Below are 57,671 nucleotides of genomic sequence, written 5' to 3' on the forward strand. Positions count from 1 at the left end.
ACCGGCCGGGAACAGCACCGAGTACTTGAAGTACATGGTGGATCCGGGATGAGTGTACGCCAGCGGATTGCCGGCCTGATCGGTCGCGTCGATGGTGATCGCATCCGCGGGGATGTTGCAGCCCTCGGCGTACCGCACCGCACCGAACCACTTCCAACCGGAAACGAAGTTCCATGCGGGTACGCCGCCGGCGGTGCTGCCGTAGACGCCGTAGCCCACGACGTTGATGCGAAGACGGGAATCCTGCCATGTGTTCGGCACTGCCGCACCGGGCTGGCCCCACACAACGCGGCCGTCGTTAAAAAGGACAAACGACGCTTTTTCTCCCGGTGCAAGCACGAGGTTGATGTCGACAGGAATTTCTTCGAGACCGACAAACACGGGACAGTTCGCGGCGAGGTTACCGACGCCGGCGTAGGTCCAACCGGTGTTCGAAGCAACCTGCGGACCACGACGGTACCACACTTCAACCGGACCTGCGCCGAGGTAACAAATCGACGGACTGATCCGACAGATCTTCACGTAATCGAGTGCTTCCACCTCGAACGAGATACCCTCATACCCTGACGCGCTGCCGGTGTACTGGTAGGCGGTCAAAAGGTAGGGACACGGCTGGGCAACCGCGGTCTGCGGTACGCTGGAGAAAGCAAACAGGGCGATCGCAAAAACGAGCGCCGGCAAAACGTATTGACGGGTCATACAAAACCTCCATGGGTATATAATAGGTCCGGGCTGGAACAAGGCAATTTCCAAACCGCATCTAAAAGCGAATACGTGGCACTTGGATAGCGGGATATTACGTATCCAACTTGAAAAAGTCAAGTGCCGCCATATGGAGGCGAAAAACGCTGTATGTACAAGCTACAAAACACACGCCTCGCCCGCATAGTCCCGCCCGCGGCGGGACTATGCGGACTCAGACGGCGTGAGAGGTTTACTTTGCGAGAGCCATCTTTATCGTCTTTGTGAAGGTCAGGCCGGACTCCACACCCGTCATCATGATCGTTGCGACATAGTTGCCGCTCGACAGATTCGAGGCATCGAAGTTTGCCGTGTGTACGCCCGCATCAACGCGGCCGTCAACCAGCGTCGCGATTGTGCGACCGTACATGTCATTCACTGTGAGTGTCACCAGCGAGGCCTCCGGTGCGGTGTACCGGATCGACGTCGAAGGATTAAACGGATTCGGATAGTTCTGATCCATGTCGAAGGTCTCGCGCGAGAACGTGCCGGACTTCGGTGTTCCGTGCATCTTCATCCAGTTCAACTTCATCGCGATGTAATCGAAGTTGTTCACCGTACCGTTGCCGTCGGTGTCCATGTAACATCCCATCGCGGTTTGCCAGGGCACGGACGGCTGGCCGACCCACGTGTAATACGTGAACGGATTGGTTGGCTGGTCGGCGCGGTAGCGGGCAGGACCAGTCAGCCAGGTCGGGGACAGGTTTGCATCGAAGATGTACTTGTTCAACGACTTGCGGTCGCCGAAGTTTGTGATGCCGTCATTGTTCGCGTCGCCCGGATACACAAGGCACGGCGTCTTGCCGGCCGCGATAAGCATCAGCGAATTCGACGGGAGCGGCTTCGTGAGCGGCGTATTGCATGTGCTCAGCGAGGTCACCTGATAGTCCACGCGGTAGTAGCCCTCGGGGAGTGTCGACGGCAGCGTGATCGGTTGGATGCCGTCGAGCGGCGATCCGGCGGGTTTGTTCACGTTGAACGAGGTCGTCCATTCAGGCACGCTGGTCGAGCCGCCGATGCGGAAGAATTTCAGATCGAACGTGGTGCTGGTGGCTCCTGCAGGGAACTGCACCGAGTACTTGAAGTACATCGTCGATCCGGGATTCGTGTACGCCAGTGGATTACCCGCCTGGTCGGTCGCATCGATGGTGATCGCGTTCGCCGGAATGTTGCAGCCCTCGGCGTACCGCACCGCGCCGAACCATTTCCAGTTGGCGACAAAATTCCACGCAGGGACACCGCCGGCGGTGCTGCCGTACACGCCGTAGCCCACAACGTTTATCCTCAGTCGCGAATCCTGCCAGGTGTTCGGAACGGCGGAGCTGCTGCCGTTGGTCCATATCACACGACCGTCGTTGAACAGCACAAACGTCGCCTTCTCTCCCGGCGCAAGCACGAGATTGATATCAACCGGGATTTCTTCCAAGGCAACAAACGTGGGGCAGTTGGCAGCGAGGAAACCCGTTCCTGCGTGCGTCCATCCTGTATTCACCGCCGTTTTCGGACCCAGTCGATACCACACCTCGACATTACCGGCACCGATGTAACATATCGATGGGCTGATCCTGCAGATTTTTACGTAATCGATGGCCTCCACCTCGAACATTGCGCCCTCGTACCCGGTGGCGCTGCCTGTGTACTGGTACGCGGTCAACCGGTATGGACACGGCTGTGCCACAGATTTCTGCGGCATAGCCGAAAAAACAGACACTGCCGCCGCTATTACGATTGTTTTGACAACGTAACGTCGGTTCATACGACACCTCCTGGGTATGTATATAGAAAAATGCGGCTTGGAATTAAGGCGCATTCCAAACCGCATTAAAAGCGAATACGTGGCACTTGGATTAATGTGATGATAATCATCCTGATTTAGAAAGTCAAGTGCCTCCAGGTGATGCCGGCAATTTTTTGTCGATATTTTTTTGTGTTGATGCCGCTGATCGCGACACGATGCGCGACACGAGTCGATGTCACGTAAAAATGATCTGTCCGCCCGCCGCTCGTTCGTAGAACTGGCCTACCGAGATGATGTCGTCGACCATGGGACAGAAGTCTTGCTTTGTGAGATGGAACATGTCGACCGAGGCCTTGCATGCGTAGATGCCCGCGCCCGCGTCATGAATCATCTCGAGGAATTCACGCACGGGTGGAATGTCGATTTTCTCCATTTCCTTTTTCATCATACCCGTGGCGAAGGCCGACATGCCCGGGAGCATGCCCAGCATCGTGGGCATATGCATGCCGGGATTTCCGACGGTCGCGACCTTGATCTTGTCCATCCTCTTGTCGATGATGGCGTCCATCCCGAAGAAGGTGAAAAAGAGGTCGGCCTCGATGCCTTCCATGCGCGCGCCGTTGGCCATGATGAGACCCGGATACACGCCGTCGAGCGAGCCGCGGGACACGATGATCGATACTTTTTCGAACGGTTCTGCCATGACGGATTCTCCTTCTCAGATGCAGCCCTTCGGTTTCGGAAGACCGGCGATTTTCGCGGCCTTTTTTGCGGGTCCCTTCGGAAACAGCGCGTACAGTTCCTTTGTGTCGACACCGCTCTCTTTGGTCAGTTTGCGGATCGACGGTGCATCACCATGCGCATCGAATTCCTTGCGCATGTAATTGGTCACGAGCCAGTGGCGCTCGTTCAAGGTCTCGATGCCCTCCTCGCGCGCGAGTTCGAGCGCCGTGGCTTCATTCCAGTCCGCGCGGTTGGCCAGATGACCGTCGGCGTCGCGCGTCAGATCCTGTGCAGACATGGGTACTCCTGTGATGGTGTGTGAGAAACGGTCAGTTTTTTTCCGCTATCTTTTTTGTGAACGCGAGCAGGAACGCGAGGCCGCGCCGCGCCTCCGGCGTGTTCAGGTCACGCAGAAGAGCGAAGAGCGACGGCTCGTCACGCACGTCGATGTCGAGCTTCTTGTACACGGCCACGGCGTTGTTGATCGCACCGAGCATGTCGGGCTGCGTGAGATTTTTGACGGTCCCGAGTATGCTTACCACGTTGTCGCCGAGTGCGCGGACGTCGTCGGGCGTGTAGCTTGTGACGACCGCGTCGGCTATGCGGCCGAATTCCCGCATAAACACGAAGTAGCCCTTGCGATCGAATTCGTCGAGTCGCGCCATGAGGCCGAGCACCGATTCACGCGCCAGCGGCGCGGCATCGACGAGGAAGTCCTTGAGACTCTCGAGCTGCTCGATCACCGACGTGATGGTGCCCACGTTGCGCAGCATCTTCTTCCCGAGATACAGCAATTCGGCGGTTGACAGGGAGTCGTGCATGCCGTCGAGTTCGACGACGGCGGTGCGATACACGTCCTTACCGACTCGCATAAGATCGTCCTTGAGGTCGTCCAGTTCCTGTCGATGCCGCCGCTGCGCCTCGACTTCCGAAAGAAGGAAGTCGAGCTTGCGGTTCATCTCCTCGAACTGCAGCCGCAAATCCTGGTCGTCCATGTTACCACCTCTTCCCTGCCATCGACATGTTCGCCTCGATGGGCAGCTCGACACCCTTCAGCAGGAAGTTCCAGTACATCCAGCGGAACATGATCTTGCCATAGTGATTCATCTGCGTCTCTTCGAGCAGCGAAAACGGGCCGATGCCCGGCAACGGAAATTTTCCCGGGAGCGGTTCGGTGTCGTAATTGAAGTCGATGAGGATGCCTTTGCCGAAACCCGACTCGATGAAGCAGTTCGCGTGTCCATCAAATGCGGCGGTGAGCGGGCGCCCCTCTATCGCCGCAAGGATGTTGTCCGTGAGAATGTCGGCCTGGAAATGTGCGACGGAACCCGCCTTCGAACTGGGCAGATTGGTTGCATCGCCAATCACAAACACGTCTTCGTGGGCAAGTGAGCGGAGCGTCTGTTTATCCGTCGGTATGAAATTCAGTTCATCACCCATGCCGCTGCGTTCGATAGCTTCGTCGCCCATGTTGGTGGGAATCGTGACGAGGCAGTCGAATTCGATTTCGGTTTCGTCCCAGGCCACGATCGCCGGACGCTCCTCGTCGACGCGTCCGATGGAGAACTCGGGCGTCAGGCGTATGTTTTTCTTGTCGAGTGTGTCGCCGAGTATCGACGAGGCCTTGGGCTTGGTGAATGCACCCGGGAGAGGGGTCACGTAATGGATGTCGACCTTGTCGCGTATGCCGCGTTCGGTGAAGTACCAGTCCGCGAGGAACGCAAATTCCAGTGGCGCGACAGGGCACTTGATGGGCATCTCCGCGACGTTGATTACCAGCCGGCCGCCTTCCCAACGCTTGAAAAAATCCGCCAAAGCGCAGGCGCCCTCGATGGTGTAGAAGTCGAAGATGCGCTTGTGCCACAAGACGCCGCGCAGACCTTCCGTCTGATCGGGACGGATCTTTGCGCCCGTGGCCACGATGAGTATGTCGTAACTGAGCACACGGCCGTCCGCGAGCAGCACACGGTGTGCTTCGGGTTCGATGCGGTCGATGGCGCCCATCACCACGTCGGTGCCCGGCGGGAAAAAGTCGCGCTTCGGTTTTACGACATCGCGGCGCGTGTACATGCCGAAGGGAATAAACAGAAATCCCGGCTGATAGTAGTGTGTCTCGTATTGGTCCACAATGGTCAGATGCCACTCCGCCGCATCGAGTTCGTGCGCGAGTTTGTTGAGCATCATCGTGCCTGCCGTTCCGGCGCCGAGAATGAGGAGTTTTTTCATGGAGGTGCGTGGGATGTAGGGGAGGTTGTCGTGTTGTAACTCGGAGTGGGGTTAGGAGTTGGGATCTAGGAGGTGGGAGTTACAAGCTGGGTCTGGAGAGAGCGACTCCTAGATCCTAACTCCTAGCTCCTATCTCCTCCGATATGCCGGTAGTGCCGTCCGGCAGACTGATGCTCTGAAGCAAGGTCTTGATGCCGCCTTTGATGCTGTTGCAATCGGTGTATTCGCGATAGACGATACACTCGCGACACTCCTTGCCCTGGCAGAATTCCGACTTGTGTGTCAGTTTCCAGCAGGGCGCGTTGTGCCCGATGTATGCAGCGCAGGTGTCGCGATCCTCGATGGGACATTGAATCACGGCCCAGCACGGAACCAGCGAGAGTATCCGCTTGATGCCCTCGATGCTCATCTTGTCTTCGCTGATCGCCGTGCGAATGCAGCGGATACGCTCGAGATCCGCGTCGGAATACAATCGATGATTGCTGTCCTTTTTGTATGGAATGATCAGCCCCTCGCGTTCGTACAGACGCAGCGTCGGTATGGAGATCCCTAAAAGACGCGCGGCGGTGCTGATCGTGTACTTCGGTTTGTCCATGGACGAGGTGCTGATGTGCAGGTGCTGATGTTGAGGTGCAAAATATCTACCAATTGTGGCTATCAACTTTCCTGCCACTCAGCATAGATACAAATTTTCGATTAAAAAGAGAAGTCTTTCGCGAATCTCGTCTCATTCGTGAGACGGATTCGTACGGAGTTTCCCAATTCCGCGAAAATCCCATTCATCCCCGTGCATGTTCCCCGGTCGAGTCGGGAAAGGGCCCTTACTCCTTCTCGCGCGCGACGGTGGGCTCGAATCGCAGATGTGCCGTGCGCGGGAGTTGCAGCACCTCGCGCGCATGGTCGAGCGCGTCGTCGAGGTTGCCGAAAAAGAGGTTCTCCCCGAGCACGTCGATAAATCCGGACTGGGTGGCGGCAAAAAGCGGCTGCGCGTGAATATCGGATATCAGGAGCTGAATACGGTTTTTTTTGCAACGGTCGTGGAGTTCCTCGAGCGCGTGCAGACCACCGGCGTCCATGTACGGCACATTGCGCATACGGATGATGAGCACCTTGGGCGGAGCCGAACCTATCGAGAGCGTGGAGTGGAATTTGTCGACAGAGCCGAAGAAGAACGGTCCGTTGATCTCGAACACCTGCACGCCGGCGGGGATGTCGCGGAAGGCGACGGCGTTCGGATCGTCGGTCTCCTCCGCATCCTTGATGTCGGCGTCGAAGAGCCGCACGTTCGATACGTCGGCCATCTGCTTCATGAAGATCAACGCCGCCATGATCATGCCTATCTCGATCGCCACGGTCAGGTCGAAAATCACCGTCAGGAGGAAGGTGACGACGAGCACCATGACATCGGCACGCGGACCTTTCAGTATCGCGATGAAGGCATCGTATTCACTCATCGCGATGGCGACCCGCACCAGCACCGCGGCCAGCGCGGCGAGAGGGATGAGTCCGGCCCAACGTCCGAAGAGAAGCATGATCAGCAGCAGCACCATGGCGTGCACGATGCCAGCGACGGGTGTGCGCGCGCCATTTTTCACGTTGGTCACGGTCCGCGCAATGGCGCCGGTGGCGGGGATGCCGCCGAAGATCGACGAGGCGATGTTGGCCGCTCCCTGCGCGACAAGTTCCATGTTGGACCGATGCCGTCCGCCCGCCATACCGTCGGCCACAACGGCGCTGAGCAGTGATTCAATGCCCGCGAGAAAGGCGATGGTGGTGGCGGGCAGCACCAGTTCGGTGATGCGCTCCCAGGTCACGACGGGCAGCGAAGGCGCGGGCAGGGACGAGGGAATCTCGCCGAAGCGGCTCGTGATAGTGTCGACCGGGAGCTGAAAGACCTGCACCACAACGGTCGCGAGCACGATAGCCACAAGCGATCCGGGGATACGCGAGCTGATGCGCGGCCACAGCAGAATCACGAGAAGCGAACCGGCTCCGACACCGAGCGCGTACAGGTTCACGGTGCTCCATGCCGCGCCGTACGCGAACCACTTCTCCACAAAATCGCTCGGCACGGCGCCCATGCGCAGTCCGAGGAAGTCCTTGACCTGGGAGGAAAAGATGATGACGGCTATGCCGGAGGTAAAACCCGTGACGATGGGATAGGGAATGAACTTGATGAGTCCACCGAACTTTGCGAGTCCCATCAGGATCAGGATGACACCAGCCATGGCCGTCGCAATGGTCAGGCCGTCGATGCCGTATTTTGCTACGATGGAATAGACGATCACCACGAAGGCGCCGGTGGGTCCGCCGATCTGCACGCGGCTCCCTCCCAGCGCGGAGATCAGGAAGCCCGCCACTATTGCCGTGTACAAACCCTTCTCGGGCGAAACACCCGAAGCGATGGCAAAGGCGATTGCCAGCGGCAGTGCAACTATGCCGACAATCGTGCCCGCGGTCAGATCGGCGAGGAAATTCCTGCGCGTGTATCCTTCTTTGAGCGTCGAAATGATTTTCGGGACAAACATTCCCGAAATTATTCAATTTTTGGATGTGATAAAAAGGCGCAAGGAAAAGGGGGAATGGAATCCGTGGAAACCACTCCCTCTCATTAGTCCGGAACGCTGTGTTTACGCGTTATACACGGCGGCAAAGATCTGCGAGAACTGTTCGATCGTGGTCGGCGTGGTGCTTCCGGGCGTGCGCGCGTCGAAGCCGAGAATGCCGTCGTTGATGGCCAGCATGAGTTCGATGTACAGCGTGGCGACACTCTCGGAGGTGCCCATCTGCATAAACCCCGCGATCGCGTCGGCGGCCGGGAAGGTGACGTAGGGCAGATCGGGCTTGCCGATTGCCGCACCGAGAATACGCGTGATCTCGTTCATGGTATAATCGCGCGCGCCGTGCAGCGGCTGCACCGCGTACCCCTTCGTCGTGAAGTTGGTGATCGCCGCATAGGCGACATCGGCGATATCCTGCGTTGCCACGATCGGCATGGGCACGTCGCCCCGTATGGCCGAGCCGTTGATACCCATGGCCTTGATCATGCCGATGGAGCCGAGGAGATTCTCCATGAAGTACGAGGGACGCAGAGTGAGCACGTCCACACCACGAAGCGCGGCGAGTCGTGTTTCCTGGCGCGCGAGTCCGGCAACGACACCCGTGCCCTTATCGGTATGGCCTCCGAGACTCGAGATGTTCAGAACCTTTTTCACGCCACTCGCGCGGATGGCGTCGATGATTGCGAAGCCGATTGTATCCTGCAGCGCTCCGAAGTCCTGCGACGACCAGTCGCCCGGGATGAGTGTGAACACAACATCCGCACCAGCAAAAGCCGCGGCCATCGAGGCGGAATCCTTAATGTCGCCTTCGACGATCTCCGCTCCTCGCGCCGCAAATGCCGCGGCCTTTTCCGCGTGGTGGACGTACAGCCGAACGGGCATCCCCGCGTCAAGCAGTTTTGTTGTGAGTTTGCTTCCGATGTTTCCTGTGGCGCCTGTGAGCACGATCATTGGATGTCCCTTGTGACGATTGGTGTGGGTGGATGGCAGATGAGTAGATGGTAGTTGGTAGATGGTAGATGGTAGCGAGGATACGGGCAATAGCATTCCCGCAGCATGAAACGGCGGGGCATGCCATAGCGCTGCGATGTGAATGAAACACGTACACAATTGTCGCTGCTCCACGTACAACCGAAAAAGCCCTTCGCGAGTTCCTCCGCTGCGACGGGACAGCGGGACAGCGGGAGCGGAACAACGAAATAGTGTCTCGCTGAGTCCCGCGAAGCGGGAAAGCGCGACGGGACAGCGGGAGTTTTCCTTTGATCCGTGAAGGAACTCCCCATGCGCACTCTTAAAAAGAGGGGGTTGTCTGATTATATTCAGATACCCGCGTCTCCTGTCTCCTCCCTCCTGTCTCCTGACACTCCCTGAGCAGATCCATCTACCAACTACCAACTACCAACTACCATCTACTCATCTACCATCTACCCATCTACCCATCTACCATCTACCCATCTCCACGTCCATGCTTCGCGGCATGCCCATCCGTAAACCACACCCACAATCCGTACAACATCACCACCAACAATGCGAGCTGCGCAAGTACAAGAGTCAATGTCGGCGCGGACCACGGAAACATCGCCGCATACATTCCCAGCAGTGCGCCGAAACCGAACTTGAGCGCGGGACTGATCACCGGATGTGTGGGTTCGTCGTCGGCCGGTTCGAGCACCGTCTCGAGCAGACCCATAACAATCAGCGTGACCGCGACGGATCCGGCCAGAAGGACGCTCACCGGACCCTGCAACAACCCCTGCGCCTTGGCGATCGCGTTGCTGGTTGTGGCGCCGACCGCCGCAATGCCCATAGCAAGCGGTAGATGAAGAAACGACCAACTGATCGACGACAGCATGCGGGGACGCGAGGCGCGACGGCCGATAAAATCGAAATACACCCACCATAACGAAAATCCGAGTCCGATGCCGAGCACGGCGTTGATTCCCGACTCGAGTGTGATCTGGCGGCTTGCCGCGAGTCCGCTCACAACACCCACGGCCGACTCTCCGAGCACAATGATGATGAACAGGCCGAATCGCTCCGGCAGCTTATGCCGGTTGAAACGCGGAAGCTTCGATTGATGTGTGAGTGTAAACCAGGGAGTGACCAGATCGATGAACAGCGCAATCGCAAACAGCACCAGTCGTGTTTCCTGCGTCATAAACAGCGACACACAGAGCAGCACCAGCGACGTGGAGAATCCGATGAGATACCGGATGCCCGTGGGGCGGAACACTGGCTCGTGAATACTTGCGCGCAGCCAGAGCAGCGACAGGACAAATCGCCCGAACGTATACGACGCGACAAAACCGAAACTGGTTGTGGCTAGTCCGTCGTAGGCGAATACCGCAAGTCCCGAGATCGGAAACAGCAGCAGGAAAAAGATGATGCGTGTTTCCAGCCCCTCTGTCTCAAAACGCTCCATGTAAAAGGTCGATCCGATCCACAACCACCACACGGGCACAAAGAGGAACAGGTACTTCAAGAGTTCGAGCCAGACAAGCTCGCCATGAAGTTTGTGCGCAAGCTGCGAGATCGTCACCACAAAAAATAGATCGTAAAACAGCTCGAGCCACGACACTTTGCGATGGCCTTCGGTTCGTACGAGGGACGGAACGTACCAGAGTTGGCGGCGGAGTTTCATTCGTTTACGAGTGAGGTGGTAGCGAGGAACTAGGAACTAGGAGCTAGGAACTAGGAGCTAGGAGCTAGGAGCTAGGAACTGGGAACTAGGAGCTAGGAACTGGGAACTAGGAGCTAGGAACTAGGAACTTGGAGCTAGGAGCTATCGACTGAGTAATGGCGTTTCGATTCGGCCAGAGGCGCTTCCAGAGACAGGACGCATGCAACTTTGTTGAAGCCTTCCGCATTCTGGATTCTGAATTCTGAATTCTGTCATGCACTTCCTTAACAGCAGAAGGGCATGTTTTGTCCCCATCGAGGATGAGTTTTCTCCAAATACGACGCCCTCCCCTTCGGAACCGCTTCCCTGCGCACGCTCCGTCACCCCTCGTCCGCCAGAGACGCATCGGCGTGACCCAATCTGTGCATTTCCCCATCCACCTTTCACGGTTCAACCGCCCCCCCTTTCCCCGTTCACAGTTCCCAGTTCCTAGCTCCTAGTTCCTAGTTCCCCGTTTACCGTTCCCCGTTCACCGTTGAACACGCATCTCCCCCGACACCACAGGAGCAACAAAATCAGGGACCGCGGCTATCGCGCGTACGCTGCTGCCGTCGCGTTTGACGGCAATGATACGATTGCGCGTCGAGGCATCGGGCCAGGAGGAAGCGAGCTGCAGGACACAGACGATCCACTCCCCGTCCGCTGATACTGTCGCGGCGCACGGAATCGCGTCCTGAGGCAGATACTGTTCGAGGGCGCTTCCGACGAGGGCCGTGAAACTGCCCACCGTCGCAATGAGGGAGCCGTCGATTGCGGAACGCAGTTCCACGGCGCTCTCGGTGCGAGTTACAAAAATGGAACCCGTGGCCTGCATTACCGGCTGCCGTGCGGGCATGTAGTAGGCCTTGCCGCGCGGCGGGAGATAGCGCCGTGCAGGTGCATCGACGGGCAGCGCGTATAGTTCATACACGCGGCCGCCAGCCGGACCGATGTACAGCGACACGAGCAGTTCGCGGCGCGCCGCGTCGATGTCGTGAATGATTGCGCCAAGTGATCCTTCCGCGCTGTCGAGCGTGCTGATCTGCCCCGATTTCCATTGCACGATATAATTGCCCCAGGCGTGAAAGGCGCCGGCACCGTCGAGGGGACCGCCGCGCATGTTCAGCCAGAATGTCCCGCCACCGCGGTCGAGGACTATGGGATGGACGGCGTATCCGATGTGATCATCACGTCCTGCAAAATGTGAGACGTCCACCAGCCGCATCGTGCCGCTGGAACAGTCCACGAGTACTATCACCGAACGATACGCGCTGTCGGGGCCCGTGCCGCCCGTGCGTCGATCGATCACGCCGTACGCGGCATGATGTCCGTCGGGAGCCAGCGCGAAGGGCGCGGCCCACGACACACCCGGCGCCTGTATTGCGCTATACTCCCTTCGGGGATCGGGGTGTACGGGAAACGGCACGGGGATCACCGTCCCGTTCTCACAACGTCCGAACAGCGCGCCGTCGGAACGCCGCTGCAGCACCACGATGCCATTGTCGGCCACGCGCGAGAAGGACGACGCGGCAAAATCCGTGACACGCTCCACCCGCGACGACACAAGCTCGTGACGGTACACCCCCGAGTCTGTGGAATAATACACCCAGCGCTCCGTCCCCGCGGGCTGTGTGGTGTCGCTGCAGCCCGCGGCGAGCAGCAGGCCCGCGGCGAGCAGGAAAAACAGGGTCGGACGTTTCATGACATTCCGGAATAATGTGTCTGAAAAATAGATGATGTGGGACATGAATTCAAGGAGATTCACCGGCGCGTTGCACCACTCGCGCGCATTGACGAATTTGACCGGAGTCACATCCGCACCTTCACCATTTGAAAGGGTCCCCTCGTGGACGTCCTCTTTCTCTCCCGCCTGCAGTTCGCCTTCACGATCATGTTCCATTACCTGTTCCCGCCGCTGAGCATCGGCCTCGGGACGCTCATGGTCTTCATGGAGGGCATGTATCTGCGCACGCGGCACAGCCACTACGAACAGCTCGCGCGTTTCTGGACCAAAATCTTCGCCGTCGTTTTCGCCATGGGCGTGGCGACGGGCATCGTTATGGAGTTCGAATTCGGCACCAACTGGGCCACCTACTCGCGCTATGTCGGCGACGTGTTCGGCTCCGCTCTCGCGGCGGAGGGCATCTTCGCCTTTTTCCTCGAATCGGGTTTCCTGGCCGTAGTGGTTTTCGGTTGGGACCGCGTCTCGAAACGTATGCACTTTTTCGCGACCCTGATGGTTGCCCTCGGTTCCATCTTCTCGGCGATATGGATCGTTGTCGCCAATTCCTGGCAGCAGACGCCGGCCGGTTTTCACATAGTGGTGCGCGACGGATTTGCGCGCGCCGAAATCATCGACTTCTGGGCCATGGTCTTTAATCCGTCGAGTATGCACCGGCTCGGACACACCATCATCGGCGCATGGATACTCGGGGCCTTCTTTGTGATGAGCATCATGGCCTGGTACATCCTCAAGGGCCGCCATGTGGACATGGCGAAAAAGGCCTTTACGATCGCGCTCGTGTGGGGCAGCATCGTGTCGCTCGCCGCGCTCGTCTCGGGGCACGCGCAGGCCGACAAAGTGGCGGAAACGCAGCCCGCAAAACTCGCCGCCTTCGAAGGACACTTCAAGAAAGGCACCGGCGGGGCGCCGCTGTACCTCTTTGGTATCCCTGACGAGGACGCGGAGGTCGTGCGCTATGGCATTGCGATTCCGGGCGGACTCAGCTTTCTCCTGCATTGGCGCACGGATGTGCCCGTGCCCGGACTCGACCAGTTCCCGCGCGACGAGCGTCCGCCCGTGCTCATTCCGTTTGTGTCGTACCACATCATGGTCGGCCTCGGAATGTTCTTTATCGCCATCACCCTTTTCGCCTCCTTCCTGCGCTGGCGCGGGACGCTGTTCGAGAAACGGTGGCTGCTGTGGATCTTTGTCTTCGCCGTGCTCGGCCCCTACGCGGCCAATCAACTCGGATGGATCGCGGCCGAGGTGGGCCGGCAGCCATGGGTCGTGTACGGCCTCCTGAAAACGAGCGACGCGCTGTCGAAGTCCGTGAAGGCAGAGGCCGTCCTCACCTCGATCATTCTTTTCGGAGTGATCTATCTTTTATTGTTCGCCGTATGGATCTATATCATGCACGACAAAATCTCGCACGGGCCCGACGACCTTCCCGTGACACCTCTCGCGCCGGGACGCCTCGGCGACGCCGCGGGTGCCCTGGCCGATCCGTCCGGACCATCCATGACCGGCGCGCGCGACGACGCGGCCGCACAGAAATAGGAGCCGGCCATGGATGTGAACCTCTTCTGGTTTCTGACACTGGGCGTGCTGCTCACCGGCTACGCGATTCTCGATGGCTTCGATCTCGGCGTCGGCATCCTGCATCTCTTTGTGAAGGACGACACCGAGCGCCGCATCCTGATGAACTCGATCGGTCCGCTGTGGGACGGCAATGAAGTGTGGCTTGTCACTTTCGGCGGCGCCCTGTTCGCGGCCTTTCCCCACGCCTACGCCACGGCGTTCTCGGGATTTTACCTGCCCTTCATGGTGCTGCTCTTTGCACTCATCTTCCGCGCCGTGTCGATGGAGTTCCGCAGCAAGCAGGAGATGCCCTGGTGGCGCGCGATGTGGGACGGCTCCTTCTTTGCCGCGAGCACACTCGCGACCCTGCTCTTCGGAGTTGCCGTCGGCAACATGATGATAGGCCTGCCCGTCGGATCCGACAAGGAATTCGCCGGCACACTATTCGGACTGCTCGGTCCTTTTCCCCTCCTCACCGGACTGTTTGCAGTGTCCACCTTCGCCATGCACGGTTCGATCTACCTCTACCTAAAAACGGAGGGCGACCTGCAGCGGCGCATTCACGGATGGATGTGGCGGACGTTTTTTGTCTTTCTCGTGATGTACATCACGACGTCGGCCGTCGCGGTGACCAGCATGCCCAGTGCGCTCCGCAATTTCCGCGACATCCCCTGGGCCTGGGTGGTGGTGCTGTTGAACGTGCTCGCGATAGCCAACATCCCGCGCGCGATTCACCTCGGCAAACCCTTTTACGCCTTTATCTCATCGGCCTGCACCATCGCCGCCCTCACCTTCCTTTTCGGCTTTGCACTGTATCCCAATCTCATTGTCTCGAGCATCGATCCCGCCTACAGTCTCACCATCTACAACGCCGCATCGAGCGAGCAGACACTTTCGACCATGCGCTGGATCGCCTTTATCGGCATGCCCTTCGTGCTTACCTATACCGCCGTCATCTACTGGATTTTCAGAGGAAAGACGAAGCTCGGAAAAATGAGTTATTGAGATTGGAGTTGTCGGTTCTCTGTATTGTGACGCCGGCATCCGGGTGGGTATGTACATCGCTACCTTGCCACCTTTCCACCTGGCTGCGAATGAACGTGTAACGTGGATACGTGAAACGTGTAACGTATTCAGGCCAGGTCCTTCCGCAGGGTTGTATCAATACGGCGTATGGTTGAGGACGGCACGTCCGCGTCGCGGGCATAGGCGGGCCATTGCGCAACGGCGGCGAGCGCGGCATCGAGGAGCGAGTCGACGCGGCCGCGGGCGAGGTGTGCAACCTCGGCCGCCTTGCGGATATCTTCGCGGGTGAAATCGTCGCGCTTCCCGTGTACGGTCATCTGATGTGCGGAGGTCCATGCCCCTTTGGGATTGTACGCGTAGGTCACGTCGAAGGCGGGTGCGAGGGACCATCGCCCCGCGCGGTCCATCAGGAAGGCGATGTTTTTCGTATGGTCGTCCTGATTGCGCGCGGCGATGTTGAAACACATGCGCAGGACAAGTTGTTCGAGGTCCTTGATCGGCAGCCGCAGACGGCGCGCTGCAAGCAGTGCCTGTTCGTACCCGTGCGCGCCGGCGGCGTTGTAGTCGAGGTGCGCGAGTCCGCAGAGCGAGTGCATGTGTATTTTCTCGCCTGCGGAGGTGCGATCGAAACGGCGTGTCATGAAGTGACGTCGTCCTCCTTCCTCGAGGAGGCGGCAGTCGCACATCTCGATTCCCGCCGCGCGGGCCATGAGGTGGTACGCGTATTCGATGGCGCCATACCCGCGCGGATCGGCAAGCTCCCTGTCGCGATTGCCCGACACACCATCAAATTTGATCAGCCAATATTCGAATCCCGCATCCGCTGGCACCTGCCCCGAGCGCACTTCATCGGTCGCAGGATTCCACGCCACCACCGCCTTCGCCCGCGCGCCGCCCGCCGACGTTCCGACACGCAGTATATCACGCATCGCATGTTCGCGCGCCGAGGGCGAAAGATTGCCCCGCATGCCGCGTCTCTGCGCCAGCACCTCCGACGCAACGGCAACAAGCGCCGCAACGTCCAGACGCGCGGACGCGGTGGGGCGGGGCCCGATGGCGGGAGCAAACTCGAGCGCGCCCATGCCGCGCGCACCCGTGTAACACAACCGCTGCAGCGGATCAAACTCGACCGCCGACCGGCCCTGCGCCGCAAGCCAGGAATCGATGAGCGCATTGCCGAAGCGGTCAGGCAACGAATCGGCGAGCAGACCGGGCAGACCGTGGAAGGTAACACGAGGCAGCGTGGCAAAACTGTACACACGCCGTGACAGAGGCATGACGAGCGGCGAGACCTCGAAGCCGCTCTGCGCGAAATCCGGCGTGTATTGAAAATTCGCGCGCCCATTCCGCGCATCCCAAGACGCCGCGCCGATCTGGCTTCCCCAGAGCGAGACGCGGGCGATCATGATTTCGAGTCACCCCAGCGCCAGGGTTCGGCCACCACACCTGTGCGCGCGCGGCTTCCTGTCGCCCTCTTCCGCGGTGCGCCACGATGGTGCAGGAGTTCGAGCGGACCCGGCTCCGCATCGGGAAGCAGGACTTCAAGACCTTCCAGTATCCCCAGCACGCGGCAGACACGCAGAAAAATCGAAAGCTGCGACGCGCTCGCACCGGACTCCAGCCGTTGCACAGTCCGCACACCAACACCCGCCTCCCGCGCAAGTTCGGCCTGCGTCATGTTTCGTTCGAGGCGCACACGCATCAGCCGGCGGCCCACTTCGGCCAAAAGAGCAGTGTCAGTATAATATTCCATGATTGTCATAACACGCTTAATATGGTATTTTATACTGTAAAAGTCAAGTATAAACGTCATTAATGGCATTTTATTATTAAACCATTATCACGCCATTTTATGCGTATTATCTCAAATATTCCCATTTATACGTCGTTTTTGGCGTATTATTGACATACCGGTAGAATAGATAGATCTACTCCCTACCCATCTACCATCTACCACCGCCCCCTCCTGTCTCCTGTATCCTGTCTCCTCACCCACCCAGCACAGCTCAATCTACTCCCTACCCATCTACCATCTACCAACTACCCATCTACCATCTACCAACTACCATCTACCAACTACCTACCTACTCCCCCCGATACCGGCAACACTTCGGCAACCCCAGATACACCTCATCCTCCGCCCGGTAATGCTCCGTATCATGCCCCACCGCCGCGAGAGCCCGCTCAAGACCATCAAGATCGGGAGCGCTGTTTTTGTAGAATACCGTGAGAACACGTGTCTCCTCATTCCACTGCGCGGTCATGACACGCGGGAATCGTGCGGCGGTTTCCTCGATACGCTCCTTGCACATGTCGCAGGCGCCGGCAACGGACAGTGTGGCGCGCGGAAGCATGGGATCGGAAATATCCGCCTCCTCGTCGACGTCCGGCCCGAGATCGAGGCTGTGCGAGAGAGAGAAAACGAGGGAGTGCTTCGTCGTGAGCTGTTCCTCGCCGTACACGTTCTTGTAGAACGGATAATTGAATTGCAACGAGGCGGTCCATGCATCGAGAAAACTCACCACTATCTGCGGGGACACGTACCCGAGCACACCGCCGGACGAGGATATGTACGAGTACTGGTTGTTTTTCGAGAGCGGGGCGGGAAGATTGTCGATCACGCCGTTGAGCGCGCGGTCGCGGGCCTCGAGCCGCAGTTGCAGCAGCCCCTGCACGCCCGTGGTGATGCGTGCGATGCCGAGCAACGAGGCGTTGTAGAGATTGCCGTATTTGTGATAGGTGTTTTTTGTTTCGATCGCCTGCGACAGTTCGATGCTGCACAACGAAATGAGGGCGATGCCGCTGCCGGGGAATTGCTTCGTGAGCATGAGGCCGAGATTGTACCGATAATTCCCGGAGGATGGCTGGAAATCGATGGGCAGGACCACGCCGTCGTATTCCTGGTCGAAGGTGCCCACAGGCACGGTGATCCTTGCAGTCTGCGCGAGCGACAGGCCCGCCTCTTCATCCGACCACGAGTCGATCATCACACCGAGCGTTGCGTCCGACAGACCGTGTGTATACCGCGTGTAATCGCTCGCGACAAAACGCTGGGATTTGTCGAAGTAGTAGCCGAGATCGGCCGTGAGGCGCAACGCGGAGGAGAGCCCGTACGTCAATCCCAGCGAACTGTAATTGTAGCCGCTCTCGGTGTAGGTTTTGTCGAGCCGCGTTGTGCCGCGATAGTAGGTGTCGGACGAGGACAGCATGTACGAAGCCGTGATGCCCAACCGTCCCCTGCCGCCCTGCGGCAGCGCGCTGTTCGTGTTCACAGGATTGCCCGCGGTGCAGCACTGCGCCGCGCTCCGCTGCGCGGAAAGGGCGCAGAGCATCACGAGGCACAGCGCGGCGGCCTGCAGCCGCGGCGCCGCAGCGGCCGCGCTCATTTGCCTATCGTAAGCTGCAGGGTCTTTGTATCGCTCCCCATCCCGTTGCTCACGCGGCAGGTCAGGGTGCGTGTGCCGGCACAGGCGGGTGTGGCGGTGTAGGTGGCCCGGCTGCTGTCGGCGGGATTGATGGATACCACGCCGCAGTCGGCTTCCCAGGCGTATTTCAACTGTCCGCCTATCGCGTAACACACCAGCGAAGCGGTCTCGCCGGTCGAGGAGTTGAGCGCGGTTTTATCGGTCTGCAGCGCGATGATCTCGGGCACGTTCACCGCTTCGAGAATGGTGATGATGATGGTTTTCGACACGCTGCCCTGAGAATTCGATACCGTGCAGGTGATCGTCTTCTCGCCAACACAGCAGGCGGATCCGTTAAAACTCACTTTCGAGCGCGACGGGTTTAATGGAATGATGTCGCCCAGATCCACCGCCCACTTATATGTCAGATTCCCGCCCCGCGCCTCGCAGGTGATGATCGCCGGATCCTGTCCGCCATAGAGTATCTGCAGCTTTTCGGCCGTGAGACTCAGGATTTCGGGGGGGCCCGTCTCGGCGTTGGGATCGGTGGGTGCTGCGTCCTTGGAACATCCGAGAACGAGGGTGCAGAGTGCGGCGGCGAGAAGGACTTTCATGTTCATGGCGGGGGTCGGAAAATTCTGGTTCACGGAATCGGGATCAGTAGAGGAGGAAGCCGCGCGTCTCGAGCGAAACACCCTGGCGGACAACTAGCAGATACGCCCCGGCTGCAAGACGCGACACATCGAACGACACCGAGCGGGAGGCCTGCTCCGCATTCATCAGCACGCGGCCGTTCATCGACACGATCTGGAAGCCGCGCGGCGCGTCGTCGGGCAGCGTCACCGACAGCGTGCGCCGATCGCGCACGGCTACATCGAAGCCGCGTGACACGGGCGGCGTGTCCACACCGGTCACACTTTCGATCGGGAAGTAATAGAGTCCGGTGAGCAGATCCGCGACGGTGATCACCACCTGATCGCCCTGCAGCGAGTGTGGCAGGTAGCCCGGATTGCATGTTCCCGCCGTGCCCGGGTTCCCGAGACCGTCGATCGGGAAACGGTTGCCGCAGTTGTTGCAGCGCAACATGGTGCCGTTCTGCGAGTAACCTTTGTCCGCCGAGTAACAGACGTCACAGGCGTTGAACACGGTCTTGATTTCCCCGTTGGAGGCACGCACGAGGATGTATTCAAGCTCCTTCTTCTGCGTGGGCGACAACATGTGCCGGTACGAGTAATACTTTGCCGTTGCGGTCACATCGGCCGCGGGATGCGACACTTGCTGCGACAGGAGGGACGGCACACAACAGGCCGCGCCGATGAACAGGACCAATACGGCGCGCAACATGCGAGGAAACAGAAAGGACATGGGGGACTCCGCGTAGAGTATGGGAGTGAAGGAAATACACAGATGTATCGCGGCGGGACTGCGGAACACGGCAAGGAGCGGAAAAAGTCTCCTTACTGTGTCCTAAATCTAAAATGATCGCTGCTGATAATCAAGTACTCGGATCAACTATTGCTAGGACCTACTCCTTCACCGCCCCTCCCCCGCACACACCGCCGGCCGGTCCATCGCAGCGTGATCTTCATCGGAGGCGGCGAGGGGAGTTCCGCGTGAGATCCCTCCACGCCCCCCTATGCGTTATCCGGAGGCGGCTCGTTGATGAGAGCCCAGAACACACCCAGATCCTGCACGGCGTCCATAAAGGACTGGAAGCCCACCGGCTTGACCACAAAGGCGTTGACACCGGCCGCATAACATTGCCGTAGATCCGGATCCTCTCGCGAGGATGTCAGCATGACAATCGGGATCATGCTCAATGTGGCATCGGCACGGATCGTACGCAGCGCGGTTATTCCGTCCATGCGCGGCATCTTGATATCCAGCAGAATCACCGCGGGATTTCCCGTGATTCGGTTGGCATACCGGCCCGTGCAACGCAGGTACTCGAGCGCTTCAATCCCGTCGCGGGCAGTGACAACCCTGTTCAACAAACCCCTGTTCTTCAGAGCGGCGAGTGTCAATTCGATATCTTTTGTGTTGTCTTCCACTAACAGAATGTTTTTTAGGAGCGTCATGATGCCCGATCCTCTTGCTTAGGAATCGTGAAATAAAACCGCGCTCCTGCGTCGGGCTCCGCGTATGCCCAGGTGCGTCCGCCATGTTTGAAGACGATGCGTCGGACGTTCGCGAGACCGATCCCTGTCCCTTCGAATTCCTCGAGTGTGTGAAGCCGTTGAAACACGCCAAACAGCTTGTCTGCGTACTGCATGTCGAAGCCGACGCCATTGTCCGCAACCACAAATTCATACTCGTGCTCACTCTCACGCACACGTATGTCAATTGTCGCCACTTCGCGGGTCCCTGTAAACTTGATCGCGTTACCCAACAGATTCAGCCAGACAAGCTGCAGGAGCGACCGGTCTCCTCGTACAGTGGGCAGATGGGCAATGTTCCAGTCGATACGCCGTTCCGTATCGGTGGGACGTATAAAATCCAACGCTTGGCTCAACACCTCGTTCATGTCGACATCCGACTCGTGCATCTCCTGCCTGCCGGTCCGGGAGAATTGCAGAAGATCATCGATCAAGGTCCCCATGCGGCTTGCCGAATCCGAGACCGTGTCGAGGTAGTGCATCCCGGTCTCCGACAGCGCGGACGTTTCGCTCTCGAGCAGCAGATTGACAAAACCGCTGATGTGCCGCAACGGCGCCCGCAGATCATGCGAGACGGAATACGAAAACGATTCGAGTTCACGATTCGCCTCCTCCAACTGCGCCGTGCGGTGGCGCACACGAAGTTCCAGTTCGGCGGCGTACCGCGATCGTTCCTCGAGCATGCGTGATTGTTCGATCGCGATGGTAATCTGATCGGCGACTTCCTCGGCCACAGCCACTTCTTCCGTTGTGGCGTGGGATCCCTCAGTCCACCGTAATACCAGGACACCTCTGAGGCCCTGCGCTGAGCGTAATGGGACCAGAATCTTCGACGCCTGTTCCTCCTCTGCCGGCAACTCGCTACGATCCGGCTTGGGCCAAGCTCGTACGTCGCCGCGTGCCTCCGCATCCATCTCAAGTGTGGTGAGAATGTCGTGAAGTTCCTGCAGTCGCTCCGGCGCGGGTGGCCCAATCTCTCCAGCTTCACAATCAACCGAAAATACCTGTAACTCGGCGGTGTCCTGTGAGTACACTCCCGCGTCGATGGAATGGCAGAAAAGCAGATCCTTCAACTGGCGTAACGCCACCTTGATGAGTGCATTGGGAGAATCGAGCGCCTGGAGAATCCTCTGATCGAGCGTGTGCAGATTCCGTAGCCGCTCCGTGTGCCGACGCAACGAATCCACACTCCTGCGCCTGTCGATCTCTTTCCAGACCGAATCCATAAGAATGGTAAGCTGCAGGATGTCCGAATGATCGTAGTCCGACGTTTTATTCCCCATGCCCACGACGGCAACTATTTTCCCCTCAAAAAAAACAGGAATAGTGAGAAATCGCCGCAGAGGCAGGTGCCCTTCGGGATAGCCCTTCTTGTGTGGATTGGGCGCCTCATACTCGTTGACAAGTATCGGTTTCCTCTGCCGGACCGCCTCCCCCCACAGACCGGTGTTCTCGAGTGAATACACCGTCTGGGGATTGGCTACGGAACAATTCGGCATAACGGATCCGGACCAGGAATTCAGCGTGAGTTCCCTTCTGGTTTCATCGTAGTAGTAGATGTACCCGATCTCGCTCTCGAGCATGTCCAGGGCCGCCTCGAGCGTGATATCCAAGAGTTCCTTCGTATCCGCGGCATCGGATTGTAGTATCGCGAGAAGGGTCTCGAGGCGCCGTTGATGCAGGCGTGCCCGCGATTCCGCGCGCTTGCGTTCACTGATATCGCGGACGATGGCCCACATGCCGACGGGTTCGCCCGCATCGTCCCTCATGAGGACGGTGTGTAACTCCACCGGGATCACCGTGCCGTCGGCGCGTATGTACTCCTTTTCATAGACGTCGGAGAATCCGCGAACAAGTATCTGATTCTCCACAAGATTTTTCTCGAACACATGCCAGGTTTCGGGCGTGATTTCGGGATACGATTTCCCGAGCACCTCGTCCATCGAATATCCGAGGATGTTGGCATAGCTCTCATTACACTCGACGATTTTGCCGTCCATGGTCACGTACACAAAACCGTCGATCATACTCTCGTGCAGCTTGCGGTATTTCCCTTCCACACGCGACAGTGCGTCCCGTGCGTGCACCTGTGCCGTAAGGTCAAGCCCGAACTTGTAATGCCTCTCTCCGTAATCGACGAACCACCATGAGATGATCTTTTCGGTTCCATCCCTGCATGTGACCGTCGTCTCGAAGGGTTCACCTGGAATGTGTGCCGCCTGTGTTACCTGCATGCGTCTTCCCCATTCCGTCGCGACGAGGGTACGGTAGGTCGAGTCGGGATACGCGTGCTGCCACCATTCTTCGAGCGTGGGGATCTCTTCCATCGAGTACCCGAACATCCGCGAAAATGCGGGATTGATATAGATCGTTCGTTGTTCCTCTTCCGCCTGACGCGAGATATATAACGCAACGGGAGTGGTTTCCTCAACGGCACGAAATTGCAATTCACTAGCAACGAGCGCTTGAAGTGCGCGGTTCTGTTCTGTGATGTCCGCGATCGCGGTGAGAAAAAACGGCATGCCGGATCTCTGAATAATACAGGATGAAACCAATGCATGCATCGTGCTCCCGTGCTTGCGCCGGAACTCGAGTTCCATCCCGTGAACGGAGCCCTGATTCAATATCGACGCGGTCAGATGATCTCGATCCTGACTGCGCGGATACACGCCAAGGTCCAGCGCAGTTCGGTCTATGATTTCGTCGTGCTCATATTCACTGTCGTGCAGAAAGGCCGTGTTGACCTCCACAAAGCGACCGGTCTTAATGTCTGTAATGGCCATTGCCACCGGGCTGTTCTGGAACAATGCGGCAAAATTGTGTTCGGATTCTCGCAGTGCTGCCTCGGCGGTTTTCCTCGCGCTGATGTCGACGATGGTCGTTATAAAGTGCAACGGGGTGCCGTGGATATCGTACCGCAATGTCGTACTCAGATCGACCCACACGACGTGTCCGTCTTTGTGGATGTAGCGCTTTTCCCACCGTAGCGTTGTCTGCTTCCCTGCGAGAAGGATATCGATGTTGAGTCTGTCGGCGGCGTGATCGTCGGGGTGTGTGATATCGATCCACTTCTTGCCGGAAAGTTCCTGGCGAGAGTAGCCCATCATTGTGCAGAATGTGTCGTTCACATGCAGCCCGCCCTGCATGTCGGTGAGTGAGACACCAACGGGCATGTGGTTGTACACGTCGAGCCAGACGTCGGCGCTGCGATCGGTTCCCGGATCAAATCCGAAGGCACCTCCCGATCCGTTCTGTGGAAGACCGTCCCGCACAGTCTCCCCGGCGACACTCGACCGGGTGTTACAAATTTTCTCTGCGTTGGCGCTGCGCAGCTCTTCCCCTGTTGCACTCATGAAACCTCCGAACACAAAGGTCGCGAGTGGGTTCACACTCTATGTGCAGCATCCGCAATGGATGGATGGTTGCTGCCGTCTGCAGAAGCCGACAATTGCGCAAGGTGCTCCGGGTCGGTCAGGATCGGGCGAGTGAATCCGGTACGTACGTCAGCCCCATTTGCCGATATGTAACCTAGTGATCGTCACTGCCAAACGCAACATGTTTTTGGATACATAGGCGACACTGTTCGTCGGCTCCCGAACCGCCCCGGGTAGTGTTGTACATAGTGCCCGTCCGTCAACGATAATAAGTATCACCCTCTGATACCGGATCTTGGGCCCGTACCCTCGATCTTGTGTCTACACATACGTGGAGGAATCGTGATCGGCATTATTCCGCTGTCGTGGACAGCACCACCCTCGCGCCTGCTGCAGGACCCGCGTTCGGCTGAATCACGGTCCGGCGCTTTGGGACTGCTGCTGCTCGAGGAAGCGGCCTTTGTTGCTCGCACCCTGGCTCACCGCTTCCCCGGCCTGGAGCTGATCGACATCACCGAGGTGTTTCACGACGCGCAGCCGGCGGAGTTTCTCGAGGATGTGTGTTCGATACAAAATATAATGTTCGATAACAACGGGATCCCGGTCTTCACCGCGGTCCTGCGATCGACCGCGGAGTACGCGCTTGTCGCCGATGCGGCGGTGTGTGTCTGGGAAGTGCAGCGCCTCGCCGAAACTGTGCGCTGGCAGGATGTGTACAGCCGTTTTCTTGATGAATGTATGCGCACCGGCGTCGTGTCCTCGTTTACCGCCGGCAGGGGCGCCTCCTTGGCGGCCGACAGTGAGGATATGTGGAAACGGGTGCTGGCGCATCTGCGCTCGGGCGTGTTCCACCTCGTGCTGCTGGTGCTGGAATTGCCCGACGGTTTCGCCCAGCGGCTGACGAGTGTGCTGACGTGCTGCGGACTTCGGCTGGCGGACGTGCTTCTGACGGATATTGATCCGTCGGCGTATTCATCCGCTCCACGATCCACGGCCGTGCTCTCACTGCTGGAGGTGGATCCGGTGAATATCCACGATGGCCGCGTGCCTGTGCGTATCGAAGGGGATACCGTGGAATCACGCGCGGAGAAATTACGACTGCAGCTCCATGAAGGTTTTTGGGACGAGGAGAGTCTGCTTCGCGAGGCGGCGGATTCGATCCGTGGCGGGGTGTCGGGCGAGGTGGATGAGGACACGGCGCGCAGGCATGCCTGCGTTGTGTACCCGCGGATGATACTCGATATTATTCGTGAGGAAGGATTCACGTGTATCTGGGGAAGGCGCGGGAGGCCGGCGAGTTTCAGCGTGCGTCGTGTGAGTCCCGTTGGTGAAAACGCGAGTCTGCTCTTCGTCAGTGACAACCTGGTGCTGCGTCCACGCTGCGGCGAGGACGGGCGGATACTTCCCTCCCTGCGCGCGGAGGCCAGGCCCTTGCTGGATCGACTCAAGATACGTCAGGAGAATAGACCCGGGTGGGTGTCCTGGACGTTGGTCGGCTGGCCGCATCCCGATACGGAAGCCGCTCGCGCGGACCTCAGGGAGCTGCTGCGGCTCATTCTGCGGCATGCGCGGGAATAAGGTATGTTTGTGATGCTTCGTGTATGTATGGATTCGATTCGCTCCAGATATTCAAGCCCACATATCGTTTGATGAGCTCGGACACATAGACACTGTGCAGTGTTATCTCCTGGATGTCTCCTCCTTTCTTTTGTCTTGAAACAAAAGAAAGGAGCAAAGAAAAATTCAAGACTGTAGAAAAATTCCGGCCAAAATCTCGCGCCGTCTCGCGGCGGATGCAAACTCGCCCCGCGACCGCAAGCGGCCGCGGGTCTCAAACAAGCATCCGCCCTTGCTCGCCGGCCACGGATTTTGGCTCGTAATTTTTCTCAGGTCGGGGTGGGGTCTGCTGAGGGCGGTGGTGTTGGTGTGAGGCGGTGGGGTCTGCTGCGTGTGTGTTTCGTAGCCACGTGACACGTTGCCACGTTTCACGTGGCCAAGTAGCAAAGTAGCGAAGTAGTCTCCTGCCTCCTTCCTCCTGCCTCCTCACACACATCCAGCAGATCCATCTACCATCTACCCAGCTACCCAGCTACCCAGCTACCCAGCTACCACACGGGTAATTGTATGTACGTGGTGACACGTATTGCGGAGACGTGAAGGTCCACCCATATTCGTACATCACAAGCCCATTATGGCTATGGTCGCACCTTCACAGTTCCAAAAAGGGAGAGGAACTGTTCACATTATTCGCGATATCACAACCGGAGGGTCAGATGTATTCTGTTGTTGTGTATTGGATTTCGCTCCTGCTTCTTCTCGCTGTAGTGATAGTGCTGGATCTTCGGTATAATCTTCTTCGGGATACGAGCACTGCGGTGAAACGGCCGCACAGCTATTCCCGCGTGCAGCTGGCCTGGTGGTCGAGTATCGTCCTGGCTGGTTTTATTGGCGCACTCGTGGATTTTTTTAGTGGCAGCGACGTGGGCATCCCCACACTTCACTCGTCCACCCTCATTCTGCTAGGAATCAGCTCGGCAACAACTGTCACCGCACGTGTCATCGATATCTCTGACATTACGAAGGAGACGAGGAATCGCAGTCAGGATTGTGAACGGGATTCGTTTCTGCTCGATATTCTATCCGATGGTGACGGGGTAAGTATACACCGCTTCCAGTCTCTTGTTTTTAATGTTGCGATCGGGATCTGGTTCCTACTGAAAGTGCATTATCACCTCGCTGGGAACGCCGACCCCACAGCGGTATTCCCCGTCCTCGACGACAATGTGCTTATCCTGCTCGGATTGAGTTCAGGCACCTATGCCGCGTTGAAATTGGGTGAGAATAAAACTCTGAATCGAACCGCCGGCAGCTGCGATACCCCTCCAGTTGTGCACGACGAGGCACTCGACGATTCGATAGCAGCACGGGGGTAGCCATGTCCATTATCGACATTCCCAGCCCGCATTACACTCGCGCCCGCAGCGGCTACAGGCCGGAAGCCGTTGTTATACACATTATGGCCGGTACGCTCCCTGGAACCGATGCCTGGTTCCGAAATCCTCAGTCGAAAGTTTCGGCACACTATGGCATCGGACGCACTGGCACAGTGCACCGCTATGTCCAGGAAGCCGACACGGCGTGGCATGCGGGGCGTGTTCACGGACCAACATGGGGCGGACTGCACCCGGCACCCGGTGGCGGCTATGTCAATCCCAATTTCTACACCATCGGCATAGAGCACGAGGGGTCTGCAGACTCGGAGTGGACCGATGCAATGTACGAGGCCAGCGCTGCGCTTGTCGCCGATATCTGTACGCGATGGAACATCCCTGTCGACCGGGCGCATATCATCGGGCACAGGGAAATCTATTCGGTCAAAAGTTGTCCAGGGACCAAGGTGGATCTGGAGCGATTGATTCTTATCGCCGGTGCACGCCTCGGTGCCGTGCCTGCGGCCTCTGTCGAGCACGCGCAGGGCACGCTTCGCACAACGACAACCATGCGGCTACGACGCGGTGCGCCGAATCTGCGCGCCCCTGTTGTCCGTGTTGTGCCGAAAGGGGAAACTCTCGCGTTCGCGGGCATGACCGACCACGGCGAATTGGTGCAGGGCGTCAGTCGTTGGTATCAACTAGCCGAATCAGATCTCTGGATCTGGGGCGGAGGTGTGGATACGCAGGTTCCTCCGGGTAGCCCGGCGTTGCCTTGGTGGTTGCGGGATTTTGGCATCAGTTCCATCTGGGAGAGAGGCGTCCGTGGTGCGGGTATTCGCGTTGCAATACTCGATAGCGGAATCAACCGCGCGCACCCGGATCTGCAAGACGCACTGCCTGCAACTGCAGTGCGCGATTTCATCGACACATCCGGCGATGGCGCGGACGAGGATGGGCATGGAACCCATTGCGCCGGTATCATCGCTGGGCGAGGTGTACAAAGTGTGCTCGGTGTGGCGCCTGGATGTGAGTTACTCATTGGGAAAATCATGAGGAGAAAGGGCGGAACAGGCAGCAACTTTCAGATACTCGCGGATGCATTATACTGGGTAGTGGACTCGGGCGCAGACCTCATCTCGCTCAGTTTGTCGACTCCCAGTGATAACGCACTCGTCCGCCAGGCCTGCACAGATGTGATAGCCGCGGGCGTGCCCATACTCACCGCAATAGGCAACAGCGGCGCTTTTATCAACGCGGTATATCCGGCCTCGTATCCAGGGTGCCTCGGAGTCGGATCGGTGGATCGGCACCTACTGAAGGATACCATGTCCGCTGAAAGTCCAGCAGTGCAGTTGCTCGCGCCTGGCTCGGAGATCATCTCCACCGCCTTGGGTCAAGGCACTACCACGATGAGTGGCACGAGCATGGCTACTGCGTATGCCGCCGGTGTGCTCGCCCTTCTTTTGTCCGCTGTGTCCTCCGCAACGGGACGGGTCGATCGTGCCGCTCGCTGCCAACAAGCCCTGCTATCCAGTTGCCTTGACCTTGCAACACCCGGCACCGATACATCCACAGGCCACGGGCTCATACAGCCGACGGCCGCGCTCTCACGGCTCATTTAAAATCGAGAAGGTACATTGATGATACAACGACTGTCGATCACGCTTGGCTTTGTTCTCTTGCTCCCATTATGCATCCGCGCGCAACACGCCGCACAGGATGCGCTATTTCTCTCTGCGCACCTTGTGGGGAGTGATGGGAAATTTATCGTCAACGATCCGGGTGGTGAGAAAAGCGATGACTGGAAGGAGTGCTGGGACAAACTGAACCGCTATCTCCCTGATCCGAAGTCGCAAAAGTCGGTCGAAAGTGTTGTTCGGCAATACATGAAATACGACACGAACCAGCCAATTCGGTCGTTCTTCCCGGACTTTGTCGGCGAATCGGATTCACAAACCTCCTTCGCCTCCGGCGGCAGGTCGCTTGCGTCCGGTCTCGGTTCTGTCGACGTCACGCAATTTGCCGACGGCTTCGCGAAGTTTCTTGTGGAGCGAACCAGGCAGGAATTAAGCACCGCATTCTTTGAACGTTTTGTAGATCTGCTCGAAGATCCCGCGTACAAGGATGCACGCACATTGTTTCCGCGCACGCACGAGGCGCTGAGAAGTATCGGACAGAACGTGTATCTCTTTAGTGCGTACCTGAACGTCCTGCGCGAATCTTTTGTATCGGATCTCTCCACACTGATCGATCGACTTCCTCTTGTTGTTCGTGATCCACGCTACGATGAATTCTTCCAGCAGCACCGGGGCTTGCGCGCAGTTCTCCTCACGGCGCTTGAACTCGGGGCTGGATTTCATTCAAAAACGCATCCAGCCATCATTCTGGAAAAGTTCGATGTTTCGAATTTGTCCGATGTCGAGAATCAGGACATTGCTGCCGGTGTCCGAACAATGCAGGTCCTGTCGGAATCCATGCGCGGCAGCGGCGGCACGGAGTATTGGATCGAGCGGAGTGAATTGAATCGACTACTGAAGGACCGCACTGCGTTCAAAATATACCTCGGACTTGTCTGGCAAAGGTCGGACGGGATACGGTTTGCACAGGGCGAAACAATGCAGCGTCTTTTGGAAGACGCGGCACGAACAAGCACCGCCGCGGAAACATGGATCGAGTATCTACGGGGAATGGGAGAAATTGTCCGCGCAGTCGAGAATAATGTGGAGAGGAGCTCGGATACGGATTCGCGCACGGTGAAGTTGAACGCATACCTCGCTCTCTCCGGTTCCGTGGTCAACCTCCTTGAATACTCCGAGAAAATGTTCTCACTCCCCATCCTGAAGCAACGCACGGGCGGGATCATTCCTAAAGAATACGCCGCCTTCATTACGTATCTCCGGGATGCAGTACAGCTCGCCCAAGCGATTGACCGGGGCAGCTACGGTGCGGCCATACTCCACCTCCATTCGCTGTATACTACCGCCTTCACCCTCGATCCGACGGATCCAGAGCAGGTACAGGACACCTTGAAAAAATCGCGGTGCATTCAGTCCTTTCTGATGCAGTACGGTACATTCATGGCTGCGGTCGCCGAGGCGAAAAACTCCGACGATGTACAACGCGCCATTGAAGCGGCAGCGTTGCCGCCCGGCAGCGCTTCGATGAAGCGACATGCGCTCTTCGATGTATCGTTGAATGCGTATCTCGGTCCTTTCACCGGCATGGAATGGCGCCCGAAAACAGAAACAGCCGGGAAATTCAACACCTGGGGCATCACAGCTCCCGCCGGTCTTTCTTTCAGCACAAGCTGCAGGGCCGGATCTTTCAGCCTGTTTGTCTCGCTAATCGATCTCGGCGCCGTGACGGCATACCGCTTCGGCGACGACACCACACAATCCATCCCCACCGTGCAACTGAGGGATATCGTGTCGCCCGGACTCTTCCTCTCGTACGGCATACCATCCCTGCCCATCTCGGTACATGCAGGCATCCAGGTGAGTCCACCGCTGCACAAAGTCACCTCTCTCGCAAACGAATATCGCACCGACCACGCGTTGCGCGTGAGTCTGGGACTCGTCGTCGATATACCGGTCCTCTCATTCTACAACAAACCCCGAATGGAATAGCGCACCTTCGCTCGCGTTGTCAGCGGTGTGTGACGCACCGCGCGATCACTGATATATATATACTTTTTCCCGAAAGGCACCGGGTGACTGTATGCGTGCAGCCCCGGGAAGTATGCCGCTTACTCTTTCCATACGTATGCGTACCGATGACCTGCTGCGAGGGCAGGTCATCGAATTTTTCTCGGCGGACGAGTGGTCGCAGGAGAACGAGGATGTTTTGCTCCGTCGACTGCAGGACGTACTCGCCGCAGTGCGCTTTCTGGGGACGGCGTTACATCTCGACCTGAACATCGAAGTTACAGACGCGGAGGCCGCGGAGGATATCATACGCAGTAAACTGGAGCGTCCGGGAACGGTGCATCCCCACAAGCTCAGCCTCAGAGAAATTGAGGTGCTCGGACACATAATGAACGGTCTGACCAATCAGGAGATAGCCGATACACTATTTATCAGCTATGAAACAGTAAAGTCACATCGAAAGAACATCCTGGCAAAAACCGGCGCACGTAATACCGCCGCTCTCGTTTCGTATTATCATCAGACCTTCTTCGATAAATAACAGATACGCATGCCTATTGCCAATGATAAATCCCCCTTTCGGGGGATTGATATACAATGCGACAGGATTCTATGTTGCGAACGACAATACTTCCTGAACGAACCACTGGGCAACAGACATGGATAGGCAATCATTCGACGGCTACACCAGCGTTCTTGCGGAATACGAAACGCCTTTCGCGGACACAACCATGCGCGAGGCGGATCAGTCTGCCGAAGCGGAGCACTATCATACCGATCAGTACTCCCCGGAATACGAGAGTCCTTTTGCCATGACCTTCGAGGCGCCGCTCGTGGGACAGATGACGGTATCACCTGTCGCGGGCGAGATCGTGAATCTGCTCGGGGAGCTGCAGAGCGAGGAGTTCGAGGAACAGCTCTACGAAATGGCCCAGGAGTTGGAAGACACGTGGTCGAGCAAGGTCTCGAACGAGACCGCGATGGGCGACCGCTTCGTCCCGTACGCGACCCAGGAGGCGCATCAGTACTTCGAGGCTCTGCTCCAGGAATCGAACCGCATGTTCGACCGTGCGTCGAGTCAGTTCTCGGGGAACAACTTCGAGGATCTGACCGATGCGGAAATCGAGAATTTCTTCGAAACATATGAATGGGAGAGCACACTCTCGCCCGCGCAGGAGCAGTTCTTCGGCGGCATATTGAAAAAGGTCAAATCCGTTGTCAAGAAAGGCATCGATCTGGCCAAAAAGGGCGTTGCGGCTGTCGGGAAAATTCTGCCCATCGGCATGATTCTCAACAAGCTGAAGGGGCTTATCAAGCCTCTTCTCGACAAGGTGCTGAAATTTGCCATCGGCAAACTCCCCGCCAATCTGCAACCCTATGCGCGAACGCTCGCGGGCAAGCTGCTCAACATGGCGGGCATGGCTGCAAAGGAGACTGAGGACGAAATTCCGGCCGCCGCCCAACTCGAATCGCTGCAGGCCGAGTTCGATGTGCAGATGGCGAACCTGCTCTTCGCACCGGGCGAGGCGGAGGCGGAGGATTTTGTCATGGAGTATGAATCCTCCATCGACACGATGCAGCGCGAGGATCCCGCCGCCGAAGCAGGCATTCCCGCACTCGACGCTGCGCGGCAGCGATTCATCAGCGAACTACAGGAACTTCAGCCCGGGCAGAGTCCCGCGCCTGCAATCGAACGATTCATCCCTGCGGCCATCATGGCCCTGCAGCCGGTCATCAAGATTGCGCTGAACATCATCGGCAGGCAGAAGGTCATCAATTTCCTCGCGGGTCTTCTCGCGAAACTCGTCGCGAAGTATGTACCCGAACAGGTGGCCAAGCCGCTCGCTGCAAGCATCATCGATGTCGGTATGTCGGCCATCGGTTTCGAAACGGCCGAACGCAACCGCAGCGACCTCGCGTATGAGGCCATCGCGAACACCGTGCAGGAGACAATACAGAATCTCGGCATGCTGAGCGAGGAGACGCTGAACGACCAGGAGGCGCTCACGGCCGAGACACTCGAGGCCTTCGAGCAGGCGGCGGCCAACAACTTCCCGCAGCAGCACCTCAAGGCGCACAAGCGGCTCACGCAGGACAACGGTGCGTGGGTCATGATGCCGCGGTACGGACACAAACACTGCTACAAGAAATACGCGCGCGTGTTCGATGTGACACTGGATCACCGCATCACCTCCACTCTGCGCACATTCCGCGGCCTGCCGCTCTCGCACTATCTGCGCGACAAACTCGGCATGGATCCCGCGAAGCCGGTACAGGCGCGCGTGCATATCTACGAGGCCATACCGGGCACCAAGCTGTATCACATCGCGAAGTTCGAAAAGGTGCCGGGCCTGCGCGGCTCCGGACGATTTGCCTACCGGCAGTTGCATCCGCTCACCGTGCAAGCGGCCACCGCTCTGCTGCGCGAGCCCCGGCTCGGGCGCGATTTCCGTGTGCCCTTCACCACCGTGCGGCATCGCATCGCCGTGGGACAACGTTTCTATTTCCTCGAAATCGCGGGAGCGAAACTGCGCGTGGTGCCTGTCGCCACACGGCCGCAAGGCGCCCGGGCAACAGCAGCCGGTGCCGGCAAGGGTGTGCCGTCACAGCCGCACACGGGTGGATTGGCGCCGCGCGTGCCCAACTCGAGCGATGTGCAGGGAGTCATCAACTTTGTCCGCTCCGAAATCCGCTTCAACTACTATTTCAGCGAGCAGGACGCCCTGACAGTGGCCGAGAAGTTGAACGCGAAGGACTATGCCGGAGCGTTCATCAGCATCCGTTACAGCATCCGAACCGTGCTGCAGAATCTGTTGATCAAGAATGTAGGCAGCAAGGTGAAAATCATACACGAGACGATGCCCGAGATGTACCTCGAGAATTACACCGTGACACAGGACCAGTTCTCGCTTGCGTCGATCGGTTCGGCGGTGGGCGGACTTGCGCTCAACGCGGGCAAGGAGCTCCTGCAGAAACTCGTCGAGAAACTTGTCACCGTCATCGCCGATGCCGCCTACAATGCGGTGCTAAACTACTTCAAGGCGCGCGAGAAGGAATTCCTCGCGGCACAGGCATCACCCATGGACGGCGTCACCGTCAAGATCATCTGGTTCAACGTGCCGGGAATGGCGGCCATCAGCGCGATCATCAACGCAATCAAGGGCCGTCTCTCGGTCGGCAATATTGCGGACCTGGTGCTGCCGAGTCTGCCTGCACCCGAAGTGAAGATTTCCGCCGGCAAACATTTCGACTGACACGACCACCCATGCCCACGCAGCTCAGGACATCGCGGTCCGTCCGGACCTCGCTCCGCAGACAGGTGATACACTGGCGGCAGGCGGCCTCACGCCTCGCGTCGCTCGAACACCTTGCGTCGGGCACGGCGTGGCATGGCATCGACCATCAGATGGGCGTGCTGCTGCGGGCGTCCCTGCAGAGGAGTATCGACACCGTGCTCGAGTCCGCGCAGCGTGTCTCTCGCGATCTTGACAGTGCATCCGACGACGCAGCACTGCGCCGTGTGAAGCGCGAGGTCACGCTGCTGCGCGACGTGTATCTGAAGGCCGAGGAGACGATTCATTTCTACACCGACGCCGTGAACTCGCGCACCACCGCCAGCGTCGCCGCGCTGCTGCGCGCCTGCGACATCCTCTGTGTCCGCAGCATGCAGCAGGTGCTGCAACCCCTCGGGCGGTCCACACCGACTGTTCTTACATACATCGATAAGGGTGTGGGTGCGTCGATCCTGAAGGCCGGCCTGCGCCTGTGGGACGGCAATGTCAGCTCCGTCGCGGCCATCAAGGTGACACAGCACAACCTGTTCCGCCCCACCGCCATCATTCACGAAACCGGGCATCAGGTAGCGCACACGCTCGACTGGAACGACGAACTTGCGCGCGCCCTCGCCGCTGGATTGTCGCGCGATCCGGTTGTGGCGAGTGCCTTTGCGTCGTGGAGCAGTGAAATCGCAGCCGACGCCTTCGCCTTTGTCCACACGGGCTACGCGGCGGTGGCGGCGTTACACGACGTGGTGAGCGGCCCGCCGCAGTCGGTGTTCGCCTACCGTGTACACGATCCCCATCCCATCAGTTACATCCGTGTGCTTCTCGGCACGGCCATGTGCAGACAGTTCTACGGAAGCGGTCCGTGGGACGAGATGGACATTGCATTCAGGAACGATTACGATCTCGAACTCGTCGGCTTCCCTTCCGTCGGTTTGATTCGCAAGTGTATTCCCCTGCTCCCGGATGTGGTGCGCATCGTACTGCAGAATTCGTACAGGGCCTTTCACGGGCGGTCCCTCGCCGCGCTGCTAGATCCTGCAGCCGTTTCACCCGCCGCACTGCAGAAGCTCGAGTACATAGCCGGTCCATCACTCTTCACCTCGCACGCGTGGGTGTGGAAGGAGTGTATCAAACTCCTGGCGCTGAACGGATACAAGATCGCACTGGGTGAAGGCGACATCGCGGCGCAGTATACAACCCAGGCCGCGTGGATGACACGGCTGGGATTTGCAGTGGAAGTGAACTAGAACAGTTCTGAATATCGCAAGGAGCAAATCATGGTACTCGATTATCAAAGCTTGCTGGATCAAGTAAAGCGGATGCCGGAGGAATGTCCACACTCCGACATAGACCTTTTGGATAAATTGAAACAGCACGTCACAGATTATTCTAAGCTCCTCTCAAGATACAAGCTGCAGGAGTCAGTGCTCGTCAATCCCAAAATTGATGTTACTACTGCCATCGCGAATCTTAACCGGGTCGCGGATGAATCGAATCAAGTTGGCAAGAGCATTATTGATCTTCTGAAACATTTAATGGACTTTCCAGGACGCGACTCGACACAAAAGAAGGGCCGTAAGGATGATATTGTAGATCAGGATCAGATTATACAGCTCCGTTATAAGGAGATAATGAGTGAGCTGAAAAAATTGATCGATGAAAGCAAATCCGATCCGCGTCCGGTTCAAGAGGTCATAAGTGGCGCCGCACGAAGAGGAGTTATTACAATCAGACCGGCGAAACCCAAAACTGGCTATACACCCCCAAGAAAGCGGCACTGAACTTCATTTTCCTAAAACCAGAAGCTGAGAACAACCATGGATATTCTCGATAATCTGATCTATGTGGGATCGCATGCCCCTCTGAATCTTCCAATGCTACCGGTGCCCGGTAATCCTACAATGGTAGGGTCAACCTTGGATCCGGTGTACAGTTATGGACTGAATGAGAAAATGGACTTCTGTTCCCATCGGAACCCGGACGATTATGATGAAATCATCCGCCAGCACTGGTTTGATATCGACGACCAAGTGCACTACGATTCCAATGGGCGCCAACCGTGGAATGTGGGGGTCGGACCGGGTCAGAATCGTTACACCGGATTTGTGCGGTCGAGCACATATCACCTGATATACGCGTACTTGGCAGAGAATACAAGAATTCTGCAGATCTTCGAGCGGTTTATCGAACGCTATCTCCGTGATGAGGAATTTGGGATTGCGGAAAACTCCCAGGTCTTCAACTGGATACACACTTCCGAGCAGCTTTTCTTCAGAAATGACGTGTTACGCGTTGCGAACGTCAGGAGCAAGCTCAGACCTAGCTTTGATGCGGTTAGGCGAAATGCCTATTGGCGCCTGTTTGGCATGGATCTTTCCTTCGGTGATATCAATTCACCAAGTGGAAGCATGTTACCGTATGAGAAGGCCAAGGCAGGGAACCAACAGTTCATCGTGCTGTTCGAGAAATATATCTCTGAAGTCTGGCAGGCATACATCAACGCTCGGAATGCCGTCGGAGTCAACACGACCGATATCGATTCTCTCACCTCGATGGCGCGGGACCTCCAAGAAATGCTCCAAGCGCGCCGAGGCTCCACGAGCGGCAATACGTATGCAGATTTGAACCTGTCGCGCGAAGAATTTAATGCTGTGCTGATTACAACGTGGTTCACGTATATTATCTCCGATGACACTCCCGTGGTTCAATTTCTGAACTGCCAATCGAGTACGATTGGCGAGCGGTTGAGAAAAATTGGGATAAAGGTCGGAATACCGGCACATGGCAAGACGCAGGACCTGTTCGAATTGGCAGGCCCCACAGCCAACATACTCAGGATAGTGGAGGAAGGTGGAATCCTGGATGATACAAGCAGAATAACAACAATCATCTCGAGTCTGATTCCTCCCGTCCCCACGCCTGCGACTCCAGAACAGAACATCATGACCGACCTCCTCACCATTATCAATCACTGGGAGAAGGCCACGGGACATCGCATCAAGAATCCTGAGGCGAACATCCGCGGGACGGTGAGTATCGCGCAGGGAGTCCGCACGAACGGACGTCCTATGCCGGTCGGTACCCGATAGAACGGCATCATCTCACGAAGACTCTGCAGGCACGGTTGCATACGCAGCCGTGCCTGTTTTTCTGTAACGCGACGCTTGTGCCTGCACCTGTCTCGCCGTACTTTTGAAAGGTCTGCCGGATGAGCCCGGTACAGGGTGCGTGTTACATCACAGAGGAGTGTGGCAATGACACATGACACAACACTTCAGTACATTCCCACGCGTGAGATAATCTACAGGTTCGTAGACCTGCTGCTGCTCGTTCTCGGCAACTGGTTGGCCTACATGCTAGTCCTGCAGGTACTCCCGGCTGCGGAATCCGAGAAGCATATGGGGAGCGCATACTTACTGAGCGTTATTATGTATGCGGTGATAGGCGATGGATTCAGGAAACTCACACTCGGTAAGCGATTTGTGCGCATCAGTGTGAACGGCATTGTCCTCTCGGCGACGATGGCCGTGGTACGAATGTTTGGCGGCTGAGGCACACACGCGGCCCGGGCCGTCTCCAATCATTCAGGTGAAGAGAGGGCAACAGGAAACAGGGTTTTGTGTTTTCCCGCGTGCTCCGAGGATAGTGTACACACCCGCCAAGCGGGCGGCAGCCGTTACTTGGTGTACGAAACCAGTTCCGTCTTCATCTCCACAGGATCGCCGTAATAGTCGTCGGTGAAGATGCTTCCTCCGCGATCGCTGTATTCGCGGATGAGGCCGATCCCGTCGGCGAACCACCACGATATCTTCACATTCTGCTCGCCGACCGCATCGACACGGATGGCGTCGTAGGTTTTTCCCTGTATCGTGATCGTTTCCCGTGTGCCTTCGGAAGATGAATAGCGGTGTTTCCACCCGAGGGAGCCCGGCGGTGTCGGGGGCGTGCTTGTGGAGGGGTAATCGCCCCAGGTATAAATCGTGTTTGCGCTGTCGAGCAGCGTGAAGAAGTGCGACCACTTCGAGGAGACGGCCGGGAAGCGGATAAAGTACCACCAGCAGAACACACTCTTTGGGCCGTTGTAATGTGTGGCCGTATCGATTTTCATTTCGAAGGTCGTATCCGGTACACCTCTCCCCGCGAAGATATTGGTACGGAAGGTCCACACATAGTTCCGCGAGAACGGGAAATAGTCGCCCGTCCCCGGCGCATCCGTGGGATTATCATCGCCGCAGCCGGGCAGCAGTCCGCAGCTCAGCAGAACCGTAATGAACAATCCAGCGAGAGAGACATACGAACGGAGGTGTTTCATGGGAGGTGCTCCTATGGAAAGTTTTACAGTGTGATCTTCGCGTCGTGTGCGGCCGACTCGTTCATCTCGAGCACCAGCAAATCCACATCGGTCGACGGATTTCCGTCTCCACCTGCGTTCTTGTGATGTTGCCGACACGCCGCTGCTCGTTGAACTGCATCTGGGATCGCCTGCAGTAAGGCCTCATCAGGCGTGCTGTCTTTCGTGTATGTGGGCCAGCTTTTCTTGAGTTCAGTCACCACCTCGTTTGCATCATGGAACTGGCGTGTTGTATAGGTGTGGTGAAGGAGTAGCCAGAATTCGAATGAGGGGACAGATTCAGCGATGGATATGTCTGAACCCGAAACTTTCTCCCGAACTGTGGCGGCCTGTTGTGTCCGCGCGTTCCCCGGACCCTCGCGATCAAACACAAGCCACACAAAATCAATGTGAATTCCTTCTTGCCTCTGTGCGGTTCGCCGCGCCTCATCGCGTAACTTTTTTGCAGCATTCAGCAATGATACTGGATCCGAGGCGGATGGATGTTCGGTTCGCACCAGGTCACGCGGGATACGGAGGAAGCGCCGAAGTGCGACGAAGTAATTGGGTTCCGTCTTCTCTCCCTCAGTGACGATCAAGAAAGCAGGTTTCGCCTCTCTCAGCGCTTTTCTTCGTTGCAGACCTTTGTTGGCATTCTGCGCTCGCCTTGCCGCACTCACGGCCGCAGTCCCTCCGGGATGAAGGGAATGCCACCGTAACGGCCGACGAGATATCCGCGTGTCAGCGCCTCGTCTTTTCGGGGCTTGAAGTCGGTAAGCGGATACAGTGAGGTTGCACCTTCGCTGTTTTTCTCAGCAAACCAGATCTGATCCCTTCTCAGCAGTGTGAGATCCAGGAGCAGTGGGTTATGTGTTGTGAAAACTAATTGCGCGCCGGTGTTGTTGACCGCCTCGGACTGCGCCATTCGCAGGACTTCGCGCACGAGCAACGGATGCAAACTCGTATCCAGTTCATCGATAATAAGCAAACGCCCTTGCTCGATGGCTTGAAGTAATGGCCCCAGAAGCGAGAAGTAGCGGACTGTCCCGTCGGATTCTTCGCCGGGCATTGAAAGTGATACGAAGCCGTCCTCCGCCGCTCTGTGTCCGCATTCGATTATGATTTCCTGCACTGCCGCTTTTACAACACTGGAGAAATTTTCCTGCTCAGCCACCCTTGAAATGATTCTCCTCCCCTCGTTGGAGTTATTATCAACAGGCCTCACATTCACACGCATTGCGACTATCCCAGTGTCGGCAGTACTGAGAAGTCGCACAATCCGGGACTTATACTTCTCGTCCTGATACAACGTGAGAGTTGTTGACGGATCGGATAATGAATCCGCACCCAGAGCCATGAACTGCAGGCCTTCCTTGAACCACGTGTATACAGGCAACAACTTCTCGGTGTTAAAAAATGCGGCAACCGATAGGAACGAAACGTTGTCGCGCGTTTTTTCCATCAGTTCTCGTGTGCCTCTGAAGTGTGTGTCGGAGTTGCTCCACGTCATGACACCGGAATCAGCATCATAGTGCCGTCGGAACCAGTACTGCGCCTGACCCTTTGGATAGGCGTCAAGGTACTCCTCTACCACGCGTTCCGATGTGAGTGCAAGACCGTACACATATCGGATGCCCGCGTTCGAGAATGTTATTTCGAATCGGCTGGGCCGTTGCACCCAATCCGTATGCAGTTTGAAAGGTTGCGTACCGGTCCCGATTCCCTGTGCGCGATCGAATGCCACGCGTACTGCAAAGTCTTTGAGGAAAAATAACGCCTCAAGAATATTGCTTTTTCCGGCGGCATTTGCGCCGTACAGTGCGGCGGCCTTCAGGAAGCGGAGCTTCCTGATTCCGGGCAGTTCGGGACGTATGGTATTCTCGGGGATTGACGTATCGCTGTTCACTGCCACAAGACTAAAAATCTGCTGTTCGCGAATGGAGCGGAAATTCTCAACTTTGAATTCGATCAGCACGCCACTACTCCTCAACTATCAAATAACACATCGAATACTGCGAATATTTCACATAAATTGCAACACTATTCGAAAAACATGGCATAGGTAGAAAAATCGGCGTCCGGTAGCGTTGTTACAAAGGGGCATTGCCGGACAACAACAGAAACACTGCCGGACCCTGCGGCTGGGAGCATGGTTCTGGTATAGTGCGTTCTGCAGTTTTTCCCGCTTTTAGCCCGTATTGTGCAATTATTAGTGAAAATACCGGCCGGAGCCCCATCAATAATGTTCCGGGATACCGTCAATGGTGTGCCGAGACACGGTCGTGAAGCCACGGGACACCGTCAATGGTGTATCGGGACACGGTCGCGATGCCACGGGACACCGGCATTGGTGTTCTGTTCCACCGGCAACGGTGTACTGTTCCACCAGTAAAGGTGTTGCGGGACACCGGCGCAGGTGTTCCGTTCCACCGGCAACAGTGTTCCGGGACCACGACAAAGGTGTTCCGGGACATCGTCGCAGCACCCGGGGCGCCAACTTCGGTGTGCCGGGACACCGTCAATGGTGTTCCGGGACACGGTCGCGAAGCTACGGGACACCGTCATTGGTGTTCTGTTCCACTACCATAGGTGTACTGTTCCACCATTGGTGGTGTTCCGTTCCATCGTCAACGGTGTTCCGGGTCGACGGCTGAGGTGTTCCGGGTTGATGGCTGGAATGTTCCGGGTTGATGGCTGGAATGTTCCGGGTCGGCGCCTGAAGTACGGAGGGAGTACGCCGCTGACAAGCGGATTGTGGATCGAGGGATAGCGGGTCGGCAGCACGAAATGTGCTCTCGATCCCGACGATGAGAGGAATACATGGCGGGAATGTCCTGGGTCGAGGAGCTGGTTACACACGGACCTGCCTGATGTAGGTGTGTCTTCCATCGGCACTTCCTCGGGTCGCAGTGTACAGATATCCTCGAGGCATGTGAGGTAGGGGGGCTCCCGGACCAGCTTGGACCGGTCGCGAACCAAGATGCTTCCACTTCGCGTGGAGGAAGGAAAGAACCGTGAGTGAAATTTCTGCGTTGACCCCGTTTACCGAGGAGGGAAATGAAAAAAAATCGAAAAATATTTTTGCTTCCCGCACCAAATCGGCTCTGTTGGAGATGACTTCCAGGACCTAAAACCCGCCGATTCTCCCAGACGCTCCTTCGATTATCGCCCATTACGCCGTTTTTTCGGCATTTTTTCCCCAATGAGCCTAACCCGGCTGTGCTCGGTGGAACATTTTTCACGGCTTCGGGAACAATGAAAAAAGTTGCAAAAATCCGGGAACATTTTTCCGTTTGAGGAGTTCAAGGGGTATGAGCTGGCCAGCTCCCACAAAATCTCCCAACAATTTTCTGGGGTACCAGTATGAAAGATCGTGAACTCAATTCCCTGATGATGTTCAAAGGCGTGCGCGACAATTTCCGCGACAACGCCGCCCTCGTCGCCAAAGTGCCCGCGCTCGAGCGGTTGGCGCAAACGCTGGCCGTAAAAGTGGCCGATATCGAAACGATGGCGATACAACACGCCACCGTCACCACCGGCAAGACCGAGGTCAAGTACACCATGCGCGACACGCTGATCGACCAGATCAGCGTGAAATCGTCCGCGCTCTACGCCTTCGCGAAACATCACGGACAGATCGAGACCCTGGCCCTGGCACGCACGCCGGATTACCGCGTACGGCTGATGCGCGACGAGGACCTGATTCTCCACGCCGAGATCCTTCATCGTTCACTGGTGGAGGCGGGGTCCGGACTGGCGGACTACGGCGTACCCGAGAGTGAAGTACAACAATACCGCGCGGCCCTCGACGGATTCATCCAAGCCCTCGGCACCCGCGATCACAGCCGTTCCGTGCGCACCGTGAGCCGCGTCACACTCGGGCAACTGTTTGCCGAGGTGCGCGAGCTGCTCACCGAGGAAGTGGATCCCGTGATGGAGCTGTACCGCGTCACCGATCCCCTCTTCTACGACACCTACCGCGCCCTCCGCGTCACCAAGGCCCTCGCCATCCGCTACCGCAAGGAGAACGGCAACGGCAATGGGAACGGCAACGGCAATGGGAGCGGCAACGGCGAGTCCGCAGCCAGTGGTAATGGCAACGGTAACGTCGCTACTTCAAGCAACGGAAACGGCATCAGTGGAACCGTTGCGAGTGGCAGCGGCAGCACCTCCAATCACGCAACATCGACACTCAGTTCCGCCGCTCCGGTTCCGGCGGACAGCACGGCCAGATAAAGAACCGGCATACAACCTCCTACTTGAGTGGCATCACGGCCGGGCGCAAGCCCGGCCGTGGTGTTTATGGCAAGAGCATCCGTGGTAAAATTCCGCAGTTACTCCCCTTTCGGTTGTCGGAGCGTTGCAGAAGGGACATAGAGTTACTAGCCGACCCCGGAATACTGCATCTGTTGATCCATTGGTGGCACCCATCAAGCAGCACCAAAGCACGTAGTACCACGTATTGACGTGGCTGCGACTGTATGATAAGTTCAGTTTGTCCTTCCCGCACCTCTCTTCCGCACCAAAATCCTCGATACTGCGAGCACGCATGTGTTTATGTGGCTGCCCCTCATACGCCTCGCAACATCTGAGCGTACAGCGATAATACGACGCGTCATATGTACCGAACTGCCTCAACAGCTAAATCAGGTGCGGGTAATAACATGAAAACTGCAATTTTTACGGGTGCCGGAGCGAGCAAGGCTGTGGGTTACCCACTCACGTCGGAGATACTTCCTGCCATTCGGGAAGACATTCTGAAAAGAACTCTATTTCAGGACATAAATAAGCCCGCCGAGAATGCTGCCGACAGAGAGCAATTGCATGGCTATCTACGCACCATGTTGGGTGGGTTCGACACATGCCCCGCCGGCGAGCTTCCCATGATCACCGATGTATTCTCGCTTGTCGATTATTCGCTCTCCGTCGGTGAATCGCTGCCCTTCGGTGACGAGCAGGCGTTGCGCTCCTTCCGATTCCTGCTCGTACAGGGGATCGTCGACGTCCTTCTCGGGAGGTATGTGTATCGAAAAAAAACGACGAAAACTTCGGAGGAAGAACAGTGGACATTAGGTGCGTTTGTGCAGTGGATTCGAGCACAAGCAAGCAGCCGAGGGAGCAACCAGCGCAATAAGGTCGGTGTTGTGACCACGAACTATGACATCGAGCTGGAGCGCGCACTGTATACATGGGTTCGCAAGGAAATCCACGATTTGGATCTCGGTTTCGATTGGCGTGACGCCTTTACCAACCTCGAGCGAAGACGCCCCGCTTCTCCGTTATTGCGTATGTACAAGTTACACGGATCGCTCGATACGCTCAGGTGCGCCAGATGCGGATATGTGTACTTCAATCCATATGGGAGCATCGTACATCAAGCCCTGAAACGTCCGCCACTTACAGAGAATAACACCTGTGTCTGTAACGAGGAAGAACGGCTCCAAGTCCATATTGTGTCACCCTCGTTCGTTCGTGAAATCCGTGATGCAAATCTCCTCAGTGTATGGCGGAGCGCACTTGAATTCCTACGGACTGCAGACCGCTGGTATATAATAGGATACTCCCTCCCCGCGGAGGATCTGGCTATCCGTTCACTTCTTATTCGGGCGTATGCCGCTCGTGTAAAACCGCCTACCGTAACTGTAGTGCAGTGGTCCAACGATGAAGAGGCGCGTTTCAAACTGCTGTTCCCGAACTGCACGTACATTGCCGGTGGTTTGACGCGATTCCTGGAAGCACAGGTAGGCCGCCGCGCGGAACAACCGCGCCAAGTATGATCTGTGGTGTGATGAAAGTCCGCAGGAATTCGCACCGGTGGTGGATCGAACTGTGCATTTTTTGCCCAGAAACACACGAGGATACGAATAATGGTTGTACAAGGCATACATACACAAAATAGTGTTCGACTTTGGCTGGCATGGACAACGGCCGCACCTCCTGAATGCCGCATCGGAGACAAGGCGGCAAAACGGACGATGCTTTCCTTCCAGGGTCAACCTACCGCAGTATTGTACGAATTCGATGGACTGACAGCAGGAACAACCTACGAAGCCACATTCGTCAATACCGCTCAAGAGACTGTGCACCCGAGTGTTGTATGCCGGACACTCCCACAAGAATTGGCGGCGAATGACTATTTCTCAGTCGCGGTCGGAAGTTGCTATTGGTTCTACTCTTCCGCTAGAGCATTGCTACCGAAAGGTTATCCTCCGAAACTGCACGACATTGCATTGCGCTTTCTTCTCGGTGATCAGATATACATTGATGTATTCGGACCGGCGAGCATCCCGGTGGAATATTCGCCAGATGTTGGCGACATGTACATTAAGCAGTGGGGTGATCCCGACTATCAGCACTTTCTTTCCCGAACGCCCACGGGTGTTCTTGTTGACGATCATGATTATTGGAACGACTACCCGCACAACAACATCCAGCTTCCATATCTCTACAACAATACACGTCGAAATGCGCTTCAAGTTGCTGCACAACAAGGGATAGAAACGTATCAGCTTCCCCTGAACCCACAACGTGCTCCTTCATTCAAGTTTTCGGTCCCTCCGCTTGAATTTTTTGTGCTTGATACTCGTACAGCGCGCTCGCGCTTCGATGAACCACACGCACATTTTCTTCGATCAACAGATCGAGATGCAGTCCTGAAATGGTTGCGAAACTTACAAGGGCCGGGCGTGCTTGCCATTGCAAACTCACTTGTAACGCGACCCACACCAGGGTGGCAGCGTTTTCTGCACATGATGGGCGATGTGTCACTCGCAGATTATCAAGAAGACTTCACAGCATTGTGGCAGGGTATCGTATCCGCTCCCCACGATATTCTGCTCCTGACAGGTGATGTACATTACTCGGCGTTTGGCGTGATGGATGTGACCACACTGCCAGGGTACCGTGAAGGCACGCGTCGGGGTGTCGTTTACGAATGCATCTCCTCCGCACTCGGAGTGCTTCCATCCGCGCGCAGCAGTTTCGACCAACCGACGAAATTCGATACCACGGGATATTCCGACCGTGGGGAGTTCCTCGAATATCACACCATTCACGCAGGAGAAAGGGGTAAGGAGAATTTCGCGGTCCTCTCATTCCGCAAGACGCAGAACGGCGTGGAGTTTTCCATCAGATATTATGCGCCGGATGGTTCCCTTATTTTTGCGCCCCAACCGGGTGCGAAGTACATCCTCCAATGATCCTGTGACACATAAGGAGCAAGAAAATGCTATCAGAGAATATCTCCCTCCGTTTCGGCAGTTCATCCGGCGACCGTTCACATCATCAGGACGTGAGCACGTTGTTCAAGACAAAGGATAATGCCGCGTTCTATTCTTTCGTCAGGCAAGACCTCGATGCCTTGGATGAATCGGCACTCGATCTCCCGCCCGGTAAGTCGTTCAAACGTGGAGCCCGGGCAGCGATCGGGTTGACGGGTGAATTCGGATTTCTCGGTTATGCAATCCGCCAGGCACAATCGATACTCCGCATCGACAAACAGCCAAGCTATTGGTCGCACTGCTTTCTCCTGCACGATGTTCTGCCTGCGGATCCTCAAATCATTCGCGGGAAGGGCCCCGAGTCGCCCATCCTCTGGGAGAGCACCATCGACATATCCGGACCTCTACGTCATCTGCACATGGTAAACGGCGTCAGTCCGCGGCCACTGCATGATTACAACACAGCAAAGTACGATCCGTTGAAACCGCATTGTGTGCCAAATGTGGCTCTGATCGTTTTCGCACTCGATGAATCGGAGATCGACGCGATTCTGGCGCGTGCGACACACCCGCAGGTCGACTCGCTCCGTTACGATTTCTCGGGCCTGCTAGGCACATGGCTGTCATATCTCTTTCGCAGAGAAAATGAACAGAACCCTCTCGGTGCCGGCCACGCCGTGTACTGCAGTGCATTCTGCCAGTTGGCATATGACTCGGTATCAATCGATCTCGCATCCGGGGCTCACACGCGGAACACGAGTCCGGAGCACATCTGGCAGAGTGCACTCTGGTTTGCGGAAACATTCCGGCGTCATGGGCATCCAGTGCGTGTGTATTCCTGCATTCGAGAAGGAGCATGTGTCAGCATGCCGGCTGATGCCCGTATGAACCTCTCCCTCGAACATGCTACGAGCCTTATTCGCGGGAAGTGACAGTACTAGCGTCGCATTCGTCGCATGTACCCATCTCCCTGATTCCACCTCACAGACACATCTTTACAGCAGGAGCCGCATATGTCCTTCGTCTGCGATATACACAATCACCTTCCTGTCAAGACATATTTGTACAACAAACCCTGTCTTTTCAATGTGAGTCTTCTTGAAACAAATCTCCCGGCGAGTGTTCTGAAGCTCATGAAATTCTACAATCCCGAGACCGAAATCTTCCGGGTTCTGTCCACCGTGCCGAAAATGGAAGCAGGTGGTGTGAATGCTCTGGTTGCGACCCACTACGTGCCGGAGGATCAATTCCTCTCCAACGTGAAGAAGGAATACACTGCCCTCGTCAAGGCATTAGCACCCATTTTTTTCCCGGAACTGCTCGATCGGATTGAGAGCAAGACAACGGTGTTTGAACAGACGCTCGAAAGTTTTGACGTGCTTGAAGCAAAGGTGAAGGAAGCAAACCGCGCGGGCGCACGGCTCGTGATTGCCCGCACGTTTCCGGCATTGGAGAAGGCGGTACAAGCGGGTGATCGCATCCTGATCCATGCCCTTGAGGGCGCTCATCATCTGGGTCGCGGTCTTACGCAGGATGAGATCCGAGAAGCCGTACGAACGCTGAAAAAGCGTGGGGTGTGTTACATCACTCTCGCGCATTTTTTCGACAACGGATACGCGATGCCCATCGAAGGGCTGCCTCCCGATGTTCGTGACGGATTCATGCGAGATTCCTATCGTGATCGTGACAGGGATGTGGATGCGCAGCAGGGTCTCCCGCCAGCAGGGAAAATGCTCGTGAACGAAATGTTCGATCAGGGAATCATCGTGGATCTGACACACACGAGTCCCCAGGGACGGCGCGACGTCTACGCATTAAACCGTGCCCGACGAGATGAGGGCAAACCTTTACGCCCCCTCATCATGTCGCATGTCGGTGTTGAGGCCGAATTCGTTCGGAATCAGGGGAAAAACTCCCCCTACCGATATCTCTGCGCCAGCAACGAGGATATCGAAGCCATAGCCGAGTCAGGAGGTGTGATCGGAGTAATATTCTTCAACTACTGGCTGGCCGGACTCACGGAGAAGAAACATTCCGACACAGATTTTGGCATCGAGCATATTTTCCGCGCCATGGAGTACATCAAGGAGCGAACCGGTACGTACGACAACGTGGCTATCGGAACCGACTTCGATGGCATGACTGACACACCAGACGACTATCGAGACATATCATCGATAAGCCGTCTTCGCGCCTATCTCGGCATTCATCTCAAACACGCAGAAGTCAACGCCATCCTTGGAAACAATTTCCTGCGTGTGCTGCGAAATGGGTGGGGGTGAATCGGTCACACGGTGAATTCGCAACCGCCAGAAATACAGTTTTTCAACAGGGACGAACAACACGTTGCATCCACTCACGTGCCTGCATCTCATTCGTGAGCATCCTGACGTGGTCCTGTATCATACACGCTCCAAAAACAACCCGGATGTCTTCGATGTGTGGGTGTGGGTGCAACGGATCGATAAAGAATACTACCGCATGGCAGTCGCCATAGAGAATCTCTGTTGCAATTTCTATGTCGCCACCTTTCGGCCCAGACTGATAACGCACAATTTTTTTATACAGGTTTCGTGTGTTGGCTGCCACTTCGCGGCCTGTGGTTCCGGTGGATAAAATGCGTTCGAATTTGTCGAGTTCATGTTCATGGTCTATCGCGAATTCGACCATTCTCTCCTTCATCGCATCGTGTGCGATCAAAGCGATGGTCATATCCGATAGCTTGGATGGCCACGTGTCGAATTTTCGAACCATGATCGTATTATGAACCGGTTCGACGTTTCTTTTAGTCAGTCGGAGTATTGGGGGTACGGGTTGCCGATTCCTATCCGCATCCAGCCCTCCTTCCTTCGCAAACCACTCCGCGACTGAACCGCGATTCATCAATCTCTTTACGTGCCACTGGTCGCAAAGTCGAGTCAGGGCAAGGTTCTCGGGATTGAGCCAGTGCGCTGTAAGAGGTGTCAAAAACGGCCACACAATGCTGCATAACTGTTGTACGACGAAATAACTGAGTACGGTTACGCCCCCCTCGGTCCGATCTGGAAGACACGTCAGTCCGCAGTGTTTTTCCAGGAAGTTTCTCGTTTCCTTTGCCACGGGCCGCTTATGTGTTGCGTCCCCCTCGATGACACGACGGAAGGTTCCGCCTGTGAATAGAAATGAAAAGCCCGCGAGCTTTTCCGGACTCTCATGATACATCTGTTCGAGCAATCGTGCCAACGAGTAGTTCAGTTCCACATCATCGTGGCTCGCCAATACCCCGATGAGTGTCTTCTGATTTTGTTCCACCAGAATGCTCTCTTCTGGCAGAGCCGTCGATATTTTTGCAGGTGCGTTCATTACGTGCTCCGGAATAATGTACAACCATGTGTGGGTGTATTAAATGTACTCAGCAGGAATAACCGAGGGGAAAATATTTCTCAACAGTACGTCAAGCCGCCTCATTCCACGCCGGCCAATCAGCGAGGACATCCTCCGCGGCATCGCCGTTGATGACCGCCGCCAGTTTTCCCAACCATGGTGCTTCAGTGTGACCGTCCTGAATTGCGCGTTCGACATTCCGCGACAAATCCCAGCCCGGTGATCTGACACCCTTGTCGATCAATGTTCGAATGTCGCGGAGGGCCGTCAGTTGATCTGCCACTGGCCCATGCGCATACCTGTAGAAAGAGCATTCTAGTTCTACTACTGGCTTATCTGTGGAGTCGAGAAGCTTCACAGCTTCAGCGAGTTTTTCGAGACCGTCGGTCCTTCCTAAGGCGAGGAGCAAACCGGCATGATTTGAAGCAATATTTACATCTGTAGGATTTATGGCGCGTACCTTGTTGTACAGTTCCTCCGCTCTGATGTAGTCCTTCCTAATGTTCTGGAGAAAAATGGCGTAGTTCCCGAGAATGGTTGGGTCTGAAGGATCCGCCTCGAAAGCACGTTGAAACATCTTCTCCGCCCCCTCGAAGTCTCTCTTGATGATCTCGAGAAACACTGCATAATTCCCGAGATTATCGGTGTGTTTCGGATCAGCATCCAATGCCCTCTTGTACATTCCTTCTGCTGCTGTGTAGTCCTTTCGGACCTCATGCAGGAAGGTTGCGTAATTAAAGAGGGCGCTGATATATGTAGGGTCCGCATCCAATGCTCGAAGGTAGAGTCTTTCTGCCGAGTCGAGATCGCCCCTTCGATTTTTTATAAACACGGCATAGTTGTTCAGGATGACGGCGCTATAGGGATCAGCATCCAAAGCTCGTTTGAACATCAACTCTGCATTATCGTAGTCATTTCTTGAATTATCCAAGAACAGTGCATAATTCGCGAGTAGTGGTGCTGCATGTGGAAATTGCTCGATACCCTCTCGGTATACCATATCAGCGGCCTCGGGATCATGATTTTCCAACCTATCCGCTTCGACGATCACCTTCCAGTAGTCTGTAAACTGATCTTCGATTTCTCGTACGGCCTTCCGCAAAGCCTGCACCCCGGATTCGTCCATAGATTTTTTCTCAATCGATTTCGAAACCTCCTGAAATCGTGTGTGGTACTCGTCGAAAATCCTGGTAAATCGTCCTCTGTTTGGATGTGGCAAGGCCAATTCGTTTCGGACGAGAAGCATGACATCGTCGAACCAACCACTGCGCACCCAGATACCACCACGTGCCACCAACCACGCCCTCACGGCACCCTGTGGCTCGTACGGATGCACCCAATACGACCCGAATGGTAGTGCTTCCGGCGGTAGGTCGTTCAACATTTTCAGGATACCTGCATCCGCACCACCGTATCCCATGAAGATTAGCCCTCGATCATGCAGCACCATCGCTGTAGACCTGCTGATCCCCTTTTTCAAGTCTGCAATTTCCAATGCCGTATTTTGCGGTGAGAGCCGATGATCACCATGTAGCTTAACCACGAGAGGTCTCATGCGCGTGGGCCTAATGAAGCCCGCGAGAGATTCATGCGATATGACCAGCGGCCTCGCTTCGGTGTAAAGGTACAATGCATCCGAGACGAGATCGTCGAAGTTGGTGGTCAGCACCACGTTGAAGCGACCTCCGGATTGAGCGACGAGCTGAGCGAGCACCGCATAACCGAAGGAGGGTGTCCTGCCGTCACACCAATTCTCGATCTCTCTCTGCCTGTCCTCTGGCGTCAGAAACAACTTGTCGATTACTGCACCGTACGAACTGCCTGGTTTGGTTGAATCATATTCAGGAATTTCTTCTTTGGCCCATTGTTCGAGATCTGCCCGGTGTGGTGCCTTCAAGTCACGGAGCCGTGGCAGCCAATGGTCACGCACTAGTTGTGCCGCAGCAGGGATACCTGACGTAACCGAGCACCCGGCTCCCAAAAACAGCGCAAATCGTCGTTCCGAATGCACATCGGCACGAAGACGTCTTGTGAATTCCTCAACATTGATCGATCGCAAAATAGAGGAACCCGAACGGTGCACGGATTTCTTGCGCGCCGTCCCAGCCGGAGCGACTTTTTTCTTCGCACGCGATTTTGCCATAATGGTCGTTGCCTCTGTGTTGATGAGTTCCAGGTGCGATCCCGGACAGAATTTTTGTCAAAAATTGCCGCCGCAGTCAAAGCGCCTGCCGTACCTGTCCGCGTAGTACTGCCGTATTCTGTGTTTTCTGCGCGGCGCGCCGACTATCGCCCCCCGCGTGCCTGCTCCGTCGCTTTGCGAATTCCGAGCACTACATCGTACCAGAATGGTGCACCCAGGCCGGCCAGGAAACCGGTCGCAAGTATACCCACGAGCCATACAAAAAGCTGCCACGCCAATGCCCAGCCACCTGTGTCTGCGACAGCACCGAATCCGCTGTACGGAAACACCAACCACCCAATTGGCGCAGGTGCGGTTGCAAGCGACTGGACACCCGTACGAACTTCATCGATTTCCTTCCTGAGCTGCCGATACGTTATGCTGTCCGCAGCGTCGCCCGGTGGGATTTTTTCATACCGCGCAACGACATCCTCCAACGATGCAAGGGCTACAGCACGTGCAGCAGTGTCTGTGTAATACTCGGTCACGATGTGCACAGTATCGATATTCAGAACAAACGCGAGAATTATTGCGACAACAGTGGACGAACACTGCGATTTTCGGCGGAATCGCTCGGTGTAGATCTTCCCGATCTGCTCCCACCGGCGTCCCAACTCACCCATGATTTCGTCCACCTCGGCTTTTAGTTCAGCGCTAATCTCAGTTCCAACTGTTGTACGTCGTATCTCTGTCAGGAGGGCTTCGGTGGAGATGTCCGTTGTACGGCTCTGAATGCGGCTCATGAGGGCGGTCAAGGACGCCGCGATGTCACTGTCCGCAGGCAAAGTTGCAGCACTGGCAGCCGCAATACTTCGGACGCGTTTCATCTCACGTTCCATCACGGGTTTCAAATCCTGTCCATAGAAGTCATGCAGGAGCTTGCCAAATTGATCCTGCCTCACACTCAACAGTTTCTGTATCAGGCGAACGAGCTGTGTCACAACAGTCGCCACGGCGAGCATTGTCACAGCGTAGGCGAGTAGAGTATCGAGATACGGCATGTAGGCCTCCTACGATTTCAACTTTTCCGCACAGTTATATTCCTTTTCATACATCTTCTTTCCCGTCATACTTCTTGAAGAACTTTTTCGACAGACTCTTGGTGTTTCGCAAGATGAAATGCCTCATTTTCGCGTGCAACACGTGGTAGCACGTGTTTTCGAGTGTGAATCCTGTATCCCGTACTACAAAAACGGGTGGGAACACCTATTTCGGAGAGAACGAGGGATACGTAAGTTCTTCTCCATCCTCCCCGCACCTTATTCCCGTATCATATACCCATCGCCGAGCAGATCAAGGTCACGATCTGCTGATTCAGCAATAGTGAGGGTGAACACCCCCTTACCACAACATGGTGGCAAGAACGTACTTGGTGGCTTAACAATCCCTGATTACAGGTGTTCACATCGCGATTTCTTCGCTTCCCCACCATCCTTCACCCCATTTATAAGGATTTCCCAGGTGCCCTCGCCAAGATCATATTTCGTAGTAACAATGTTCTCCATCGCCATCGGGTTTGCTTCGCACAGTACCATTGCACAGATGCACATACAGTCTTTCGTCGCTCCTCCTGCAAGTAGCGGAAAAACAGATTTGGTGTCTACACATTCGGAACTGGCATTTATCGACTCGATTATCGGTGCAGAGACCACTGATTCTGTTACAAAAGAATCAATGCGTGTGTTAAAGCGGCGAATAGAAGATGCAAACAAGGCGTCAGATCTGCGGGACAAAGCGAAGAAATCCACCTCACCGGAGTTCCGTCAGGCAATGCTTGCGTATGCAGACCGTTTGTCGGGAGACACACTAACCGGCCTCAGGGTTAGCGGCGACATTGCCACAAAACCCGCAGCACAGGACGGTGAAAACATGTTCACACCTGTCCTGACAGGTGATTACCATCGAAGTCTGGATCTTGGCTGCAGCCGTGTGGCAGAGCTGAATGTACACCTCGATCTGCAGGCGCCTGCGGCCGGGACCACAGTAGAGAATATCGCGAACGCCCTGCTTTCAGGAGGAGGTGAAGGTCGGCTTCAGGTGACGGGCCGGATTGGCTTCGGCGAAGATCTACGACTAGGAGTACGGTTTGGGTTGCTCGGGTCTCTTGCATGGATCGGCAAGAAGAGCGCAAGCACTACCATGACTGAAGCCCTCGGCTTCGCCACGTGCGGCTTCGTCTTTGCTGCCTGGCTTCACCCTCTGATTGTGATTTATCAGAACGAATTCGGCTGGGTGCGCGGCGCTGAACATGAACCTCTCGCGCTTCTTTTGAACAACAGCATGGTCGGAAATCTTCTGGTCGGGGTGCAATTTGGTGATGGGACGTATCTCCAGTTGAAATATCCGCTCGCAGGCAACCGCGACACAAACAATCCGTCCAATCTCGAAGTGCGTTTCGTGCGGACGCTTGCGACGTGGTAGCGACGGTCATTACTTCACGACCATTCGTTGTCATCCGCACAACGTATTTTTCAGATTTACCGCCGATGTTAACATGAACAGTATTTCTGCTATCACAGAAGCATATAAGTACCTTCTCGAAGAATGCATTTCGTCTGGCTGTATCGATCTCGAGGGTTTGCGTAATATCTTGGATACACAGAATTTCTTCTCCCCTGCCTTTACCGAGTGTATTCAACGAAGCATCTACGGTGGTTTCTTTAATATGCTCGCGATGGTTGCAGAGGAACAGACGATATTATCGAATAAGGGCGATTTTCAGGATATTCTTACGAATAATCTGATGGTTTGCGTTAATAAAGTACTCTTAAGTTCCCAGCAGTCCACAAAGGATTACACCAAAGTTTTGGAGGAATATTCAATGTTGGTAAACGAAAAGAAAATACGCTCCATTTTAGCAGACATCGCACATGCAGACAAACAACTACTGACAGCCGGGGTGGGCTATCTTGTCAGGGATATGGACGAGTATCTATCTTCCAGATCTCAGGACGATATTGCCGGGCTCAACCCGACGCTCTTTCTTGAAATAGTCAACGAGATGAAGCAGGCCGGACGCCGCGACCAGACTGGGCAGGGATATGCTGATTTCCTCGCCGATATAAGCGGGCCGCGAGGAATCTCGCTCAATTCGAGCAATATTGTGCTGGATATGAGCGCCTTACTTGAAAACAATCAGGGTAAAAAACTTGCGGCCAAGGTGGGAAGGACGTTCTTGAAGAAATTCAAAAAGCGGCTCAAATCAATTATTTGCGACGAAAAGATCGGTCCCTATGGACAGTTAAAGAACAGTGTTATTGGCAAAGCGGCCGTTCCAACCACCATCGCAACCACCATACTGACTTCAGGATTTACGGCTGCAAACGTTTGGTATCCCCTCGCCGTATATGTGGCATTACTTATCGCACAGGCCGGCCTTGATGCGTATTGCGACAAGAAGTCAACCGTATGATCAGGTGCGATTCAAGAGTTTGGACCACAATGACCTGAATTAGCACTGTATCCCGAGTTGTTCACTGCGGGTGACCTGCCCCGTGCACCAGTAGCCCACGCCGCGTTGTGGCCTCTCAAGATCCAGAAGACTGGTCGATGGCGGGAGAATGCCGAGCCATAAATTTGCAGTTTACAACCTGCTCACTCGTCACAGATTCTTACAACCGTGTTACTGCGAATGTGAGGTCTGAGACACGGTTGCTTGAGACGATCTTGCCGCGCGTCGTGGTGAAAGAAACACGAGGTAGAAAGGACAATAACAGTGGCTATTTACACGGGTCCACCAAAGCAACCTTCTTCACGTCTACCTCACACAACCAATAATCGATCTTTGTTGTGCATGAGTAATCTAAGACAAAATCGGTCCCATTCTCGCTCAACGTGAGTACGTAACCTGTGTTGGCTGGGCTAATTTTAGCGTCGTACGGTTCGACCAGGGAATACATGGCCAGATCCTTCTCCTGGAGAAGGGCCTTCCACGCGGTGCCATCAAAATTTGCCGGAATCCCACTCGGAAACTTGGCGTTTACCAGCCCGTGAGCCCGAATTATTGCTGTCGAAGTTTCCTGATACGTGCCTCGGTCGCAGATACTGGCGCTACCACAACAACCTTGCAGTAGAATAATACAGAGAAGAAACGAATAGAGATGATGCGGTTTCATGTTTCAACCCCAGCAGCTTTGTTGTGCGTTGCGCGGATCAACACCGTTATCGAGATTCCACTCCGGGAGCAGACCCGCAATTGGTGTGAGATGACCCGAATAATGAAACAACGGTGATTCAAATGTAGCCCAGTACCTCACGATGTTATCCACTGCACGGTCGAATACATCGGCCTTGAATGCCCCACGTTTCCCTCCTGGGAGTGGTACGTCATCGTAGTAACGCTTGCATTTGGATGCTTCGTCTCTGCGAAGTTCCGCGGGCGATTTGTACATGAAATTGTAAGCGTGCCTGAAATGTTTCCAAATGAGATTGCCGGCATCAGCCGTGTCAAGGAGATCCGTGTATGAATCGAACCAACTGGCCGGATCAGGTTTGCCGAAAACAGGGCAGGCTACGCGTGCATGCTCTGCCCAGAAGTTCATGACAGCGGGTAATGCCGTATCCGCCTTGCACGACCGTAAGAAGTTCGTGTATTCGGCTTTCGTGATGTCAATTCCAATGACATCTTTCATTATGAAGGTATCCTGATAATTCTCGCACTCATGATGCACATCCATCGAGGTCGCATCCTGGCAGGGTCCGGCTATCAGCTCTACAACGGGATGTACAGTAGCATCGGCAATCAGATGTGAGGAGAAACCGCAGAGCCAAGCCACCTGCTGCTCCCAGTTTTTCTTACCTTTTGTAATGGAAAGCGTACGGAGGCCTAGATTTACGATACCGCCGGTATTCTGGTAATGCATGATATCAGCCCAGTTCGTCTCTATCTTACCAAGCTTGAGCAAATTCAGGTAGCTGAGGTACGGCATGTCCGGACCCACAGAGCCAGCCGTAACCCAATTGTTGTGGGCATTGAGGGTGTCCTTTAGCTCACCGGCATGCATGCTATCTATCGCCTGCACGACCAGGGCCATGTGTGTGAACGCACCTGCCATTATTTCTCCTCCGATAATTGGTTACAACGCTATATTTGAAGCAATAGCCCTAATTGGGCTGTTTATCTATTTTCCCAATTTCAAAGTAGATGGTCCGACACGAAATCGTCCCGTCACTGGATCATGCCGTTATCCACATAAAACATCACCAGTTTGCCCGGACGATCACCTTCAGACAGCGCGCGCCGCATGTTACTTTCGCTCAAAGTAGAATTACTCACCCCAGTGCGCAATAGGTGTCAACACCTGATTATGATTGTATTGTTCCTATAGCCATGGTACACCTTGAATGTTACCTCCTTGCCAACTTCAAACACGCTGCTTCTTGTTTCGGCTTTGTTGCGGTTGTCGCCCAATCAACGGACGGCATCGATCATCGGCGTCGCACGCCCTCCTCACGGTAGCGTGATCCGCAACTCCTTCGCGGTGAGGGGGCCTACTTCTCCATCTGCAATAAGTCCTTTTCTGAGCTGAAACGCGACGACTGCGGCGTGGGTTTTAAGCCCGAAGACTCCGTCGAGTTTGCCGGGGTGGAAACCGGCGGCTTTCAGGGCGGTTTGTATGCTCTTCACCACTGCCCCTTCCATTGGGGGGCGTCAGTGGACGGTAGATTGTGCTCTCGGGCGGCCTGACCTCAACCTGGGCGCGTTTGGGTGTATCTGTTATACCTGGCACCAGAATGCCGTAATCCCAGCGGCGGTCGTCGACACCGATACGAGTTTACTTCCTTTGGCGTTTGGTGTGTCGGACGTGGGACGCTCCGGTTGTGATGTGGGAAGCTCGGGACTTGTAGCGGAGTTGGATTACTGTGCTCTGAAAATGTGACGGCCAAGCGACGGTAAAAGTCATACTCGCACGTGGGTCTGCATACATTGGATACGTGCACCGGCAGTTGTGTACCTGGCTCTCCGGCCGCGTTCTGGCCGGAGTTTTTCGTTGTGTGTGTGACCTGTTTTGAAATTATATTTCGGCGTACGAAATAGAGGCCGGATATGAAGGAACAGCGGCGTATGAGAGTCGGACTTGCATTAGGCAGTGGTTCAGCACGCGGGTGGGCTCACATTGGCGTTATCCGTGCATTGGAACAGGCGGGAATACGACCCGACGTCGTGTGTGGGACGTCCATCGGCGCGCTTGTCGGAGCCGCGTATGCTGCGGGAGAACTGGATCGCTTCGAACAGTGGGTGTGTGGTTTGAGCTTCAAAGATGTGATCGCTTTTATGGACGTGGGATTGAGCGGCGGCCTACTCAAGGGGGAACGGCTTATGGAGTTTTTCCGCAAACACTTCGCGGACCGGCCCCTCGAAACGCTCACACCAACATTTGCGGCGGTGGCAACCTCTCTCAACTCAGGCGCGGAGGTATGGATGCGGCATGGCTCGACGCTTAATGCGGTGCGGGCCTCCATAGCCCTGCCCGGGCTCTTTACGCCTGTACTCTGGGACGGCGAAGTGGTAGTTGACGGCGGGCTAGTCAATCCAGTGCCGGTGTCCCTTGCGCGTGCCATGGGTGCCGATGTGGTGATAGCTGTCGATCTCAGTTCCGATATCCTGAATCGTTCTCACCGCGAGTCCGGCCCGCGCGACGACTCGGTCCTGGAGAGCGCGAATTGGTTCAAGAAAATGCAGAATAATCTCGCGGCCATTATTCCCGCGCAATCAGATTCCGAACACAGGATGCCCTCCACCCTCGATGTATTGGCAACCAGCATCAACATCATGCAGGTACGGATCTCGAGAAGCCGGATGGCTG

At 56.1% G+C, this 57,671-nt stretch carries 46 protein-coding genes (1 of these 46 running past the window's edge); 20 read left to right on the forward strand and 26 right to left on the reverse strand.

Features of this window, described 5'->3' with window-relative positions:
- From HY962_08090 to HY962_08140, 11 genes are all read right to left on the reverse strand, one after another.
- Positions 1-699, reverse strand: a 699-nt coding sequence (locus tag HY962_08090) for a hypothetical protein (GenBank protein ID MBI5646879.1), incomplete at its 3' end; no start/stop codon positions are given.
- A 235-nt stretch (positions 700-934) separates the two neighbouring features.
- Positions 935-2,497, reverse strand: a complete 1,563-nt coding sequence (locus HY962_08095; GenBank protein MBI5646880.1) for a T9SS type A sorting domain-containing protein — start codon at positions 2,495-2,497, stop codon at positions 935-937.
- A 217-nt stretch (positions 2,498-2,714) separates the two neighbouring features.
- Positions 2,715-3,182: a DsrE/DsrF/DrsH-like family protein gene (locus HY962_08100; protein MBI5646881.1), complete on the reverse strand. Its 468-nt coding sequence runs from the start codon at positions 3,180-3,182 to the stop codon at positions 2,715-2,717.
- Positions 3,183-3,197: 15 nt separating this feature from the next.
- The gene (locus tag HY962_08105; GenBank protein ID MBI5646882.1) at positions 3,198-3,500 is read right to left on the reverse strand and encodes a TusE/DsrC/DsvC family sulfur relay protein; all 303 of its coding nucleotides are present in this window, start codon (positions 3,498-3,500) and stop codon (positions 3,198-3,200) included.
- Between the two features lie 31 nt (positions 3,501-3,531).
- On the reverse strand, positions 3,532-4,197 hold the full coding sequence (locus HY962_08110; protein MBI5646883.1) for a DUF1641 domain-containing protein: 666 nt from the start codon (positions 4,195-4,197) through the stop codon (positions 3,532-3,534).
- Position 4,198: 1 nt separating this feature from the next.
- Positions 4,199-5,428 carry an NAD(P)/FAD-dependent oxidoreductase gene (locus tag HY962_08115; protein MBI5646884.1) on the reverse strand — a complete coding sequence of 410 codons (1,230 nt, stop codon included), beginning with the start codon at positions 5,426-5,428 and terminating at the stop codon, positions 4,199-4,201.
- A gap of 115 nt (positions 5,429-5,543) precedes the next feature.
- Positions 5,544-6,023, reverse strand: a complete 480-nt coding sequence (locus HY962_08120) for a MerR family transcriptional regulator (protein ID MBI5646885.1) — start codon at positions 6,021-6,023, stop codon at positions 5,544-5,546.
- A 226-nt stretch (positions 6,024-6,249) separates the two neighbouring features.
- Complete coding sequence (locus HY962_08125; GenBank protein MBI5646886.1) at positions 6,250-7,956, reverse strand: STAS domain-containing protein; 1,707 nt, start codon at positions 7,954-7,956, stop codon at positions 6,250-6,252.
- Positions 7,957-8,058: 102 nt separating this feature from the next.
- Positions 8,059-8,940: an NAD(P)H-binding protein gene (locus HY962_08130; protein MBI5646887.1), complete on the reverse strand. Its 882-nt coding sequence runs from the start codon at positions 8,938-8,940 to the stop codon at positions 8,059-8,061.
- A gap of 496 nt (positions 8,941-9,436) precedes the next feature.
- A complete protein-coding gene (locus HY962_08135) occupies positions 9,437-10,630 on the reverse strand; it encodes a low temperature requirement protein A (protein ID MBI5646888.1) in 1,194 nt (397 codons plus the stop codon).
- Positions 10,631-11,138: 508 nt separating this feature from the next.
- Complete coding sequence (locus tag HY962_08140) at positions 11,139-12,350, reverse strand: hypothetical protein (GenBank protein MBI5646889.1); 1,212 nt, start codon at positions 12,348-12,350, stop codon at positions 11,139-11,141.
- Positions 12,351-12,494: 144 nt separating this feature from the next.
- On the opposite strand from HY962_08140, the gene HY962_08145 reads away from it, so the two are divergent.
- Together HY962_08145 and cydB are read left to right on the forward strand one after the other, a co-directional pair.
- A complete protein-coding gene (locus HY962_08145; protein MBI5646890.1) occupies positions 12,495-13,928 on the forward strand; it encodes a cytochrome ubiquinol oxidase subunit I in 1,434 nt (477 codons plus the stop codon).
- A gap of 9 nt (positions 13,929-13,937) precedes the next feature.
- On the forward strand, positions 13,938-14,954 hold the full coding sequence (gene cydB / locus HY962_08150) for a cytochrome d ubiquinol oxidase subunit II (GenBank protein ID MBI5646891.1): 1,017 nt from the start codon (positions 13,938-13,940) through the stop codon (positions 14,952-14,954).
- Between the two features lie 128 nt (positions 14,955-15,082).
- Here the strand turns inward: cydB and HY962_08155 are convergent, their stop codons facing one another.
- The 7 genes from HY962_08155 to HY962_08185 form a co-directional block, all read right to left on the reverse strand.
- Entirely contained in the window at positions 15,083-16,381 is a 1,299-nt protein-coding gene (locus HY962_08155; protein MBI5646892.1) for a type II toxin-antitoxin system HipA family toxin, read from the reverse strand.
- The gene (locus HY962_08160; GenBank protein ID MBI5646893.1) at positions 16,378-16,737 is read right to left on the reverse strand and encodes a helix-turn-helix transcriptional regulator; all 360 of its coding nucleotides are present in this window, start codon (positions 16,735-16,737) and stop codon (positions 16,378-16,380) included. Before HY962_08160 ends, HY962_08155 begins: the two co-directional genes overlap by 4 nt.
- A gap of 322 nt (positions 16,738-17,059) precedes the next feature.
- Positions 17,060-18,361 (reverse strand): hypothetical protein, encoded by a 1,302-nt coding sequence (locus HY962_08165; protein ID MBI5646894.1) that lies wholly within the window; start codon positions 18,359-18,361, stop codon positions 17,060-17,062.
- Complete coding sequence (locus tag HY962_08170; GenBank protein ID MBI5646895.1) at positions 18,358-18,999, reverse strand: hypothetical protein; 642 nt, start codon at positions 18,997-18,999, stop codon at positions 18,358-18,360. Before HY962_08170 ends, HY962_08165 begins: the two co-directional genes overlap by 4 nt.
- 37 nt (positions 19,000-19,036) lie before the next feature.
- Positions 19,037-19,744 carry a DUF2318 domain-containing protein gene (locus HY962_08175; GenBank protein ID MBI5646896.1) on the reverse strand — a complete coding sequence of 236 codons (708 nt, stop codon included), beginning with the start codon at positions 19,742-19,744 and terminating at the stop codon, positions 19,037-19,039.
- 269 nt (positions 19,745-20,013) lie between these two features.
- A complete protein-coding gene (locus HY962_08180) occupies positions 20,014-20,457 on the reverse strand; it encodes a response regulator (protein MBI5646897.1) in 444 nt (147 codons plus the stop codon).
- On the reverse strand, positions 20,454-23,888 hold the full coding sequence (locus HY962_08185) for a PAS domain S-box protein (protein ID MBI5646898.1): 3,435 nt from the start codon (positions 23,886-23,888) through the stop codon (positions 20,454-20,456). Before HY962_08185 ends, HY962_08180 begins: the two co-directional genes overlap by 4 nt.
- Before the next feature lie 363 nt (positions 23,889-24,251).
- Here HY962_08185 and HY962_08190 point away from each other — a divergent pair, with 363 nt between their 5' ends.
- The 10 genes from HY962_08190 (at position 24,252) to HY962_08235 (ending at position 37,321) form a co-directional block, all read left to right on the forward strand.
- Positions 24,252-25,487, forward strand: coding sequence for a hypothetical protein (locus HY962_08190; GenBank protein ID MBI5646899.1), 1,236 nt, complete (start codon positions 24,252-24,254; stop codon positions 25,485-25,487).
- A gap of 695 nt (positions 25,488-26,182) precedes the next feature.
- The gene (locus tag HY962_08195) at positions 26,183-26,842 is read left to right on the forward strand and encodes a hypothetical protein (protein ID MBI5646900.1); all 660 of its coding nucleotides are present in this window, start codon (positions 26,183-26,185) and stop codon (positions 26,840-26,842) included.
- A 2-nt stretch (positions 26,843-26,844) separates the two neighbouring features.
- Positions 26,845-28,464 (forward strand): S8 family serine peptidase, encoded by a 1,620-nt coding sequence (locus tag HY962_08200; protein ID MBI5646901.1) that lies wholly within the window; start codon positions 26,845-26,847, stop codon positions 28,462-28,464.
- Between the two features lie 18 nt (positions 28,465-28,482).
- Positions 28,483-30,468 (forward strand): hypothetical protein, encoded by a 1,986-nt coding sequence (locus HY962_08205; GenBank protein ID MBI5646902.1) that lies wholly within the window; start codon positions 28,483-28,485, stop codon positions 30,466-30,468.
- A 91-nt stretch (positions 30,469-30,559) separates the two neighbouring features.
- The gene (locus HY962_08210; protein MBI5646903.1) at positions 30,560-31,027 is read left to right on the forward strand and encodes a helix-turn-helix transcriptional regulator; all 468 of its coding nucleotides are present in this window, start codon (positions 30,560-30,562) and stop codon (positions 31,025-31,027) included.
- 118 nt (positions 31,028-31,145) lie between these two features.
- Positions 31,146-33,740, forward strand: a complete 2,595-nt coding sequence (locus HY962_08215) for a hypothetical protein (protein MBI5646904.1) — start codon at positions 31,146-31,148, stop codon at positions 33,738-33,740.
- A gap of 11 nt (positions 33,741-33,751) precedes the next feature.
- A complete protein-coding gene (locus tag HY962_08220; protein MBI5646905.1) occupies positions 33,752-35,017 on the forward strand; it encodes a hypothetical protein in 1,266 nt (421 codons plus the stop codon).
- A gap of 30 nt (positions 35,018-35,047) precedes the next feature.
- Positions 35,048-35,551 carry a hypothetical protein gene (locus HY962_08225; GenBank protein MBI5646906.1) on the forward strand — a complete coding sequence of 168 codons (504 nt, stop codon included), beginning with the start codon at positions 35,048-35,050 and terminating at the stop codon, positions 35,549-35,551.
- 36 nt (positions 35,552-35,587) lie between these two features.
- Positions 35,588-36,859: a hypothetical protein gene (locus tag HY962_08230; protein MBI5646907.1), complete on the forward strand. Its 1,272-nt coding sequence runs from the start codon at positions 35,588-35,590 to the stop codon at positions 36,857-36,859.
- A gap of 165 nt (positions 36,860-37,024) precedes the next feature.
- The gene (locus HY962_08235) at positions 37,025-37,321 is read left to right on the forward strand and encodes a hypothetical protein (protein MBI5646908.1); all 297 of its coding nucleotides are present in this window, start codon (positions 37,025-37,027) and stop codon (positions 37,319-37,321) included.
- Positions 37,322-37,446: 125 nt separating this feature from the next.
- Here the strand turns inward: HY962_08235 and HY962_08240 are convergent, their stop codons facing one another.
- From HY962_08240 to HY962_08250, 3 genes are read right to left on the reverse strand one after another with little or no spacing between them, the layout of a single operon-like run.
- The gene (locus HY962_08240; GenBank protein ID MBI5646909.1) at positions 37,447-38,082 is read right to left on the reverse strand and encodes a hypothetical protein; all 636 of its coding nucleotides are present in this window, start codon (positions 38,080-38,082) and stop codon (positions 37,447-37,449) included.
- Between the two features lie 23 nt (positions 38,083-38,105).
- Complete coding sequence (locus HY962_08245; GenBank protein MBI5646910.1) at positions 38,106-38,780, reverse strand: RloB domain-containing protein; 675 nt, start codon at positions 38,778-38,780, stop codon at positions 38,106-38,108.
- Positions 38,777-40,075, reverse strand: a complete 1,299-nt coding sequence (locus HY962_08250; protein ID MBI5646911.1) for an ATP-binding protein — start codon at positions 40,073-40,075, stop codon at positions 38,777-38,779. The genes HY962_08245 and HY962_08250 overlap by 4 nt, the downstream gene beginning before the upstream one ends.
- 1,388 nt (positions 40,076-41,463) lie before the next feature.
- On the opposite strand from HY962_08250, the gene HY962_08255 reads away from it, so the two are divergent.
- From HY962_08255 to HY962_08275, 5 genes are all read left to right on the forward strand, one after another.
- The gene (locus HY962_08255) at positions 41,464-42,336 is read left to right on the forward strand and encodes a hypothetical protein (protein ID MBI5646912.1); all 873 of its coding nucleotides are present in this window, start codon (positions 41,464-41,466) and stop codon (positions 42,334-42,336) included.
- 428 nt (positions 42,337-42,764) lie between these two features.
- Positions 42,765-43,877, forward strand: coding sequence for a hypothetical protein (locus HY962_08260; GenBank protein MBI5646913.1), 1,113 nt, complete (start codon positions 42,765-42,767; stop codon positions 43,875-43,877).
- A gap of 90 nt (positions 43,878-43,967) precedes the next feature.
- The gene (locus tag HY962_08265) at positions 43,968-45,299 is read left to right on the forward strand and encodes a hypothetical protein (protein MBI5646914.1); all 1,332 of its coding nucleotides are present in this window, start codon (positions 43,968-43,970) and stop codon (positions 45,297-45,299) included.
- 26 nt (positions 45,300-45,325) lie between these two features.
- The gene (locus HY962_08270) at positions 45,326-46,252 is read left to right on the forward strand and encodes a hypothetical protein (GenBank protein MBI5646915.1); all 927 of its coding nucleotides are present in this window, start codon (positions 45,326-45,328) and stop codon (positions 46,250-46,252) included.
- 81 nt (positions 46,253-46,333) lie between these two features.
- Entirely contained in the window at positions 46,334-47,602 is a 1,269-nt protein-coding gene (locus HY962_08275) for a membrane dipeptidase (protein MBI5646916.1), read from the forward strand.
- A 43-nt stretch (positions 47,603-47,645) separates the two neighbouring features.
- On the opposite strand, the gene HY962_08280 is transcribed toward HY962_08275, so the two are convergent.
- The 3 genes from HY962_08280 to HY962_08290 all read right to left on the reverse strand — a co-directional run bounded on the left by HY962_08280 (position 47,646) and on the right by HY962_08290 (position 51,866).
- Entirely contained in the window at positions 47,646-48,662 is a 1,017-nt protein-coding gene (locus HY962_08280) for a methylglyoxal synthase (protein ID MBI5646917.1), read from the reverse strand.
- 91 nt (positions 48,663-48,753) lie between these two features.
- Positions 48,754-50,826, reverse strand: coding sequence for a tetratricopeptide repeat protein (locus tag HY962_08285; protein ID MBI5646918.1), 2,073 nt, complete (start codon positions 50,824-50,826; stop codon positions 48,754-48,756).
- A 143-nt stretch (positions 50,827-50,969) separates the two neighbouring features.
- Complete coding sequence (locus HY962_08290) at positions 50,970-51,866, reverse strand: hypothetical protein (GenBank protein ID MBI5646919.1); 897 nt, start codon at positions 51,864-51,866, stop codon at positions 50,970-50,972.
- A gap of 493 nt (positions 51,867-52,359) precedes the next feature.
- On the opposite strand from HY962_08290, the gene HY962_08295 reads away from it, so the two are divergent.
- Complete coding sequence (locus HY962_08295; protein ID MBI5646920.1) at positions 52,360-53,286, forward strand: hypothetical protein; 927 nt, start codon at positions 52,360-52,362, stop codon at positions 53,284-53,286.
- Positions 53,287-53,359: 73 nt separating this feature from the next.
- On the forward strand, positions 53,360-54,277 hold the full coding sequence (locus tag HY962_08300; protein MBI5646921.1) for a hypothetical protein: 918 nt from the start codon (positions 53,360-53,362) through the stop codon (positions 54,275-54,277).
- 706 nt (positions 54,278-54,983) lie between these two features.
- Here the strand turns inward: HY962_08300 and HY962_08305 are convergent.
- Together HY962_08305 and HY962_08310 are read right to left on the reverse strand one after the other, a co-directional pair.
- Positions 54,984-55,919: a zinc dependent phospholipase C family protein gene (locus HY962_08305; protein ID MBI5646922.1), complete on the reverse strand. Its 936-nt coding sequence runs from the start codon at positions 55,917-55,919 to the stop codon at positions 54,984-54,986.
- Between the two features lie 395 nt (positions 55,920-56,314).
- Positions 56,315-56,506, reverse strand: a complete 192-nt coding sequence (locus HY962_08310) for a peptidoglycan-binding protein (protein ID MBI5646923.1) — start codon at positions 56,504-56,506, stop codon at positions 56,315-56,317.
- Between the two features lie 405 nt (positions 56,507-56,911).
- Here HY962_08310 and rssA point away from each other — a divergent pair, with 405 nt between their 5' ends.
- Positions 56,912-57,671: the 5' portion of a patatin-like phospholipase RssA gene (gene rssA / locus HY962_08315; protein MBI5646924.1), read on the forward strand. The gene runs 149 nt beyond the window's last position; 760 of the gene's 909 nt are visible here — the first part of the coding sequence; its start codon is at positions 56,912-56,914; its stop codon lies beyond the right edge, outside the window.

The organism is Ignavibacteriota bacterium (assembly GCA_016218045.1).
Taxonomy (GTDB): Bacteria; Bacteroidota; Ignavibacteria; order SZUA-365; family SZUA-365; genus JACRFB01.

What these genes read in the sequence shown, in the direction of transcription:
- HY962_08095 (MBI5646880.1), bottom strand. Translation starts at nt 2,497, where the DNA reads ATGAACCGACGTTACGTTGTCAAAACAATCGTAATAGCGGCGGCAGTG.
- HY962_08100 (MBI5646881.1), bottom strand. Translation starts at nt 3,182, where the DNA reads ATGGCAGAACCGTTCGAAAAAGTATCGATCATCGTGTCCCGCGGCTCG.
- HY962_08105 (MBI5646882.1), bottom strand. Translation starts at nt 3,500, where the DNA reads ATGTCTGCACAGGATCTGACGCGCGACGCCGACGGTCATCTGGCCAAC.
- HY962_08110 (MBI5646883.1), bottom strand. Translation starts at nt 4,197, where the DNA reads ATGGACGACCAGGATTTGCGGCTGCAGTTCGAGGAGATGAACCGCAAG.
- HY962_08115 (MBI5646884.1), bottom strand. Translation starts at nt 5,428, where the DNA reads ATGAAAAAACTCCTCATTCTCGGCGCCGGAACGGCAGGCACGATGATG.
- HY962_08120 (MBI5646885.1), bottom strand. Translation starts at nt 6,023, where the DNA reads ATGGACAAACCGAAGTACACGATCAGCACCGCCGCGCGTCTTTTAGGG.
- HY962_08125 (MBI5646886.1), bottom strand. Translation starts at nt 7,956, where the DNA reads ATGTTTGTCCCGAAAATCATTTCGACGCTCAAAGAAGGATACACGCGC.
- HY962_08130 (MBI5646887.1), bottom strand. Translation starts at nt 8,940, where the DNA reads ATGATCGTGCTCACAGGCGCCACAGGAAACATCGGAAGCAAACTCACA.
- HY962_08135 (MBI5646888.1), bottom strand. Translation starts at nt 10,630, where the DNA reads ATGAAACTCCGCCGCCAACTCTGGTACGTTCCGTCCCTCGTACGAACC.
- HY962_08140 (MBI5646889.1), bottom strand. Translation starts at nt 12,350, where the DNA reads ATGAAACGTCCGACCCTGTTTTTCCTGCTCGCCGCGGGCCTGCTGCTC.
- cydB (MBI5646891.1), top strand. Translation starts at nt 13,938, where the DNA reads ATGGATGTGAACCTCTTCTGGTTTCTGACACTGGGCGTGCTGCTCACC.
- HY962_08155 (MBI5646892.1), bottom strand. Translation starts at nt 16,381, where the DNA reads ATGATCGCCCGCGTCTCGCTCTGGGGAAGCCAGATCGGCGCGGCGTCT.
- HY962_08160 (MBI5646893.1), bottom strand. Translation starts at nt 16,737, where the DNA reads ATGACAATCATGGAATATTATACTGACACTGCTCTTTTGGCCGAAGTG.
- HY962_08165 (MBI5646894.1), bottom strand. Translation starts at nt 18,361, where the DNA reads ATGAGCGCGGCCGCTGCGGCGCCGCGGCTGCAGGCCGCCGCGCTGTGC.
- HY962_08170 (MBI5646895.1), bottom strand. Translation starts at nt 18,999, where the DNA reads ATGAACATGAAAGTCCTTCTCGCCGCCGCACTCTGCACCCTCGTTCTC.
- HY962_08175 (MBI5646896.1), bottom strand. Translation starts at nt 19,744, where the DNA reads ATGTCCTTTCTGTTTCCTCGCATGTTGCGCGCCGTATTGGTCCTGTTC.
- HY962_08180 (MBI5646897.1), bottom strand. Translation starts at nt 20,457, where the DNA reads ATGACGCTCCTAAAAAACATTCTGTTAGTGGAAGACAACACAAAAGAT.
- HY962_08185 (MBI5646898.1), bottom strand. Translation starts at nt 23,888, where the DNA reads ATGAGTGCAACAGGGGAAGAGCTGCGCAGCGCCAACGCAGAGAAAATT.
- HY962_08195 (MBI5646900.1), top strand. Translation starts at nt 26,183, where the DNA reads ATGTATTCTGTTGTTGTGTATTGGATTTCGCTCCTGCTTCTTCTCGCT.
- HY962_08200 (MBI5646901.1), top strand. Translation starts at nt 26,845, where the DNA reads ATGTCCATTATCGACATTCCCAGCCCGCATTACACTCGCGCCCGCAGC.
- HY962_08205 (MBI5646902.1), top strand. Translation starts at nt 28,483, where the DNA reads ATGATACAACGACTGTCGATCACGCTTGGCTTTGTTCTCTTGCTCCCA.
- HY962_08210 (MBI5646903.1), top strand. Translation starts at nt 30,560, where the DNA reads ATGCGTGCAGCCCCGGGAAGTATGCCGCTTACTCTTTCCATACGTATG.
- HY962_08215 (MBI5646904.1), top strand. Translation starts at nt 31,146, where the DNA reads ATGGATAGGCAATCATTCGACGGCTACACCAGCGTTCTTGCGGAATAC.
- HY962_08220 (MBI5646905.1), top strand. Translation starts at nt 33,752, where the DNA reads ATGCCCACGCAGCTCAGGACATCGCGGTCCGTCCGGACCTCGCTCCGC.
- HY962_08225 (MBI5646906.1), top strand. Translation starts at nt 35,048, where the DNA reads ATGGTACTCGATTATCAAAGCTTGCTGGATCAAGTAAAGCGGATGCCG.
- HY962_08230 (MBI5646907.1), top strand. Translation starts at nt 35,588, where the DNA reads ATGGATATTCTCGATAATCTGATCTATGTGGGATCGCATGCCCCTCTG.
- HY962_08235 (MBI5646908.1), top strand. Translation starts at nt 37,025, where the DNA reads ATGACACATGACACAACACTTCAGTACATTCCCACGCGTGAGATAATC.
- HY962_08240 (MBI5646909.1), bottom strand. Translation starts at nt 38,082, where the DNA reads ATGAAACACCTCCGTTCGTATGTCTCTCTCGCTGGATTGTTCATTACG.
- HY962_08255 (MBI5646912.1), top strand. Translation starts at nt 41,464, where the DNA reads ATGAAAGATCGTGAACTCAATTCCCTGATGATGTTCAAAGGCGTGCGC.
- HY962_08260 (MBI5646913.1), top strand. Translation starts at nt 42,765, where the DNA reads ATGAAAACTGCAATTTTTACGGGTGCCGGAGCGAGCAAGGCTGTGGGT.
- HY962_08265 (MBI5646914.1), top strand. Translation starts at nt 43,968, where the DNA reads ATGGTTGTACAAGGCATACATACACAAAATAGTGTTCGACTTTGGCTG.
- HY962_08270 (MBI5646915.1), top strand. Translation starts at nt 45,326, where the DNA reads ATGCTATCAGAGAATATCTCCCTCCGTTTCGGCAGTTCATCCGGCGAC.
- HY962_08275 (MBI5646916.1), top strand. Translation starts at nt 46,334, where the DNA reads ATGTCCTTCGTCTGCGATATACACAATCACCTTCCTGTCAAGACATAT.
- HY962_08280 (MBI5646917.1), bottom strand. Translation starts at nt 48,662, where the DNA reads ATGAACGCACCTGCAAAAATATCGACGGCTCTGCCAGAAGAGAGCATT.
- HY962_08285 (MBI5646918.1), bottom strand. Translation starts at nt 50,826, where the DNA reads ATGGCAAAATCGCGTGCGAAGAAAAAAGTCGCTCCGGCTGGGACGGCG.
- HY962_08290 (MBI5646919.1), bottom strand. Translation starts at nt 51,866, where the DNA reads ATGCCGTATCTCGATACTCTACTCGCCTACGCTGTGACAATGCTCGCC.
- HY962_08295 (MBI5646920.1), top strand. Translation starts at nt 52,360, where the DNA reads ATGTTCTCCATCGCCATCGGGTTTGCTTCGCACAGTACCATTGCACAG.
- HY962_08300 (MBI5646921.1), top strand. Translation starts at nt 53,360, where the DNA reads ATGAACAGTATTTCTGCTATCACAGAAGCATATAAGTACCTTCTCGAA.
- HY962_08305 (MBI5646922.1), bottom strand. Translation starts at nt 55,919, where the DNA reads ATGGCAGGTGCGTTCACACACATGGCCCTGGTCGTGCAGGCGATAGAT.
- HY962_08310 (MBI5646923.1), bottom strand. Translation starts at nt 56,506, where the DNA reads ATGGAAGGGGCAGTGGTGAAGAGCATACAAACCGCCCTGAAAGCCGCC.